The 56,655-nt window shown below is 74.1% G+C and carries 54 protein-coding genes (1 of these 54 only partly in view); 29 read left to right on the top strand and 25 right to left on the bottom strand.

What is annotated here, in order from left to right:
* Together AB0G08_RS15085 and AB0G08_RS15080 are read right to left on the bottom strand one after the other, a co-directional pair.
* Positions 1-244 carry the beginning of a pyridoxamine 5'-phosphate oxidase family protein gene (locus AB0G08_RS15085; RefSeq protein ID WP_358087464.1) on the bottom strand. Its footprint begins 260 nt before the window's first position, so 244 of the gene's 504 nt are visible here — the first part of the coding sequence; it begins with the start codon at positions 242-244; its stop codon lies off the left edge, out of view.
* A 60-nt stretch (positions 245-304) separates the two neighbouring features.
* On the bottom strand, positions 305-802 hold the full coding sequence (locus AB0G08_RS15080; RefSeq protein ID WP_358087559.1) for a polyadenylate-specific 3'-exoribonuclease AS: 498 nt from the start codon (positions 800-802) through the stop codon (positions 305-307).
* Positions 803-1,053: 251 nt separating this feature from the next.
* On the opposite strand from AB0G08_RS15080, the gene AB0G08_RS15075 reads away from it, so the two are divergent.
* A complete protein-coding gene (locus AB0G08_RS15075) occupies positions 1,054-1,746 on the top strand; it encodes a Crp/Fnr family transcriptional regulator (RefSeq protein WP_088999194.1) in 693 nt (230 codons plus the stop codon).
* 58 nt (positions 1,747-1,804) lie between these two features.
* On the opposite strand, the gene AB0G08_RS15070 is transcribed toward AB0G08_RS15075, so the two are convergent.
* Positions 1,805-2,017 (bottom strand): hypothetical protein, encoded by a 213-nt coding sequence (locus AB0G08_RS15070; protein ID WP_357873175.1) that lies wholly within the window; start codon positions 2,015-2,017, stop codon positions 1,805-1,807.
* 163 nt (positions 2,018-2,180) lie between these two features.
* On the opposite strand from AB0G08_RS15070, the gene AB0G08_RS15065 reads away from it, so the two are divergent.
* On the top strand, positions 2,181-5,747 hold the full coding sequence (locus AB0G08_RS15065) for an adenylate/guanylate cyclase domain-containing protein (protein WP_358087463.1): 3,567 nt from the start codon (positions 2,181-2,183) through the stop codon (positions 5,745-5,747).
* A 24-nt stretch (positions 5,748-5,771) separates the two neighbouring features.
* Here AB0G08_RS15065 and AB0G08_RS15060 read toward each other — a convergent pair whose 3' ends face one another.
* Positions 5,772-6,479: a lysophospholipid acyltransferase family protein gene (locus tag AB0G08_RS15060; RefSeq protein WP_358087462.1), complete on the bottom strand. Its 708-nt coding sequence runs from the start codon at positions 6,477-6,479 to the stop codon at positions 5,772-5,774.
* A gap of 293 nt (positions 6,480-6,772) precedes the next feature.
* Between AB0G08_RS15060 and AB0G08_RS15055 the strand changes: the two genes are divergently transcribed.
* The 4 genes from AB0G08_RS15055 (at position 6,773) to AB0G08_RS15040 (ending at position 11,339) form a co-directional block, all read left to right on the top strand.
* Entirely contained in the window at positions 6,773-7,969 is a 1,197-nt protein-coding gene (locus tag AB0G08_RS15055; protein ID WP_358087461.1) for a histidine kinase, read from the top strand.
* Positions 7,966-8,637 carry a response regulator transcription factor gene (locus AB0G08_RS15050; protein ID WP_358087460.1) on the top strand — a complete coding sequence of 224 codons (672 nt, stop codon included), beginning with the start codon at positions 7,966-7,968 and terminating at the stop codon, positions 8,635-8,637. The genes AB0G08_RS15055 and AB0G08_RS15050 overlap by 4 nt, the downstream gene beginning before the upstream one ends.
* Positions 8,638-8,889: 252 nt before the next feature.
* Positions 8,890-9,738 carry a DUF308 domain-containing protein gene (locus tag AB0G08_RS15045; protein WP_358087458.1) on the top strand — a complete coding sequence of 283 codons (849 nt, stop codon included), beginning with the start codon at positions 8,890-8,892 and terminating at the stop codon, positions 9,736-9,738.
* A 182-nt stretch (positions 9,739-9,920) separates the two neighbouring features.
* Entirely contained in the window at positions 9,921-11,339 is a 1,419-nt protein-coding gene (locus tag AB0G08_RS15040) for a trehalose-6-phosphate synthase (RefSeq protein WP_358087456.1), read from the top strand.
* Between the two features lie 108 nt (positions 11,340-11,447).
* On the opposite strand, the gene AB0G08_RS15035 is transcribed toward AB0G08_RS15040, so the two are convergent.
* The 6 genes from AB0G08_RS15035 to AB0G08_RS15010 all read right to left on the bottom strand — a co-directional run bounded on the left by AB0G08_RS15035 (position 11,448) and on the right by AB0G08_RS15010 (position 16,759).
* Complete coding sequence (locus tag AB0G08_RS15035; RefSeq protein ID WP_358087557.1) at positions 11,448-12,251, bottom strand: alpha/beta fold hydrolase; 804 nt, start codon at positions 12,249-12,251, stop codon at positions 11,448-11,450.
* A 133-nt stretch (positions 12,252-12,384) separates the two neighbouring features.
* Entirely contained in the window at positions 12,385-13,794 is a 1,410-nt protein-coding gene (locus tag AB0G08_RS15030; protein WP_358087454.1) for an NAD(P)-binding domain-containing protein, read from the bottom strand.
* 91 nt (positions 13,795-13,885) lie between these two features.
* Complete coding sequence (locus AB0G08_RS15025; RefSeq protein WP_358087452.1) at positions 13,886-14,593, bottom strand: endonuclease/exonuclease/phosphatase family protein; 708 nt, start codon at positions 14,591-14,593, stop codon at positions 13,886-13,888.
* Positions 14,594-14,603: 10 nt separating this feature from the next.
* Entirely contained in the window at positions 14,604-15,551 is a 948-nt protein-coding gene (locus AB0G08_RS15020; protein WP_358087450.1) for an ROK family glucokinase, read from the bottom strand.
* A 76-nt stretch (positions 15,552-15,627) separates the two neighbouring features.
* Complete coding sequence (locus AB0G08_RS15015) at positions 15,628-16,272, bottom strand: hypothetical protein (RefSeq protein WP_358087448.1); 645 nt, start codon at positions 16,270-16,272, stop codon at positions 15,628-15,630.
* A 31-nt stretch (positions 16,273-16,303) separates the two neighbouring features.
* On the bottom strand, positions 16,304-16,759 hold the full coding sequence (locus AB0G08_RS15010; RefSeq protein WP_358087446.1) for an SRPBCC family protein: 456 nt from the start codon (positions 16,757-16,759) through the stop codon (positions 16,304-16,306).
* A gap of 190 nt (positions 16,760-16,949) precedes the next feature.
* Here AB0G08_RS15010 and AB0G08_RS15005 point away from each other — a divergent pair, with 190 nt between their 5' ends.
* From AB0G08_RS15005 to AB0G08_RS14985, 5 genes are all read left to right on the top strand, one after another.
* Positions 16,950-18,746 carry a long-chain fatty acid--CoA ligase gene (locus tag AB0G08_RS15005; protein ID WP_358087444.1) on the top strand — a complete coding sequence of 599 codons (1,797 nt, stop codon included), beginning with the start codon at positions 16,950-16,952 and terminating at the stop codon, positions 18,744-18,746.
* A gap of 14 nt (positions 18,747-18,760) precedes the next feature.
* Positions 18,761-20,455, top strand: a complete 1,695-nt coding sequence (locus AB0G08_RS15000) for a GAF domain-containing sensor histidine kinase (protein WP_358087442.1) — start codon at positions 18,761-18,763, stop codon at positions 20,453-20,455.
* Between the two features lie 7 nt (positions 20,456-20,462).
* Positions 20,463-21,131, top strand: coding sequence for a response regulator transcription factor (locus AB0G08_RS14995; RefSeq protein ID WP_007072219.1), 669 nt, complete (start codon positions 20,463-20,465; stop codon positions 21,129-21,131).
* A 194-nt stretch (positions 21,132-21,325) separates the two neighbouring features.
* Positions 21,326-22,135, top strand: a complete 810-nt coding sequence (locus AB0G08_RS14990; protein ID WP_357873143.1) for an SAM-dependent methyltransferase — start codon at positions 21,326-21,328, stop codon at positions 22,133-22,135.
* A gap of 115 nt (positions 22,136-22,250) precedes the next feature.
* Positions 22,251-23,906: a bifunctional diguanylate cyclase/phosphodiesterase gene (locus AB0G08_RS14985; protein WP_358087555.1), complete on the top strand. Its 1,656-nt coding sequence runs from the start codon at positions 22,251-22,253 to the stop codon at positions 23,904-23,906.
* A gap of 53 nt (positions 23,907-23,959) precedes the next feature.
* Here the strand turns inward: AB0G08_RS14985 and AB0G08_RS14980 are convergent, their stop codons facing one another.
* Complete coding sequence (locus AB0G08_RS14980) at positions 23,960-25,084, bottom strand: glycosyltransferase family 4 protein (protein WP_358087440.1); 1,125 nt, start codon at positions 25,082-25,084, stop codon at positions 23,960-23,962.
* Entirely contained in the window at positions 25,081-26,340 is a 1,260-nt protein-coding gene (locus AB0G08_RS14975; RefSeq protein ID WP_358087438.1) for a M48 family metallopeptidase, read from the bottom strand. Before AB0G08_RS14975 ends, AB0G08_RS14980 begins: the two co-directional genes overlap by 4 nt.
* 297 nt (positions 26,341-26,637) lie before the next feature.
* Between AB0G08_RS14975 and AB0G08_RS14970 the strand changes: the two genes are divergently transcribed.
* From AB0G08_RS14970 to AB0G08_RS14955, 4 genes are all read left to right on the top strand, one after another.
* The gene (locus tag AB0G08_RS14970; RefSeq protein WP_358087436.1) at positions 26,638-27,153 is read left to right on the top strand and encodes a hypothetical protein; all 516 of its coding nucleotides are present in this window, start codon (positions 26,638-26,640) and stop codon (positions 27,151-27,153) included.
* 76 nt (positions 27,154-27,229) lie between these two features.
* Positions 27,230-28,075 (top strand): DUF4097 family beta strand repeat-containing protein, encoded by an 846-nt coding sequence (locus tag AB0G08_RS14965; RefSeq protein WP_358087435.1) that lies wholly within the window; start codon positions 27,230-27,232, stop codon positions 28,073-28,075.
* 74 nt (positions 28,076-28,149) lie between these two features.
* Positions 28,150-29,106, top strand: a complete 957-nt coding sequence (locus tag AB0G08_RS14960; protein WP_358087433.1) for an ATP-binding cassette domain-containing protein — start codon at positions 28,150-28,152, stop codon at positions 29,104-29,106.
* The gene (locus AB0G08_RS14955) at positions 29,103-29,894 is read left to right on the top strand and encodes an ABC transporter permease (protein WP_358087432.1); all 792 of its coding nucleotides are present in this window, start codon (positions 29,103-29,105) and stop codon (positions 29,892-29,894) included. The genes AB0G08_RS14960 and AB0G08_RS14955 overlap by 4 nt, the downstream gene beginning before the upstream one ends.
* A 111-nt stretch (positions 29,895-30,005) precedes the next feature.
* Here AB0G08_RS14955 and AB0G08_RS14950 read toward each other — a convergent pair whose 3' ends face one another.
* Positions 30,006-30,218: a hypothetical protein gene (locus AB0G08_RS14950; protein WP_357873135.1), complete on the bottom strand. Its 213-nt coding sequence runs from the start codon at positions 30,216-30,218 to the stop codon at positions 30,006-30,008.
* A 142-nt stretch (positions 30,219-30,360) separates the two neighbouring features.
* Positions 30,361-31,899, bottom strand: coding sequence for an NYN domain-containing protein (locus AB0G08_RS14945; protein WP_358087430.1), 1,539 nt, complete (start codon positions 31,897-31,899; stop codon positions 30,361-30,363).
* A 127-nt stretch (positions 31,900-32,026) separates the two neighbouring features.
* On the opposite strand from AB0G08_RS14945, the gene AB0G08_RS14940 reads away from it, so the two are divergent.
* The 5 genes from AB0G08_RS14940 to AB0G08_RS14920 all read left to right on the top strand — a co-directional run bounded on the left by AB0G08_RS14940 (position 32,027) and on the right by AB0G08_RS14920 (position 37,552).
* A complete protein-coding gene (locus tag AB0G08_RS14940; RefSeq protein WP_358087429.1) occupies positions 32,027-33,781 on the top strand; it encodes a DEDD exonuclease domain-containing protein in 1,755 nt (584 codons plus the stop codon).
* Between the two features lie 129 nt (positions 33,782-33,910).
* Positions 33,911-35,704, top strand: coding sequence for a RelA/SpoT family protein (locus AB0G08_RS14935; protein ID WP_358087553.1), 1,794 nt, complete (start codon positions 33,911-33,913; stop codon positions 35,702-35,704).
* A gap of 52 nt (positions 35,705-35,756) precedes the next feature.
* On the top strand, positions 35,757-36,299 hold the full coding sequence (locus AB0G08_RS14930; protein ID WP_358087427.1) for an NUDIX domain-containing protein: 543 nt from the start codon (positions 35,757-35,759) through the stop codon (positions 36,297-36,299).
* A gap of 80 nt (positions 36,300-36,379) precedes the next feature.
* Positions 36,380-37,228 (top strand): sugar phosphate nucleotidyltransferase, encoded by an 849-nt coding sequence (locus AB0G08_RS14925; protein WP_358087551.1) that lies wholly within the window; start codon positions 36,380-36,382, stop codon positions 37,226-37,228.
* A 36-nt stretch (positions 37,229-37,264) separates the two neighbouring features.
* On the top strand, positions 37,265-37,552 hold the full coding sequence (locus AB0G08_RS14920; RefSeq protein WP_088999172.1) for an Lrp/AsnC ligand binding domain-containing protein: 288 nt from the start codon (positions 37,265-37,267) through the stop codon (positions 37,550-37,552).
* Between the two features lie 91 nt (positions 37,553-37,643).
* Here AB0G08_RS14920 and AB0G08_RS14915 read toward each other — a convergent pair whose 3' ends face one another.
* The 5 genes from AB0G08_RS14915 to AB0G08_RS14895 all read right to left on the bottom strand — a co-directional run bounded on the left by AB0G08_RS14915 (position 37,644) and on the right by AB0G08_RS14895 (position 42,785).
* The gene (locus AB0G08_RS14915) at positions 37,644-38,318 is read right to left on the bottom strand and encodes a DUF4142 domain-containing protein (protein WP_357873122.1); all 675 of its coding nucleotides are present in this window, start codon (positions 38,316-38,318) and stop codon (positions 37,644-37,646) included.
* A 177-nt stretch (positions 38,319-38,495) separates the two neighbouring features.
* Positions 38,496-40,127: a cytochrome bc complex cytochrome b subunit gene (locus AB0G08_RS14910; protein ID WP_358087425.1), complete on the bottom strand. Its 1,632-nt coding sequence runs from the start codon at positions 40,125-40,127 to the stop codon at positions 38,496-38,498.
* The gene (locus tag AB0G08_RS14905) at positions 40,124-41,212 is read right to left on the bottom strand and encodes a Rieske 2Fe-2S domain-containing protein (RefSeq protein WP_358087423.1); all 1,089 of its coding nucleotides are present in this window, start codon (positions 41,210-41,212) and stop codon (positions 40,124-40,126) included. Before AB0G08_RS14905 ends, AB0G08_RS14910 begins: the two co-directional genes overlap by 4 nt.
* Before the next feature lie 67 nt (positions 41,213-41,279).
* A complete protein-coding gene (locus tag AB0G08_RS14900) occupies positions 41,280-42,113 on the bottom strand; it encodes a cytochrome c (RefSeq protein WP_357873113.1) in 834 nt (277 codons plus the stop codon).
* 72 nt (positions 42,114-42,185) lie between these two features.
* A complete protein-coding gene (locus AB0G08_RS14895) occupies positions 42,186-42,785 on the bottom strand; it encodes a heme-copper oxidase subunit III (protein ID WP_357873110.1) in 600 nt (199 codons plus the stop codon).
* 108 nt (positions 42,786-42,893) lie between these two features.
* Here AB0G08_RS14895 and AB0G08_RS14890 point away from each other — a divergent pair, with 108 nt between their 5' ends.
* The 4 genes from AB0G08_RS14890 (at position 42,894) to AB0G08_RS14875 (ending at position 45,910) form a co-directional block, all read left to right on the top strand.
* The gene (locus tag AB0G08_RS14890) at positions 42,894-43,838 is read left to right on the top strand and encodes a cytochrome c oxidase assembly protein (RefSeq protein ID WP_358087421.1); all 945 of its coding nucleotides are present in this window, start codon (positions 42,894-42,896) and stop codon (positions 43,836-43,838) included.
* 184 nt (positions 43,839-44,022) lie between these two features.
* On the top strand, positions 44,023-44,418 hold the full coding sequence (locus AB0G08_RS14885; protein ID WP_357873104.1) for a hypothetical protein: 396 nt from the start codon (positions 44,023-44,025) through the stop codon (positions 44,416-44,418).
* A gap of 86 nt (positions 44,419-44,504) precedes the next feature.
* Complete coding sequence (gene trpD, locus AB0G08_RS14880; RefSeq protein WP_358087419.1) at positions 44,505-45,551, top strand: anthranilate phosphoribosyltransferase; 1,047 nt, start codon at positions 44,505-44,507, stop codon at positions 45,549-45,551.
* Positions 45,552-45,706: 155 nt separating this feature from the next.
* Entirely contained in the window at positions 45,707-45,910 is a 204-nt protein-coding gene (locus AB0G08_RS14875) for a hypothetical protein (RefSeq protein WP_358087417.1), read from the top strand.
* A gap of 233 nt (positions 45,911-46,143) precedes the next feature.
* Here AB0G08_RS14875 and AB0G08_RS14870 read toward each other — a convergent pair whose 3' ends face one another.
* Together AB0G08_RS14870 and coxB are read right to left on the bottom strand one after the other, a co-directional pair.
* Positions 46,144-46,572 carry a cytochrome c oxidase subunit 4 gene (locus AB0G08_RS14870; RefSeq protein WP_357873095.1) on the bottom strand — a complete coding sequence of 143 codons (429 nt, stop codon included), beginning with the start codon at positions 46,570-46,572 and terminating at the stop codon, positions 46,144-46,146.
* Positions 46,573-46,582: 10 nt separating this feature from the next.
* On the bottom strand, positions 46,583-47,554 hold the full coding sequence (gene coxB / locus AB0G08_RS14865; RefSeq protein ID WP_358087415.1) for a cytochrome c oxidase subunit II: 972 nt from the start codon (positions 47,552-47,554) through the stop codon (positions 46,583-46,585).
* 189 nt (positions 47,555-47,743) lie between these two features.
* Here coxB and AB0G08_RS14860 point away from each other — a divergent pair, with 189 nt between their 5' ends.
* Positions 47,744-48,895: an aminotransferase class V-fold PLP-dependent enzyme gene (locus AB0G08_RS14860; protein ID WP_358087414.1), complete on the top strand. Its 1,152-nt coding sequence runs from the start codon at positions 47,744-47,746 to the stop codon at positions 48,893-48,895.
* On the top strand, positions 48,892-49,125 hold the full coding sequence (locus AB0G08_RS14855) for a sulfurtransferase TusA family protein (RefSeq protein ID WP_358087413.1): 234 nt from the start codon (positions 48,892-48,894) through the stop codon (positions 49,123-49,125). The genes AB0G08_RS14860 and AB0G08_RS14855 overlap by 4 nt, the downstream gene beginning before the upstream one ends.
* Before the next feature lie 66 nt (positions 49,126-49,191).
* Here AB0G08_RS14855 and AB0G08_RS14850 read toward each other — a convergent pair whose 3' ends face one another.
* The 3 genes from AB0G08_RS14850 to AB0G08_RS14840 all read right to left on the bottom strand — a co-directional run bounded on the left by AB0G08_RS14850 (position 49,192) and on the right by AB0G08_RS14840 (position 52,011).
* A complete protein-coding gene (locus tag AB0G08_RS14850; RefSeq protein WP_358087412.1) occupies positions 49,192-50,169 on the bottom strand; it encodes a carbohydrate kinase family protein in 978 nt (325 codons plus the stop codon).
* Between the two features lie 169 nt (positions 50,170-50,338).
* Positions 50,339-50,707 (bottom strand): iron-sulfur cluster insertion protein ErpA, encoded by a 369-nt coding sequence (gene erpA, locus AB0G08_RS14845; protein WP_088999157.1) that lies wholly within the window; start codon positions 50,705-50,707, stop codon positions 50,339-50,341.
* A gap of 164 nt (positions 50,708-50,871) precedes the next feature.
* Positions 50,872-52,011, bottom strand: coding sequence for a glycerate kinase (locus tag AB0G08_RS14840; protein ID WP_358087411.1), 1,140 nt, complete (start codon positions 52,009-52,011; stop codon positions 50,872-50,874).
* A 68-nt stretch (positions 52,012-52,079) separates the two neighbouring features.
* On the opposite strand from AB0G08_RS14840, the gene nadA reads away from it, so the two are divergent.
* The 3 genes from nadA to AB0G08_RS14825 all read left to right on the top strand — a co-directional run bounded on the left by nadA (position 52,080) and on the right by AB0G08_RS14825 (position 55,530).
* Complete coding sequence (gene nadA, locus AB0G08_RS14835; protein WP_358087410.1) at positions 52,080-53,279, top strand: quinolinate synthase NadA; 1,200 nt, start codon at positions 52,080-52,082, stop codon at positions 53,277-53,279.
* 135 nt (positions 53,280-53,414) lie between these two features.
* Positions 53,415-54,848 carry a UDP-N-acetylglucosamine 1-carboxyvinyltransferase gene (gene murA / locus AB0G08_RS14830; RefSeq protein WP_358087408.1) on the top strand — a complete coding sequence of 478 codons (1,434 nt, stop codon included), beginning with the start codon at positions 53,415-53,417 and terminating at the stop codon, positions 54,846-54,848.
* 73 nt (positions 54,849-54,921) lie between these two features.
* The gene (locus tag AB0G08_RS14825) at positions 54,922-55,530 is read left to right on the top strand and encodes a DUF3043 domain-containing protein (RefSeq protein WP_358087406.1); all 609 of its coding nucleotides are present in this window, start codon (positions 54,922-54,924) and stop codon (positions 55,528-55,530) included.
* A gap of 59 nt (positions 55,531-55,589) precedes the next feature.
* On the opposite strand, the gene AB0G08_RS14820 is transcribed toward AB0G08_RS14825, so the two are convergent.
* Complete coding sequence (locus AB0G08_RS14820) at positions 55,590-56,552, bottom strand: ATP-binding cassette domain-containing protein (protein ID WP_358087549.1); 963 nt, start codon at positions 56,550-56,552, stop codon at positions 55,590-55,592.
* Positions 56,553-56,655 lie beyond the last annotated feature (103 nt).

Here is a 56,655-nt window from a genome sequence, read left to right as displayed (position 1 = left end):
TGCGCCGGGAGTCGGAGAAGGAGACGTTGACCTCCGGGTTCACGCGGATCTGCCGGACCTTGGCGGAGTCGGCGTACGCGAAGAACCACAGGTCCCCGTCGAACTCCGCCTCCTGCAGGCCCATCGGACGGCTCACCATCCGGCCGTCCACCGCGGTCGTGGTCAGCATGCAGATCCGCGCCTCCCGGACCAGCTCGGTGACCCGGCCCCGGGCCTCGGCGGCGCTTGTCGGTTCGTTGCTCATGGGACGCTCCCTCACATCGGCTCGACGTCGCACCGGTGCCCGGGACAGAACCGACCAAACCTACGAACCGGTCATCGCCCGCCACCGGGCCAGGTTGTGCCGGGCGTCGACCAGCGCGTCGTGCCGCGCCGCGTCGGCGTCCGGCAGGGGCGGCCGGCCCCGGTCGTCCCAGAGCTGACGCAGGTCCTTGGTGAACCGGGGGATCTCCCGGGGCAGCGCCGGCATGGCGCCCCACAGCTGCGCCAGGACAACGTGGTCGTACGCGGCGTACCAGGCCCAGAGCTCCAGTTGCTCGCCCGGGCGGTCCCGGACCGGCTCGACGAGGAAGTCGTACAGCTCGTCGCGGATGCGCTCGCGGGAGCGCCAGGCACGGTTCGCCGGGGAGGGCAGCTTGTCGAGCACGTTGCGGCGCACCCAGGGCACGGCCCGCGAGTCGTCGAACTCGGTCGAGACGGCGTAGAACTCGCGGCCGTACTCGTCGACGACGCCGATCGACACCAGGTCGACGAGCCGGCCGTCCTCGATGAACTCGCAGTCGTAGAAGTAGCGGTAGACCATCACCCGTCATCCTCGCCCACGCCCCCGGCGTCCCGGCGGGCGGGGCGGCCGGATCGCCCCCCACCACCCCGGTCGCCGCAGCTCGGGAGTGTCACGGAAGTGATTTGAGGGGTGTACAGCAAGCGACCGGAGCGTCATGATCTGATGTGTACCGCTACCGGACGCCGAACCGGTGTCAGTTCACCTCGTCGAGGGCCTTCAGGTTCACCCGGTGAGCGAGTTGTGGTCCTTGACCGGGGAGGGGTTGGGCCGTGGAGATGCGCCTACCGGAGCCGGGTGACGCGCTCACGGGTGTGGAGATGTTCGCCGGGCTGGAGCCGGAGGTCCGGCAGCGGGTGATCGCCGCGGCGGTCCCCCGCACGTACCGCAAGGGTCAGTTGCTCTTCGTCGAGAACGACCCGGGCGAGTCCCTCATCGTCCTGCGCCGGGGCGCGGTCGCGGTCTTCCGCACCGCGCCGACCGGCGAGCGCGCCGTGCTGTCGGTCATCCGTCCCCCGGACGTGCTGGGCGAGGTCTCCCTGCTCGACGCCTCCACCCGGTCCGCCTCGGCCGAGGCGATCGAGGACTGCCAGGCGCTCGCGCTGTCCCGGGGCGCCTTCATGGAGCTGGTGCACTCCAACCCACGCATCCTCGACGCGGTGATGCGCTCGCTCGGCGGGCTGATCCGCCGGCTGACCGAGCAGAACGCCGACCACGTCTTCCTGGACCTGCCCGGCCGGGTGGCCAAGACCCTGGTGCGGCTGGCCGGCGAGAGCCAGGCCCCGATGATCACCATCGAGCTCAACCAGAGCCAGCTCGCGGAGATGGCCGGCGGCTCGCGGCAGAGCGTCAACCAGGCCATCGGGTCGTTCGCCAACCGGGGCTGGCTGCGCACGGAGGGCCGGCGGATCGTGGTCACCGACGTGGCGGCGCTGCGCCGCCGCGCCGGGATGAGCGAGCGCTGAGACGTACGCGAAGAAGGGGCCGGAGCGGTTGCTCCGGCCCCTTCCGCGTGTGGGGGTGTCAGGGAGTGGCGCTGCCCGGCCCGACCCAGTTGGTGGTGCTGCCCGGCCCGACCCACTCCGTGCCGTCCTTGCCGCCGCCGGACTGCTCGCTGACGATCCCCTGCGCCTGGAGCGCGGCCAGCGTGGCGGCGTCCACGTCGACGGAGTCGCCCGCGAGGTGGCTCACCCCGTTGCCGTCGGTCCAGTCGCTCTGCAACATCACGTACACCATCGGGAATCCCCCTGTGGTCAATGGTCGAAAATCAGCCGCCTGACTGTAACGGCAGGACCGGCCGGTGGACTGTCCACAAACCAACAGCCCGGTACCCGACAACCTGACAGACAGCGATACTGACACCTGCACGGTGCCGATCCCGGCGCCGGCGGGATCGCCAGTGGAGGGTGTCATCGCCACGCAGTGTGACCGTTGTGGACGCACGGCCGCCGGGGGCGACCGCTTCTGCGGCGGCTGCGGCAACGAGCTGGGCGCGGTCTGTCCGCACTGCCTCCGCCCGCTCGCGCGGGACGTGGCGTTCTGCACCTCCTGCGGCGCGGCCCGGCCGGGCACCCAGCGGCAGCCGGCCCCGCAGGAGGACCGCCGCCGGGTCAGCGTGCTCTTCGTCGACCTGATCGACTTCACCCCGTACGTCGAGCGGGCGGACCCGGAGCTGGTCCGCGGCATGCAGACCGGGTTCTTCTCGGCCGCCCGCCGGGTCGTCGGGCAGTACGGCGGGGTGGTGGAGAAGTACATCGGCGACGCGGTGATGGCCCTGTTCGGCGCGCCCGTGGCGACCGAGACCGACGCGCTGCGCTGCGTCCGGGCCGGCCTGGAGCTGCAACGGGTGCTGACCCGGTTCGCCCCCACCGGCGCGGACGCGCTGCGCTTCCGGGTCGGCGTGGCCACCGGCGAGGCGCTGGTCGACGTGGCCGCCGCCCGCGACGGCGGCCAGGCGATCGTGGCCGGCGACGTGGTCAACACGGCCTCCCGGATGCAGTCCGTCGCGCCGCCGGGCGGGGTGCTGGTCTGCGGCGTGACGCACGGCCTCACCCGCGACGCCATCCGCTACTCGGAGCAGCCGCCGGTCACCCTGCGCGGGCGGTCGACGACCACCGAGGTGTGGCTGGCCCTATCCCCGGTGCGCCGGCAGCAGACCGACCGGCAGCCGGACGTCACGCCGCTGATCGACCGCGAACACGAGCTGGGGATGCTGGTCAACGCCCTGCACCGGTCGTTGCGCGACCGGCGCCCGCAGGTGGTGACCGTCTTCGGCCGGGCCGGGCTGGGCAAGAGCCGGCTGGTGCGGGAGCTGTACCGGCACGTGGACCGGCTGGTCGACGAGCCGCTGACCTGGCGGATCGGGCGGTGCCCGCCGTTCGGCGAGAACGTGACGTTCGCGGCGCTGGCCGACATCGTCAAGTCCGAGGCCGGCATCCTGGACACCGACCCGGCGTCGAGCGCCGCCCAGCGGCTCGCCTCGGCCGTCGGCGAGCTGGTCGGCCCGGGCGAGCGGCAGCGCCTCGTCGACGCCCTGCGGCCGCTGGTGGGCCTGCCGGGGACCGCGCTGCCGGCCGAGGAGACCGAGTCGGCGTGGCGGCGCTTCCTGCTCGCCCTGGCCGCGCGCCGGCCGACCGTGCTGGTCTTCGAGGACCTGCACTGGGCCGACGACGCGATGCTGCGCTTCGTGGAGCTGCTCGGCACCGCCGCCCGGGACGTGCCGCTGCTGCTGCTCTGCACCGCCCGGCCGGAACTCGTCGACCGGGACCCGAGCTGGGCGGGGACGATCACCGGCTCGGTGACCATCACCCTGCCCCCGCTGCGGGACACGGGCATCGCCGCGCTCTACGCCCACATGTTCGGCCGGGCGGCCTTCTCCGCCGACATGCTCACCCCGCTGATCGAGGTCGCCGGCGGCAACCCGCTCTACGCCCACGAGTACGTCCGGATGCTCATCGAGCAGGGCGCGCTGCGCCAGTCCGGGCGGGGCTGGTCGCTGGAGAAGCACCTCGACCTGCCGATGCCGGAGAGCGTGCACGCCGTCATCGCCAACCGCATCGACCTGCTCGACGCCAAGGAACGCACGGTGCTGCTGGCCGCCGCCGTGGTCGGCGTGCAGTTCTGGCCGGGGGCCGTGGCCGCCGCGCTCGGGCAGCCCGTCGAGTCGGTGGAGCGCGCGCTGCGCCGGCTGGAGCAGCGCGACTTCGTGCACGAGCAGGCCGCCTCCACCATGGCCGGGCAGCCGGAGTACCGGTTCCGGCACGTGCTGGTGCGCGACGTCTGCTACCAGCGGCTGCCCCGCACCGAGCGGGTGGCGCGGCACGAGCGGACGGCACAGTGGCTGGACATGCTCTCGCAGAGCCGGGACACCGACCTGGCCGAGGTGCTGGCCCACCACCGGTGGGCGGCCCACGAGATCGCCCGGACGCTGGGCATGGAGATCGGTGGCTACGCCAGTGCCGCCCGGGCCGCGCTGCACCGGGCGGCCCGCCGGGCGTACGCGCTGCACAGCCTCGACGCCGCGGCGAGCCACGCGGGCCGGGCGCTCGGGCTGGCGGACGACTCCGACCCGGTCGGCCGGCTCCAGCTGGAGCTGCTCAGCACCGAGATCTCCTTCTACCGGGACGGCAACGGCTTCCTCTCCGGCGGCGGCCCCGAGCAGGTGCAGGCGCTCGCCGACCGGCTGCTGGCGCACGGCGACGACGCCTGCGCGGCGCGCGCCTGGACGCTGCTCGGTCAGGCCGCGTGGCTGCGCGCCGACCGGGCCGCCGCCCTGGCCTGCCTCGACCGGGCCGTGCAGCTCTTCGCCCCGCTGCCGGACAGCCCCCAGAAGGCGGACGCCTACGCCGAGCTGGGCCGGCTGCACATGCTGAACTACGAGCGGGATCCGGCGGTCGCCGCGGCCGAACGGGCGGCGGAGATCGGCGAGCGGCTGGGACTGACCGAGACCCGGACCAACGCCCAGATCACCTCGGCCATCGCCCGCTACCAGGCGGGCGACCGGTCCGGCCTGGACGAGCTGCACGCGATCGTGGAGGTCAGCCGCGCCAACCAGCTGATCGCCCTGCCCCGGGCCATCCAGAACCTCGTCTACGCCGTCTGCGAGGAGGGCGACTGGCTGCGCTCCGACGCGCTGCTGTCGTCGTTGCCGAAGCGCAAGGCCAGCGGGCAGACGCTGACCACGAGCTACTCGGCGGAGGCGATGCGCGCCTGGTTCGAGGGCGACTTCGACCGGCTGCTGGCCGCCGCCGAGGCCTTCGTGGACACCCCGACGGGCAGCTGGGACATGCAGGTCCGTGGCCTGCGTTCCTGCCTGCTGGTGCTGCGGGGCGGGCGGGTGCCGCCGGCCCGCGCCCAGGCCGGCGACGCCAGCGCGTTCCGCGACGACGTGGCGGCCGCGCTCGACGCCGCGCGGCGCAGCGGCTTCCACCGGTTGCACTGGACGATGCTGGGGATGGGCGCGCTCTGCCGGGCGTTGCAGGGGCGCCGGGAGGAGGCGGCGGCGCTGATCGACGAGCTGGCCGACTCCTGGTCGGCCGTGCCGGCCCTGGCCAGCGGCGAGTGGATCGCGGCGGCCGGGTACGCGGCCAGCCTCGCCGGGCGCAACTCGGCGGCCCGGGTGCGCGCGATGCTGGACCAGGTGGGTCACCGCACGCCCTGGTCGGAGGCGGCGCGGCGGACGGTGACCGGCGCGCTGGCCGCCGCGGACGGCGACCACCGGCGGGCCGCGGAGCTGCACCTGGCCGGCGCCGAGATCTACGCCGGCATCCCGGACGTGACCGACCGGATGCTCGCGCTGACCTTCGCGACGGTGGAGCTGGAGCGGGCCGGCGAGCCGACGGCGGGCCGCCCGGAGCTGGCCGAGCTGCGCGCCTTCGCGCTGCGCAACGACGCCCCCGTCCTGCTGGAGCTGGCCCGCCCCCCGGCGACCTCGACCAACCCCGCCGGCACGGCCGTGGCCTGCTGACCGGCGACGCGCAGGGCAGGCCCGTCAGGCGGGAACCGGTTCGCGGGGGGTGGGGCCGGTGGGCGGGTTCTTGGCCTTCTGGGCGTACATGTCGACGTACTCGCGGCCGGAGAGCTCCATCAGCTCGTACATGATCTCGTCGGTCACCGCGCGCTCGACGAACCGGTCGCCGGCCATCCCCGTGTAGCGCGAGAAGTCCAGCGGCGGGCCGAACCGGATCCGCACCCGGGCGATCTTGGGGATCAGCTTGCCGGGCGGCTGGATCTCGTCGGCGTTGAGCATCGCCGTCGGGACCACCGGGGCGCCGCTCTCCAGGGCCAGCCGGGCCACGCCGGTCTTGCCCCGGTAGAGCCGCCCGTCCGGCGAGCGGGTGCCCTCGGGATAGATGCCGGCGATGCCGCCGCCGCGCAGCACCCGCAGCTGGGTGTCGAGGGCCGCCCGGGCCGCCCGGCCGCCCGAGCGGTCGACCGGGATGGTGCCGGAGCCGACGAAGAACATCTTGGTCAGCCAGCCCTTGACGCCCTTGCCGGTGAAGTACTCGGCCTTGGCGATGAACGTGACCCGCCGCTTCACGACCAGCGGCGTGAAGATCGAGTCGGAGAACGACAGGTGGTTGCTGGCGAGGATCACCGGCCCGGTGTCGGGCACGTGGTGCAGCCCCTCGATTTGCGGGCGGAAGACCAGCCTCAGCAGCGGGCCGAGGAGGACGTACTTCATCAGCCAGTACAGCACCGGCGTCCCTTCACAGAGGTGGTCGCGACGCCACCGCGGTCGCCCGCGGGTCGGTCGTGGGCATGAGCCTACGAACCCGATGCCGGCCGCCATAACGTGATCCGGCCCGCGACGCGCCGCCGTCCACGCCGGACGCCGATGAACGGACGCCGGGGGCGGGCAACGGCGGCGGACGGCGGACCGGTGTCGCCTGTCGACGTACCGCCGTCGGCCGTGGATACCGCGCAGGGCGACGACCGGTGGGGACACCCGTCGGCTCCGCAGGGCGGCCGGCGGGACCTACGCTCGGGGGTGTGCGGGTGGCCGAGGCGCAGCGGGAAGCCGGCCCGGCGGCGGGCGGGCTGGTCCGGCTGCGCCGGGCCACGGTGCTGGACCTGCTCATCGGCGTCGCCGTCTCGACCGTCGTGGCGCTGGCGATCACCGCGAACGTGGGCGGCGACCGGGGGCGCGACGTCCCCGCCTACCTGTTCGCCGTCGGGCTCGGCGCGCTCGTGCTGCTGCGCCGCCGCGCGCCGACCACCGTGCTCGTGGTCAGCGCCGCCGGCCTGGTCGCCTACTACGTGGCCGGCTACCCGCCGGTCGGGCTGGCCCTCCCCCTCGCCGCGGCGCTCTACTCGGCGGCCGAGGCCGGGCAGCTGCGCTGGGCGGTGCTCGTCGGGCTCGGCCTGCTCGTCCTCTCCACCGCGTTCCGCGCCATGGGGGGCACGAGCGTCGCGTACCTCATAGGCTTCGAGCTGGCCTCCAGCGTCGCCATCATGGCCGCCGCGATCGCCCTCGGCGACGGGGTGCGGTCCCGGCGGCTGCGGCGCCGGGAGCAACGGTGGCGACTGCGGCAGCTGGAACGCGACCACGCCCGGGAGGCCGCCCGCCGGGTCGAGGAGGAACGGCTCCGGATCGCCCGGGACCTGCACGACGTGATCGCCCACCACATCTCCGTCATCTCGCTGCACGCCGGCGTGGCCGACGAGGCCCTCGACGACGACCCGGCCGCCGCCCGGGCCGCCCTGGGACACGTCCGCTCGGCCACCACCCAGGTCGCCCGGGAACTGCGCACCACCCTCGGTCTCCTGCGCGACCCGGCCGTGGCCGAGCCCCGGCAACCGGTGGCGGGGCTGGCCGGGCTGGACGCCCTGGCCGCCGGCGCGCGGGCCACCGGGCTGCGGGTCGCCGTCCACCGGCGCGGCGAGCTGACCGGCCTGCCCGCCGCCGTCGACTCGACCGCCCACCGGCTGATCCAGGAGGCGCTGACCAACACCCTGCGCCACGCCGGCGCGAGCAGCGTCGAGATCGACGTCGTCCGCGGCCCCCGTGCCCTCGCCGTCGCCGTCCGCGACGACGGCCGTGGGCAGCGCGAGGACGCCCCGCGCGGGTACGGGCTCGGCGGCATGCGGGAGCGCACCGCCCTGCTCGGGGGCACGATCACCGCCGGCAACCGACCCGGCGGCGGATTCGAGGTACGCGCCGAACTACCCCTGGGAGGGACCACGTGATCCGGGTGGGACTCGTCGACGACCAGCACCTGGTCCGCGCGGGGCTGCGCGCGCTGCTGAACCGGGCGCCGGACATCGAGATCGTCGGCGAGGCGGGCGACGGCGACGCGGCGTACCGGCTGGCGGTCACCGAGCGGCCGGACGTCCTGCTGATGGACGTCCGGATGCCGGGCACGGACGGCATCGAGGCCACCCGCCGGATCGTCGCCGACGAGCGGCTCACCGACGTGCGGGTCGTCGTGCTCACCACGTTCGACACCGACGAGTACGTCTTCGAGGCGATCCGGGCCGGCGCGTCCGGCTTCCTGCTCAAGGACACCGGCCCCGACGAGCTGCGGGGAGCGGTGCGGATCGTCCGGGCCGGGGAGGCCCTGCTCTCCCCCGCGGTGACCCGGCGGGTCATGGCGGCGGTGCGCGCCGGCGGGCGGGAGCCGGACCCGGCCCGGCTGGGCTCGCTGACCGCCCGGGAGCGGGAGGTGCTGGCCGAGGTCGCCGCCGGCCGGTCGAACGACGAGATCGGCGCGGTCCTGCACATCAGCCCGGCGACCGCCCGGACGTACGTGAGCCGGCTGCTGGCCAAGCTTGGCGCGCGGGACCGGTCGCAGCTCGTCGTGGCGGCGTACGAGAGCGGCCTGGTGCGGCCGGGGGCGTCGCCCGCCCCGGACTGACCGGCGGTCGGCCCGCGCGACGGCGGTGTCCCGGGCGGCACCGCCGACGGGGGCTCCGTTGAAAAGCATTCAGCAAGAACGGACATAAATCCCCTGTCGCCACCTGCGGCAGGGGCTCTGACTTCGTACGCCGCGCCACAAGGCACTCCCGGAACCGGGTCCGGACGTGTCACGATTCAAGGCACGGCGTGCGGTGGGCGCCGAGGGGGCTCAGGCGACCGCGCCGCGGGCGCGTGATGAGGAGGATGTCCGGTGTCAGCGGGTGGTGCCCGCCGGGGACGGCGGGACAACGGGCTCGACGCGAGCGAGTACGCCGTCGCCGGCGACGTGGATCCGCGCGTCGGTGAGCACCTGCTCGACGTCCTGGCCGCCGGCGGGATCGCCGCCTACCTCCAGCCCTCGGCCGACCTGAACCCGGTCACCCGCACCACCACCGTCCCGCCCCGCCCCGTCGACCGGCTCTACGTCGACCGGTCGCACCTGAGGACCGCGCGGGACTACCTGACCCAGCTCGCGGACGAGACGGCCCCCGAGAAGCCCCGCGACGACGAGCCGGACATCGAGGCCGAGTGGGCCCGCATCGTCGCCGGCTTCCACACCACCGCTCCCCGCGGCGGCGACAACCCGTGGCCCGCCGCCGAGGACGTGGACGACACGCCCGGACCCGCCGGCGGTCCGGTGACCCTCGGCACGGCCGACGAGCCCGCCGGGCCGACCGCCACCGACGTGCGCCGGCTGCCCTACGCGGCCGACATCTCGGGCGTCTCCCTCTCCCGGGGCCGGCAGGACGAGCCGTCGCTGCTCGACGGGCTGGACACCTTCGGCGCGGACCTGCCCGACGACGAGTCGGAGGACGAGCGCTACACCCCGCCGCCGCCCCCGCCCCTGCCGCGCTTCTCGAAGTACGCGGTGGTCGGCGTGCTGGCCATGGTGCTCGGCTTCGTGCTCTTCCTGTTCCCCTCGGTCTTCCCGGTGGCCGACCCCTCGGTGGTCAACCTGTTCGGCTTCACCGGCATCCTGGCCGGCTTCGTCGCGCTGATCTGGCGGCTGCGGCCCGGTGACGACGACGAGCGCGACCCAGACGACGGCGCGGTCGTCTGACCGGCGGCCCGCCCACCGGCGTTCCTGCCCGCATCCCGGGACGACGGACGCCCCGCGCCGGGGGCGCAACACTGGTGTAACTTACTGTCAGTAGGAATACCGCTGTCCGTCACATCCCTCGCTGACTGCCCGGTTGTTCCTCCGCTGCGGCGGTCACTCCCCTGCTGATCGGAATGCCCGAGATGCGACAGAGTTCCCTCGTGGTGGTCGCCAACCGCCTGCCCATCGACGACAGTGTGGCGCCCGACGGCGCCTGCGAATGGCGCCGCAGTCCCGGCGGCCTCGTCAGCGCCCTCCATCCCCTCCTGCGGCACACCCCGGCGACGTGGGTCGGGTGGGCCGGCGGCACCGGTCCGGCGCCCGCGCTGCCCGACGTGGACGGCGTCCGCATGCACACCGTCGCGCTGAGCGCCGACGACCTGCGCGACCACTACGAGGGGTTCGCCAACGCCACCCTCTGGCCGCTCTACCACGACTCGGTGGAGCAACCGGAGTACCACCGGCGCTGGTGGGAGGCGTACCAGCGGGTCAACCAGCGGTTCGCCGAGGCCACGGCCGACATGGCCGAGCCCGGCGCGGTGGTCTGGGTGCAGGACTACCACCTGCAACTGGTGCCCGGCCTGCTCCGGGAGCTGCGGCCGGACCTTCGGATCGGCTTCTTCCTGCACGTGCCCTTCCCGCCACCCGAGCTGTTCATGCAGCTCCCGCGCCGCGCCGAACTGCTGCGCGGAATGCTCGGCGCCGACCTGATCGGCTTCCAGCGCTCCCAGGCCGCGCACAACTTCGCCCAGCTCGTGGCGAAGGTGCTGGAGGTCCCCGCCACCGATCGGCGGATCACCGTCGACGACCGGGTGGTCCGGATCGGCGCCTTCCCCGTCTCCATCGACACCGTGGAGATGGCCGCGCTGGCCACCCGGCCCGACGTGGTCGACCGGGCCGCCCGGCTGCGCCACGACCTCGGCAGTCCCGAGCAGGTGATCCTCAGCGTCGACCGGATGGACTACACCAAGGGCATCGAGCAGCGGCTCAAGGCGTACAGCGAGCTGCTCGCCGGCGGGCACGTCAAGGTGCGCGACACCGTGCTCGTGCAGGTGGCGGTGCCCAGCCGGGAACGGGTCGGGCAGTACCAGATCCTCCGCGAGCGGGTGGAACGCGAGGTCGGGCGGATCAACGGCGAGTTCGGCCGGGTCGGCGAGCCGGCCATCCACTACCTGACCCAGCCGTTCGACCGCGCCGAGCTGGCCGCGCTCTACCGGGTCGCCGACGTGATGGCGGTCACCCCGCTGCGTGACGGGATGAACCTCGTCGCCAAGGAGTACGTGGCCGCCCGGGTCGACGGGACGGGCGCGCTGCTGCTCAGCGAGTTCGCCGGCGCCGCCGCCGAGCTGCCGCAGGCGTACCTGGTCAACCCGCACGACCTGGAGGGGCTCAAGCAGGGGCTGCTCGCCGCGCTGCGGGGCAGCCCCGACGACCTCGGCGCGCGGATGCGGACCATGCGGGCGCACCTGCACCGGCACGACATCCGGGCGTGGGCCCGCTCCTACCTCTCCGCCCTCGACGACAGCGGCTCCCTGCTGACCCGGCTGGGGGCCGCCGGCTGACGCCGGCGGACCGGCCCGGGTCGGTCACCGCCGGGCGGGCTCGGACGGCCGGGCCAGACCGGGCCGGGCGGGCCAGACCGGGCCGGGTGGCGGCGTGGCCCGGGTCGGTCAGGGCCGGCCGGTCGGTGCCGGGTCCTTCTCCAGCCAGTCCAGGATCGCGTCGACCGGCTCCCGCCACCGGGCGTCGAGCATCATGTCGTGCCCCATGCCGGGGAAGAGCAGCGGAGCCGAGCCGTACCGCCGGGCCGCCCGGGTCAGCGCCGCCGCCGGGACGACCCGGTCGTCGGGGCTGCCCAGCACCAGCACCGGCGGGTCGCCCACCGCCGGCTCCGCGGCCCGCCCGGTCAGCAGCTGCCACTGGGCCCGCCGGCCGGCCCGGCCCAGCCGGGCCGCGTACCGCCGGGACTCCGCCTCGGGCAGCTCCCGGCTGAACAGCTGGCGGCGGTGCAGCCGTAGCGGCCCACCGAACACCGCCGGCAGCGTGCCGAGCGGGTTGCGGCGCAGCGCCGCCCCGAACGTCGCCCAGCCGCCGAGCACCGGCGCGACCAGCACCGCGGCCCGGGCCGGGTAGCGGGCCAGCGCGTGGGCGACCACCAGGGCCCCGGCGCCGTGCCCCACCAGCACCGCCTGGCGCGGCAGGCCCGCCGCCACCTGGGTCACGTCGTGGGCGTACGCCCGCAGCGTCGCCTCCGGCGCCGGCCCGCTGTCGCCGTGCCCGCGCAGGCTGAGCGCGTACGCCGGGAAGCCCCGGGACGCGGCGTGGCCGAGCCAGTGCTCGGCGAACGCCCAGGCGCCGTGCCCGAAGCCCGGTACGAAGAGCAGCGGCGGACGCCCCTGCTCCACCTCGGGGGCCGCGCTGAGGACCTCACGCCGGACCGGGCGGACCGGGCGGGCCCACTCCCGCCCCCGCATGACCCGCACCTGACTCACTGTTCCGGCCTTTCGTTCGCGACTGCGGGGCTCCGCTGCGCTGCACTCCTCGCGCTCACCGGATCCGGCCTTTCGTTCGCGACTGCGGGGCCCCGCTGCGCAGCACTCCTCGCGCTCACCGGGAGCCCTCCAGGTCGTGCAGCGCGCGCTGGACGGCGCGCAGGTAGTCGGCGTGGCCCACCTCGAACCAGTGCCGGCTGCTGTCCTTGACGGGCCCGGCGTACCGCTCCCCCGCCTTCGCCGACACCCGGTCCGCGAAGGCGGCCGCCCGGTCGGGACGGGTCACGCGCAGCCGCAGCAGCCGGGCGAAGAGCACCGTCTGCCAGTGCGACAGGGGGAAGATACCCGAGTCCGGCTGCACCAGCCCGGCCACGGCCAGCGTCGGGCGGCCGGGGACGAAGGCGTTCAGCCAGAGCCTCGGGCGGCCCTCGCCCGCGTCGTCGCCGAGCACCTTCGGGTCGAGGAACTCGAAGCGCGGCAGGTAGCCGGTGGCGAAGACGACCAGATCCGGGTCGATCTCCCGGCCGTCGGAGAGCTCGACGGCGTACGGGTGGAAGCGGACGACGTCCGGCACCGGCGCGATCTCGCCGTGGCCCACGTAGTAGACGAGCTGGCTGTTGGCGATCGGGTGCGTCTCGTAGACCCGGTGGTCCGGCTTCGGCAGGCCGAAGCGGGTCAGGTCGCCGACGGTCAGCCGCAGCGTCCAGTGGTAGAGCCACTGCCGCACCCGCAGCGGCACGCGCAGCGCCAGCAGCGCGTCGTTGACCTGGTCGGCGGGGCGGCCGAGGACGTACTTCGGGGCGTACCAGTAGCCCCGGCGGGTGGAGTGCCAGCAGCGCGACGCCTGCTGGGCGGCCTCGACGGCGATGTCGCAGCCGGTGTTGCCGGCGCCCACCACCAGCACCCGCTTGCCGCGCAGCTGCGCCGGGTCCTTGTAGGACGAGGCGTGCATGACCTCGCCCCGGAACTCCTCCAGCCCTTCGTAGCGGGGCAGCTTCGGCGACCAGTTGTGGCCGTTGGCGACCACCACGGCCGCGTAGCGGGAGGTGCGTTCCGGGCCGTAGCCGCCGGTGCTGCGGGTGGTCACGTCCCAGCGGTCGCCCGCCACGGGCTCCACCCGGACGACCTCGGTGCCGAACCAGATGTGCCCGCGCAGGTCGAAGTGGTCGGCGTACCGCTCGAAGTACGACAGCAGCTGGCTGTGGTGCGGGTAGTCCGGCCAGTCGTCCGGCATCGGGAAGTCGGGGAACTGGGTGAACGGCCGCGACGAGATCAGGTGCGTGCTCGCGTACACCGGGCTGCGGTCGTGCCGCCAGTTCCAGGCGCCGCCGACGCCGGTCTCCCGCTCGTAGCAGTCGACGCCGAAGCCGTGCTCCCTGAGGTTCTTGATGGCCGTGAGACCGCTGGCCCCGGCGCCGACGACGCAGACGGTGTCGCCCCGGTCGGAGACCGGCCGGCCGTCGCGGGTCAGGGCGAGGGTGCTCGCCTCCGGGTCGGGCCGGCCGTGGTCGGTGGAGGTGGACACCGGAATCTCCTTTTGTGCGGCACGAGTGCCGGGTCGCGCAGCATCCTCTCCACAACGGAGCGGGTTGTCCAGCCCCGAACGCGGCGGACGGTCAGTCGGCGGCGGGCAGCAGCAGGTCGACCAGGACCGGGAAGTGGTCGCTGGCGCGGCGGGTCTGCGGGGTGTCCACCACGTCGTAGTCGGCCACCGTGATGCGCGGGTCGACGAAGAGGGCGTCGATGCGCCGCCGGGGGTTCGCGCAGGAGTAGGTGAGCCGGTCGGCCCGGTCCATCGCCACGGCGGCGTCGGTCAGGCCGCGCGCCACGGTGGCCCACGCCGGCCCGTCCGGCCCCTCGTTCAGGTCGGCCGCGGCGATCACCGGCGTACCGGCGGCGTCCAGCTCGCGCTTGAAGAGCGCGGCCTGCGCGGGCCGCTCGGCCGGATCGGTGGACAGGTGCGACCCGGCCAGGGTGAAGCGGGCCGCGCCGGCCACCACGCACTCGGCGTACGCGGCGCCGCGCAGGTGCCGGCCGGGGGTGAGCGGGAAGCGCTGGCACCTGTCGGCCACCACCCGCACCCGCAGGCTGGTCAGCAGCAGGTTGCCCAGCGCGGGCAGCCCACCGGCCGCCACCACCAGGCCGAACGACTCCGCCAACGCCGCCGACTTCTGCCGCCACCGGAACCGGCGCGGCCCCTCCTGCACGATCACCACGTCCGGCCGGACGTCGCGGACCACCGCCGCCAGCGCGGCCGTGTCGTCCCGCTGGCTGTGGATGTTGTACGACACGACGCGCAGCGGCACGCCCGGGTTCTGCGTCACGGTCGCCCCCTCAGACCCGGCGGGCCAGGTCGGCGGCGCCGATGACGCCGGCGGTGTTGCCCAGCTCGGCCGGGCGGATCTCGGCGACCGGGAGGCGGCTGCGCTGGGCGAGGGCGTCGGTGAAAGACCGGCGCGTCGGGCCGAGCAGCAGGTCCCCGGCGTCGATCACTCCGCCGCCGACGACGAGCACCTGCGGGTCGAGGATCTGCGCCATGTCGGCCAGGCTGGTGCCGAGCCAGCGCCCGACCTGCGCGAACGCCTCGGTGGAGACCGGGTCGCCGGCCTGCGCGGCGGCGGTGACCATGGGCCCGGTGACGGCCTCGGCCTCGCCGCCGGCCAGTTCCAGCAGGGCGCCGGCGCGGTGCGGCTCCTGTCGGGCGGCGGCGCGGGCGAACCGCACCAGGGCGCTGCCGCTGGCGTACTGCTCGATGCAGCCGAGCCGGCCGCAGCCGCACTGGTGGCCGTCCGGCACCGTCAGCATGTGGCCCAGTTCGGCGGCGATGCCGTTGGCGCCGCGCAGCAGTTCCCCGCCGAGCACGATGCCACCGCCGACGCCGGTGCCGATGGTGAACATGACCATCGAGTCGTCGGCGTCGCGGGCCGCGCCGTGGCGAAACTCCGCCCAGGCCGCCACGTTGCCGTCGTTCTCCACGATCACCGGCAGGCCGGTCGCGGCGCTCACGTAGTCGCGCAGCGGCTCGTCCCGCCACGCCAGGTTCGGTGCGAACAGCACGGTCGAGCGGCTGGCGTCGATCCAGCCGGCCGCGCCGATGCCGACCGCCGAGACCGCGTGCCCCGACGCCAGGTCGCGGACCAGTTCGGTGATGACGTCCCGGGTTTTGGCGACGTCGTCGGCGGGGGTGTCCCGTCGGGCCTGCACGAGGACCGTGCCCGCGGCGTCCACGACACCACCGGCCACCTTCGTGCCACCGACGTCGACTCCGATGGTCAGCGTCACCGCTGCCACTCCCCTCTGCTGTGCTGCCCGCACCGGCGCCGGCGGACGACCGGCGCGTGGTCGGGATGTGCGTTGGTCAGGCCCCGTCGCCCGGGGGTTGCTCGCCCTCGTCGCCGGGAGCCCGGGACGCGGGGACCACGGGCCCGTCGGTGGACGTCCGGACGGTCACCGCGGCGGCCGGCCCGGCGACGTCGACGGGCGGCACGGCGGCCGGGGCGGCCTCGTCCTCCGCCCGCGTGGCGGCGGACCAGACGTCCCGCTCCGGTGCCGGCTGAGAATCATGCCCGCTACGGGTGGCCTCGCGCCACACGTGGTCGTCCCCGGCGCCCGGGCCGGGGGTCGTCGCCGGCCCGGGGGAGGCGTCGGTGGGGGCTTCGGCCGGGGCGAAGGCGCGCAGCAGGCTGGCCACCCCGGCGGCCAGGTCGCCCGCGCCGGTGGCGAGGCGCTCGGCGAACTCGGGACTGGGATCGCGCAGGGCCGCGATGCCCCGACAGACCGGACAGACGCAGCACTCGGCCGCACCGGTGGCGAAACCGCCCACGGTCGGCCCGGCCGACCCGCCCGGGCTGCCGCTGTGACCGAGGACACTCGACACGATCCCACCGAGCGGACCCCACTGACCGCCCTTCGAGCCGGCCGCGGCCAGCCGGGCGGCGGCCAGCGCCGTGGCGACCAGACGTTCGGCCTCTTCCCGGGCCGAACCCGGATCCGTTGCACCCACGTTCGGCTCCCCTACCCTGCCGCCGGAGGCGTCACTGCCCCGCACCGGATGCTTCTACCCGGCGCTTGAGCTGCTTCAACGCCGTATCCATGATCATTTTTTCGGCCTTGCGGCGGAACATGCCGAGCATCCCGACGGAGAGCTCGACCGCCAGGGTGTAGGTCACCGTCGTGCCGCCGTCCGGGTTGCCGTCCAGGTCGTACGAGCCGCGCTGGAACTTCTGCATCTTCGAGGGCGCCACCAGGTGCCACTCGATGCGGGAGAGGTCCTCGGCGTACTCGTAGGCCAGCACGTACTCGTCGGCCATCACGCCGGCGTCGATGGTGAACCGGACCTGGCTGGCGTAACCGTCCTCGTACTCCTCGATCACCTCCACCCGTCGCACCGCCTCGGTCCACTCGGGGTAGCTCGGGAAGTCGCAGATGACCGCCGCCACCTGCTCCGGTGACGCGCCGATGACGATCGACTGGGTGGAGGTGTCCGCCATGGGGGGAGGCTACCCGGCACCGGCGGCGCGCACGCCGCGCCGCCCCCGGCACGCCGGATCGCACGTCCGGCGGCGGGCCGCGGGCAGCCTGGGCGACCTGCCTTTTCACCCCCGGCGCCGGGGCGGGTAGGTTCGACGGAGCCGACCAGTGGTGGCGGCCCGCCCGGCCAGTGAGCACGAGGGAGTGCAGGTGCGCGAGTTCTCCGTCCCGCCGATCGTCACCGTCGGCGACGCGGCCAACCTCACCGACCCGGTCTGGGACAACGCCGAGGTCGCCCCGGACGAGGTCCAGTTCGTCCGCCCCGCCGGCGGCGCCTGGGCCGACGTCACGTGCCGGCAGTTCCGCGACGAGGTCGTCGCGGCGGCCAGGGGCCTGGTCGCCGCCGGCGTCCAGCCCGGCGACCGGGTCGGCCTGATGAGCCGCACGCGCTACGAGTGGACCCTGCTGGACTACGCGATCTGGGCCGCCGGCGCGGTCACCGTGCCGGTCTACGAGACCTCCAGCGCCGACCAGGCCGCCTGGATCCTGTCCGACTCCGGCGCGGTGGCCTGCGTGGTGGAGAGCAACGCGCACGCCACCCTCATCGCCGGCGTCCGGGACCGCCTGCCCGACCTGCGCGACGTCTGGCAGATCGAGCTGGACGCCGTGGCCGAGCTGGTCCGCTCCGGCGCGTCGGTCGACCCGGCGGAGATCGACCGGCGGCGGGCCGCCGTCCGCGCCGACGACCTCGCCACCATCATCTACACCAGCGGCACCACCGGCCGCCCCAAGGGCTGCGTGCTGACCCACCGCAACATGTACGCCGACATCGCCAACGCGGTGCCGGTGCTGCCGAACCTGTTCGGGCGGGGCGCCTCGACCCTGCTCTTCCTCCCGCTGGCGCACGCCTTCGCCCGGCTCATCCAAATCGGCGTGGTGCAGGCGCGGGCCACCATGCGGCACTGCGCGGACCCCAAGAACCTGGTTGCCGAGCTGCAGGAGTTCCGCCCCACCTTCGTGCTCTCGGTCCCGCGGGTCTTCGAGAAGGTCTACAACGGCGCCAAGCAGAAGGCCGAGGCCGACGGCAAGGGCCGGATCTTCGCCCGCGCGGAGCAGGTCGCCATCGCGTACAGCGAGGCGCTGGAGACCCGCGGCGGTCCCGGCCTGGCGCTGCGCGCCCAGCACGCGCTCTTCGACAAGCTGGTCTACCGCAAGCTGCGGGCGGCGCTCGGCGGACGGTGCCGGGACGCCATCTCCGGCGGCGCCCCGCTCGGCGCCCGGCTGGGCCACTTCTTCCGCGGCATCGGCGTGAACGTGTGCGAGGGCTACGGCCTGACCGAGACCTCCCCCGCCGCCTCCGCGAACCTGCCCGACGCCACCCGGATCGGCTCGGTCGGCCGGCCGCTGCCGGGGGTCACCATCCGGATCGACGACGACGGCGAGATCCTGATCTCCGGCGACCTGATCTTCCAGGGCTACTGGCGCAACGAGGCGGCGACCGCCGAGGCGCTCAGCGCGGACGGCTGGTTCCGCACCGGCGACCTGGGGCAGCTCGACGACGACGGCTTCCTCAGCATCACCGGCCGGAAGAAGGAGATCATCGTGACGGCCGGCGGCAAGAACGTCGCCCCGGCCGTGCTGGAGGACCAGGTCCGGGCCCACCCGCTGGTCAGCCAGTGCGTGGTGGTCGGCGACCGGGCGCCGTTCATCGCCGCGCTGGTCACCATCGACGAGGAGGCGCTGCCGCGCTGGCTCGCCTCGGCCGGCCTGCCGGAGGACACCCCCGTCGAGAAGCTGCGCGACCACGAGGGGCTGCGCGCCGAGATCCAGGGCGCCGTCGACGCCGCCAACCAGGCGGTCTCGAAGGCCGAGGCGATCAAGGTGTTCCGGATCCTGCCCCACGACTTCACCGAGGCGACCGGCGAGCTGACCCCGTCGCTGAAGGTCAAGCGGCAGGTGGTGCACACGTCGTACGCGGCGGAGATCGCCGACATCTACCGAGGCTGACTACCATCCGTCACGTGCCCGCCTCGACGCTCCCCCGGCCCCAGCCGCATCCCCTCGCCGCCGCCGCGCGCGTGGTCATGCTGGCGCTCGTCGCCGTCCTGACCCTGTTCGCCACGCACGACCCCGGCCAGCTCTGGTGGATCGCGCTGCTGGCGGTCGCCGGGCTGCCCGCCCTGCTGGCGCCCGAGCACCGGCCGATCGGCCCGCTCAGCCGGGTGGCCGAGGTGGTGGTGCTGGGGCTGGCCGCGAGCCAGGTCGCCGCCGTGTCCACCATCGGCGGGGACGTCGGCGGGCTGGGCGCCTCGGCGGTGCTGCCCTACCTGGCGGTCCCGGTGACCGTCACGGCGCTGCGCCGCCGGTTCCGCGAGGGTGTCGCCCTGCTCGCGGTCGCCGCGGCCACCCTGCTGGTGTCCGGTGCGCTCACCGAGGTCGACGGCGACCGGCAGATCGCCGAGCTCGGCTACCTCGCCGTCTGCGCCCAGTGGCTGATCCTGGCCGGGCTCGGCCTCACCGCCGCCAGCACCCTGCACCGCGTCATGCAGGTCCGCAACGAGGGCAAGCCCCAGCCGTACGCCGAGGCGACCCGGCTGCTCACCCAGCTGCGCACGGTGGCCCGGCAGCTGCCCGGGGCCACCCTGGACCCGGGCGGCATCTCCGAGCACCTGCTGGAGGAGCTGCGCACGGTGGCCCGGGCCGACCGGGCGGCCGTGCTGTCGGCCAGCGGCGGCGGCCGGCTGGTGGTGCTCGCCCAGGTGGGCGTGGAACGGGTCGACTGGGAGACGACGCTGGACGCGGACTCGGCCATCGCCGACGCGTGGGCCAGCCAGCAGCCGCACACCGCCGCCCGGTCGCAGGCCCGGTCGCACCGTGGCGGTGACGTCTCCGCCCTGATCGTGCCGCTGGTGGCCGGGGTGCGCACCGTCGGGCTGGTGGTGCTGGAGGCCGACGCGGCGCAGGCGTACCCGCCGCCGGTGGTGTCCCGGGTGACCGGGCTGACCCGGCCGGCCGCGCTGCGGCTGGAGGCGGCGCTGCTCTTCGACGAGGTCCGCTCGCTGGCCACCAACGAGGAACGCCAGCGGCTGGCCCGGGAGATCCACGACGGGGTGGCGCAGGAGCTGGTGATGGTCGGCTACGGCATCGACAACGCCCTGGCGTACGTCGACGAGGACCCGCAGGAGACCGCCGAGGCGCTGCGCACGCTGCGCGGCGAGGTGACCCGGGTGATCACCGAGCTGCGGCTGAGCCTCTTCGAGCTGCGCAGCGAGGTGGACCGGCACGGCGGCCTGGCCGCCGCGATCGCCGAGTACGCCCGCACGGTCGGCGCCTCCGGCGGGCTGCGGGTGCACCTGTCCCTGGACGAGTCCACCGCCCGGCTGCCCGCCGCCACCGAGGCCGAGCTGCTGCGCATCGCCCAGGAGGCGGTCACCAACGCGCGCAAGCACGCGGGCGCGTCTAATCTCTGGGTCACCTGTGAGGTCGACCCGCCGTACGCGCAGATCGAAGTGTCGGATGACGGTCAGGGGATCGCTGACCAGCGTTCCGACGGGCACTACGGTCTTGCGATCATGGCCGAGAGGGCGGAACGTATCCGAGGCCGGTTGGAGATCAGGCCGCGGCAACCGAGCGGCACGACCGTGGCGGTGGTGCTCGGCTCCTCGCCCCGGCGCGATAACGTGCGCGGTAGCGCAGCGGCAGCAGAAGGGGAGTAACCCGAGGATGACCACAAGTCCGACACCGGCCACCCGTACCAAGGTCCTCCTTGTCGACGATCACGACCTGATCCGCAAGGGCCTGCGGCACGCGTTCGAGCGCGACCGGCAGTTCGAGGTCGTCGGGGAGGCCGCCACGGCGGCGGAGGGCGTACGCCAGGCCGGTGCGCTGCAGCCGGACGTGGTGATCATGGACCTGCGGCTGCCCGACGGCAGCGGCCTGGAGGCCACCCGGGCGCTGCGCAAGTCGAGCGCCTCGATGGGCATCGTCGTGCTCACCATGTACGCCGGCGACGACCAGCTCTTCGGCGCCCTGGAGGCCGGGGCCAGCGCCTTCGTGCCGAAGACCGCCCCGGCCGACGAGGTGGTCGCCGCCGCGCGGCACGCCGCCTCCTCCCCCAGCGCCTTCACGGCCGCCGACCTGGCCGAGGCGATGAAGCGCCGGCTGGCCCCGTCCGGGCCGCAGCTCTCGCCCCGCGAGGGCCAGGTGCTGCGGCTGCTCGCCGACGGGATGAGCGTGGCGGGCATCGCCAAGCAGCTCTTCGTCAGCGAGTCCACCGCCAAGACGCACATCTCGAAGCTCTACGAGAAGCTGGGCGCGGCCAACCGGGCCCAGGCGCTGATGACCGCGCTGCGGCTCGGTCTGCTCGAGGCTCCCGACGCCCCGAAGTTCTGACCGGCTCCCGCCGGGAGCCCGACGACGTAGCACCGACGGGTCCGCGACCGCCGACGGGCGGCGCGGGCCCGTCGTCGTCGCATCGAGCGGCGGCGGCGAAGGGTTCGCGGCGCGCTATGGTCTCGCGGGCGACAAGCCGGCAGAATACCGGCGCGGGCAACGGTGTCCCGCGCGCCGACAGGAGGGGTGAACGCATGCAGCGGCCGGACTGGGCACCCGACGAGATCGACATCGAGCGCCCCAGCGTGGCCCGCATGTACGACTACTACCTCGGCGGCTCGCACAACTTCGCGGTCGACCGGGCGGCGGCCCAGGCGATGGTGGCGGCGGTGCCGGAGGCCCCGCTGATGGCGCAGGCGAACCGGGCGTTCCTGCGCCGCGCGGTGCAGTTCCTCCTCGACGCCGGCGTCCGGCAGTTCCTGGACGTCGGCTCGGGCATCCCGACGGTCGGCAACGTGCACGAGATCGCCCAGCGCGACGCCCCCGACGCCCGGGTGGTCTACGTCGACGTGGATCCGGTGGCGGTGGCCCACAGCCGGGAGATCCTGGAGGGCAACGACCGCGCCGTGGTGGTGCAGGAGGACCTGCGCCACCCCGAGCGCATCATCGCCCACCCCGACGTCCGCCGGCTGCTCGACTTCGACCAGCCGATCGCCGTGATGATCGTGGCGGTGCTGCACTTCGTCCCGGACGACGACCGGCCGGCCGAACTGCTGCGGACGCTGCGCGAGGCGCTCGCGCCGGGCAGCTACCTGGTGCTCTCGCAGGCCAGCGGCGACGGCCGTGGCGACGACGAGCGCGCCGACGCCGAGCGGGTCTACCGGCGGACCGACAACCCGCTGTGGATCCGCAGCCGCGGCGAGCTGACCGCCCTCTTCGACGGTTTCGAACTGGTCGACCCCGGCGTGGTCTGGGTGCCGCAGTGGCGCCCGGAGTCCCCCGACAGCGCCGAGGACGCCGAGCGGGCGGCCTTCATCGGCGGCGTCGGGCGACTCGGTGGATGAGCCACCCGGGGCGACCGCGGTCGCCCCGACCGGCACCACCGTGGGGCACCCGTCCCGCCCGGGGACGTTCGCCCGGGCGTGGGCCAAGGCCGTCTCCGGCACCAGTTACCTGCCGATGACCCAGGCCCAGCTCGAGGCCCTGCTGCAACGCCTCACCGAGGAGCTGGCGGCGGCGCTGCTGGCCGAGCCGATCGACCTGCGGGTGGGGCACCGGGTCGGCACCGAACTGGTGGCCGCCCACATCGCCTCGGCCGAGGCGCTGGGCCGTACGGTCGAGGTCGTCCAGCTCCGGCTGGCCCGCGACCTCGGGCTGGTCGAGGAGGAGGTCGAGGACCGGCTGGCCCGGCTGCTGGCCGCCGTGACCACCGGATACGCCCGCGCGCTGCGGGACCGGACGCTGGACGAGCAGGAGACGATCCGCCGGGCCGCGATGACCGCCCGGGCGGAGGCGGAGCGGGCGCTGCGCAGCAGCGAGGCGCGCTTCCGCCACCAGGCCACCCACGACCCGCTGACCGACCTGCCCAACCGGACGCTGTTGACGGAGCGCCTCCGCGCAGCCATCGACTCCCCCACCGGGGGCACGGCGCGCCTCGGTGTCTGCTTCCTCGACCTCGACCGGTTCAAGGTGGTCAACGACTCGCACGGGCACCAGGTCGGCGACGGGCTGCTGGTGGCCGTGGCGGACCGGCTCCGCCGGGCCCTCGACGGGCACCTGGTCGCCCGGCTCGGCGGGGACGAGTTCGTCGTCCTGGTCGAGGGCACCACCGGCACCGACGACGCCGTCGCCGTGGCCGAGGCCGCACTCGCGGCGGTACGCGAGCCGGTGCTGGTGGACGGGCACGAGCTGAGCGTCTCGGCGAGCATCGGCATCGTCGAGCGGGAGGTGGCCGGCGCCTCCCCCGGTGACCTGATGCGGGCGGCCGACAGCACGCTGCACTGGGCGAAGGCCGCCGGTGGCGACCGCTGGGCGCTCTACGACGCCGACCGGGACCGCCAGGACCTGGCCCGGTACGCGCTCTCCGCGGCCATCCCCGCGGCGCTGGAGCGGGGCGAGTTCTATCTCGACTTCCAGCCGCTGACGTCGCTGCGCGACGGCCGGGTGCTGGGCATGGAGGCCCTGGTGCGCTGGCGGCACCCGCAGCTGGGCGTCCTGCGGCCCGACAGCTTCATCGGGCTGGCCGAGGAGACCGGGCTGATCGTCCCGCTGGGCGGGTGGGTGCTGGCCGAGGCGTGCCGGCAGGCCGAGAGCTGGTCCGTCGACGCCGGGCCGGCCCCGTTCGTCAGCGTCAACCTGGCCGTGCGGCAGGTGCGCCGCGCGGGCCTCGTCCAGGAGGTACGCGCGCTGCTGCGGCACACCGGGCTGTCGCCGGAGCGGCTCCAACTGGAGATCACCGAGAGCACCATGATGAGCACCGCCGAGGAGCCGGTCCGGGCGCTGCGGGCGCTCGCCGACCTCGGCGTCCGGATCGCCATCGACGACTTCGGCACCGGCTACTGCAACCTGGCGTACCTGCGGGACCTGCCGGTGACCGAGCTGAAGGTCGCCGGGCAGTTCGTGGCCGGCCTGCGGGCACCGGAGGCCCGGGCCGACGAGCGGATCCTGGCCTCGCTCGTCTCCCTGGCGCACGCGCTGGACCTGACCGTCACCGCCGAGGGCGTGGAGACGGCCGGGCAGGCGGAGCGGCTGCGGGCGATCGGCTGCGACGCCGGCCAGGGCTGGCACTTCGGCCGCCCGGACTCCGCCGAGCGCGTCCTGGCCCGCCTGCGCTGACCCCTCGCCCGCCGCCGGCGGGGGCTACTTCCACCCGGCCACGCAGGACGATGTCAGCCGGCGAGCAGGGCGGCCATCCGCTGCGCCTGCGCCTCCCAGCGCCACTCCCGCTCCACCCACGCGCGACCGGCCGCGCCGAACTGGCGGGCCAGGTCCCGGTCGGCGAGCAGCGTGGCCACCCGGTCGGCGAGCTGGGCGACGTCCCGGCCCCGGACCACGAACCCCGTCTCGCCCTCGCGCACCGCGTCCGGCGCCCCGCCGGAGTCGCCGGCGACCACCGGCAGGCCGGTCGCGGAGGCCTCCAGGTAGACGATCCCGAGCCCCTCGACGTCCAGCCCCCGGTTGCGGGTACGGCAGGGCATGGCGTAGACGTCGCCGGCGGCGTAGTGGGCCGGCAGCTCGGCCGACGGCACCGAGCCGGTGAAGACCACGTCCCGCTCGACGCCCGCCTGCCGGGCCAGCTTCTCCAGCGTGGCCCGGTAGGGCCCGCCCCCGACCACCAGGAGCGCGGCGTCGGGGACCCGGCGACGGATCTCGGGCAGCGCCCGGATCAGCATGTCCTGCCCCTTGCGGGGCACCAGCCGGGACACGCAGACCACCACCGGGCGGTCGGCCAGCCCGAGCCGGAGCCGGACCGGTTCGCCGTCGACCGACGGGTGGTAGGCGTCCACGTCCACCCCGGGGGCGAGCCGGTGCAGCTCGGTCACCCCGTGCAGTGCCCGCTCCAGCCGCACCCGGGTGTACTCGCCCAGGTAGGTCGTCACGTCGACGCCGCGCCCGATGCGCCGCAGCGCGGCCCGGGCGGCCGGCAGCGCGGCCCAGCCGACCTCGTGCCCGTGGGTCTGCGCCACCGCCCGGCGGATGCCCGTCCGGCGGCGCAGGCCCGCGGCGAGCAGGCCCAGGGGCGCCGCCGCGCCGAACCACACCGTGTCGCAGTCGTACGCGCGCGCCAGGCGGGCGGCCCGGCGGGCCACGCGCGGGGTGGGCAGCAGCACCCGGGTGCGGTCCCGGACCACCTCGAACGGCTGGTCGGCGTCGAACTTCTCCGCGCCCCGCCACGTCGAGGCGTAGACGACCACGGACCCGGCGGGCTGGCGCACCGCGAGGTTGTGCACGAAGGACTGGATCCCGCCGGGGCGGGGCGGGAAGTCGTTGGTGATCAGCAGCGTGCGGCTCATCGGCCGGCCTCCCTGGCGTGGGCGCGGGCGGCGGCCATCCGCTCGACCGTGGACGGGTGCGTGGCGGAGTAGAGGTACTCCCAGCGTGGTGGATCCGGGTCGGCGAGGTTGATGCCGGCGAGCCGCCGCTGCATCGCCTCGAAGGCGGCCGGGTCGCCGGTCAACGCGAGCGCGTGCGCGTCGGCGCGCGCCTCCACCCGCCGCGACATCAGCGCCTGCGCCGGCGCCCAGACCAGCCCGGCCACCGTCACCAGGGCGACCAGCAGGGAGAACGCGCGCGGCTGGGCGACGGAGTCGACGCCGGCCAGCCGCAGCAGCGGGCCGGAGGAGCCGAGCAGGTAGAGCGCGACCACCGCGGCGGCGGCGCCCAGCGCCCCGGTCAGCGTGCCGACGGCGACGTCCCGGTCCTTGGCGTGCCCCAGCTCGTGCGCCACCACGGCGGTCGCCTCGGCCGGCGTCGCCTCGCGCAGCAGCGTGTCGTAGACCACCACCCGCCGGGTCGGCCCGAGCCCCGAGACGTACGCGTTGACCGCCCGGGTGCGTCGCGACGCGTCGGCGACCAGCACGTCGCGCACCGGGACGCCGTCGCGGGCCGCCATCTGCATCAGCTGGGTGCGCAGCGGTCCCTGCTCCAGCGGGGTGAACCGGTTGAAGACCGGCTCCACGAGCACCGGCAGCACGAAGGAGAGCAGCACCACCAGGGTCGCCGCGCCGGCCGCGCCGAACGCCCACCACCAGCGCGGCGACAGCCGGATGACGGTGTAGAAGCCGAGCAGCGCCACCGCGCCGATCACCGCGCTGACCGCGTACGACTTGAGCAGGTCGGCCGCCCAGCCGCTCCAGCCGTTGGTGCTCAGCTCGTAACGGGTGAGCACGGCCTGCCGCCATGCGGCGAACGGGAAGGTCACCAGGTCGGCGACGAGCACCACGGCGAGCCCGCCGAGGACGGCCTGGGCGGCCCAGTGGCCGCCGAACGGGCGGCCGGCCAGCTCGACGAGCCGGCTGCCCAGCGGGGTCAGGCCGAGCAGCAGGGCCACCAGCAGGCCGATCGCGATCGCGGCCCAGCCGGCGGGGCGCAGCGCGGAACGGAACTCCCGGCTGCGGGCCACCTGGTCGGCGGGGAGGTCGCCCAGCGCGGCGAGCTGGTCTGCCCGGGGGGCCGGCGGCCGGTGCCACGGGATCAGCAGCGCCGCCGCGACGAGAAGGGCGAGGGTCAGCCCGGCGAGGGTCAGCAGCGCCCAGCCGCGCGGGCTCACCGCGGCCCGCCCGGTGCCGGATGGAGGCGCGCGGGGCGTGCCGCGCCCAGCCGCCGGTGGCCCGCGTCGCCGCCGACCGCGGCCGGGCTGTCGCCACCACGCCGTACCCGCGTCATGCCGCCGCTCCCTCCGCCGTGACCGCCCATCCTATTGCCCGCCGCGCCGCCGCCCGCGCGGTGCCGGCCGCCGCCGTCCCGGCGACCGCTCCGCCCCTCCTGACGTCACCTGTCGCCACCATGACGCCAATCGGAGCCACGAGGGCTTGCTATGACGTCATTCTGATGCCATAGTGGCGTCATGGACCTGACGTCGTATGTCGACAACCTCCGGCAGGAACTGGCCGGCGTCGCCGAACTCGGCGGCGACGAGGCCCGCGCCCTCGCCGAACGACTGGCGGGGCCGCTCGAGTCGGCGCTCCGGCTGGCGCTACTGGACGCGCTGACCGCGGCGGCGGCCGAGATCACCCGCGACCTGGCACCCGGGTCGGTCGAGCTGCGCCTGCGCGGGCGCCAGCCGAGCTTCGTCGTGACGCCACCGCCGACCGGTCCGGAGTCCGCGGGCGAGCCGGAGGCCGCCGAGCCGGCCGTGCCGCCGGCGACGGAGGGCGAGGAGGGCACCACCTCGCGGATCAGCTTCCGCCTCTCCGAGCACCTGAAGGGCCGCATCGAGGAGGCCGCCGCCCGCGAGGGCCTCTCGGTCAACGCCTGGCTCGTCCGGGCGGCCACCGCCGCCGTGGCGGGCACCCCTACGGCCCGGCAACCGCAGCGACGCGCCGCCCGCAGCGGCGAGCGCTTCACCGGCTGGGCCCGCTGAGCGGCCCGCCACCGATCCGCTCCTGCACCGCCTCCGTCCCGGCCCGGGACATCCACTCGTCAGAAGGGACCGCGTCGTGCCCACATTCGACACCCCCGCTCCGATCTCGGCGACCGTCGACCTGGTCGTCGGTGACGTCCACGTCACGGCCACCGACCGCACCGACACGACCGTCGAGGTCCGCCCGAGCGACGCCGCCGCCGAAGCGGACGTCCGCGCCGCCGAACAGACCCGGGTGGAGTACGCCGACGGCCGGCTCCTGGTCAAGTCGCCCCGGCAGCGCGGGTTCGGGCTGTTCGGCAAGCCCGGCTCGGTCGACGTGACGATCGGGCTGCCCACCGGCTCGCACCTGCACGGCGACGCCTCCGTGGCGGCGTTCCACGGCAGCGGCCGGCTCGGCAGCTGCCGGATCCGGACCGCGACCGGCGACATCGACCTGGACCGCACCGCCGACGTGGACCTCGACACCTCCGCCGGCGGCGTCCGCGTCGAGCACGTGGCCGGCCCGGCCCGGATCAGCACCGGAACGGGCCGGATCCGGGTGCAGCAGGTCGACGGCGACGCGGTGGTCAGGAACAGCAACGGCGACAGCTGGCTCGGCACGGTCACCGGCGAGGTGCGGGTGAAGACGGCCAACGGCGAGACCACCGTCGAGCGCGCGCACGGCCCGGTCACCGCCACCACCGCCAACGGCGACATCCGGATCGGCGAGGTCTCGGCGGGCGCGGTGTCGGTCCGCACCGCGACCGGCGGACTCGACATCGGCGTCCGCTCCGGCACCGCCGCCCTGCTCGACCTGCACACCCAGTTCGGCCGCGTGGACAACCACCTCGAGGCGTACGAACCGTCCGGGAAGCCCGAGGGCGCCGTGCGGGTGACCGCCCGGACCTCCTTCGGCGACATCGTGATCCGCCGCTGCTGACCCCCGTTCCCCCGACCGGCCCGACCGCCGGTCGGGCCCTCGACCGGCCCGACGGCCGGCGTGAAGGAGAAGACATGCCACCCAGCCCGGCCCCGGCGGCCATCTCGGTCGCCGCCCTCCGGAAGTCCTTCGGCGAGCACGTGGTGCTCGACGGGATCGACCTCACCGTCGCCGCGGGGACGATCTTCGCCCTGCTCGGCCCCAACGGCGCCGGCAAGACCACCACCGTGCAGATCCTGTCCACCCTGATCGGCGCCGACTCCGGCGAGGCGCGGGTCGCCGGTCACGATGTCGCCCGGGAGCCCGACGCGGTACGCGCCGCGATCGGCGTGACCGGCCAGTTCTCCGCCGTCGACGGACTGCTCACCGGCGAGGAGAACCTGCGGCTCATGGCCGACCTGCACCACCTGCCCCGGGCCGAGGGGCGGCAGCGTGCGCGGGGCCTGCTCAGGATGTTCGACCTGACCGAGGCGGCCGGCAAGCCCGCCGCCAACTACTCCGGCGGGATGCGCCGGCGACTCGACCTGGCGATGGGACTGGTCGGCCGCCCCCGCGTCGTCTTCCTCGACGAGCCCACCACCGGGCTCGACCCGCGCAGCCGGCAGGCCATGTGGCAGATCGTCCGGGACCTGGTGGCCGACGGCGTCACCATCTTCCTCACCACCCAGTACCTGGAGGAGGCGGACCAGCTCGCCGACCGGATCGCCGTGCTCGACCACGGTCGCCTGGTGGCGGAGGGCAGCGCGGCGGAACTCAAGCGGCTCGTGCCCGGCGGGCACGTCAGCCTGCGTTTCGCCGACCGGGCCGCGTTCGACACGGCCGTGAGGGTGCTGCCCGAGCAGTCCCGCGACGCCGCCGAGCTCACCCTGCACGTGCCCGGCGACGGCGGTGTCCGGTCGCTGCGTGACCTGCTCGACGTGCTGGACAGCCAGTCGATCGCCGTGGAGTCGCTGTCGGTGCACACGCCCGACCTCGACGACGTCTTCCTGGCCCTCACCGGCCGGCCCGAGAAGGAGGGAACCCCCCGATGAGCACCCTGACGTACGCCGTACGCGACTCCGGCACGATGCTGCGCCGCAGCCTGCGCCGCTGGGTCCGCTACCCGTCGATGACGGTGCTGCTCGTCGGCATGCCCATCATGCTGCTGCTGTTGTTCGTCTACGTCTTCGGCGCGACCCTCGGCGCCGGGCTGGGCGGCGGTGCGGGCGACCGGGGCGACTACGTCAACTACGTCACCCCGGGGATCCTGCTGATAACCGCCGGCCTGGCCGCCACCGGGACGGCGGTGTCGGTCGCGATGGACATGACCGAGGGCATCATCGCCCGGTTCCGGACCATGGCGATCGCCCGGGCGTCGGTGCTGACCGGCCACGTGCTGGGCAGCATGGTGCAGACCGTGCTCAGCCTGGCGGTGGTCACCGGGGTCGCCCTGTCGATCGGGTTCCGGCCCACCACGGACGCGCCGGCCTGGCTGGCGGCCGCCGGCGTGCTGGTCATGACCGCCTTCGCGTTCACCTGGCTCTCGGTCGCGCTGGGGCTGGTCTCCAAGAGCGTCGAGACGGCGAGCAACCTCCCCATGCCGCTGACCTACCTGCCCTTCATCGGCAGCGGGTTCGTGCCCACCGACTCGATGCCCGACGGGCTGCGGCAGTTCGCCGAGCACCAGCCCTTCACCCCCATCATCGAGACCCTGCGCGGCCTGTTGACCGGCGGGCCGGTGGGGACGAACGCCGCCCTCGCGGTGGCCTGGTGCGCCGCCATCGCGCTGGTCGGCTACCTCTGGGCGAAGAAGCTGTTCAACCGCGACCCGTCCCGCTGACCGTCGTCCCCCGGCGCCCGTTCCCCGAGCCACCGCCCGGGGAACGGGCGCCGTCGGGGGCGGCTCTCCTCGTCCTCGGCGTGCCTGCCGTCGGGCGGCGGCCACGGCCCGTCACGCGACGCGGCGGCGTCGGGTGAGCCGCCCGGCCGGCCGGGGCGCGGGCAGCACCTCCACCTCGAACCCGGCCCGGGCGAACACCTCGATCGCCCGGGCCTCGGGGCCGCCCAGCCCGGCGGCCGGGGAGGAATCGTCGAACAGCGCGGTCACCAGGCAGTCGGCGCAGCCGTCGCCCCGGGCACCGCACCCGTCGCAGTCGATGAGCATCTCGCCTCCTGATGCGCTGCGGCGGCGGGCGGGACCTCCGTCGCCGCCCGACCACCATCGGTCACCACGACGTTAGGCCCGGGGTACGACAGAAAAGGGACAACCGGGTCGCGGACGGCCCGAAAGCGATCAAGCGCCCCGATCAGGACCGGGAGAGCCGGCGCAGCAGCGAGTCGGCGCCGAGCGGGTACGCGCCGTGCCGGCGTACGCCGTCGGCGACCTCGCGGTCCGAGGAGACCACCACCACCGGCCGGCCCGACGGCTCGGCGCGCACCAGGCGCCGGATCAGCTCGTCGGCGGTCTCCCCCTTGCGGGAGAAGAGCACCCGCACGCCGCGCGGCGAGGGCGGCAGCCCGTGCATCCGCTCGGCGCCGTCGAAGACCACCGTGACCTCGTCGCCGGTCTGCGCGGCGATCCCGCCCAGGCCGGTGATCAGCCGCTTGCGCTGCTGCTCCAGGGACATCTCGCCGAAGCCGCGCTTGGTCACGTTGTAGCCGTCGACCACGAGGTGCGCCCGGGGCAGGGCGAGCAGCTGGTCGAGGCGGGCCGGGTCGTCGGTGTCCCGGGCCCGGGCGGCGGTGCCGGCCGCCGTGGTGCCGGACTGGTCGGCGAAGGCGTCGGCCACGAAGTCCGCGGGCAGCTTGTCGACCGGATCGAGCGCCAGCTCGCGGCGCAGCCCGACGGCGGCCTGCCCGATGGTCTCCAGCAGCAGCCAGAGCCGGGCGTCGTCGACCGAGCGGGCCTCCTTGGCGCTGGCCCGGGCGACCCCCGCCGCCGCCTCGGCCTCGGCCAGCCGGGCCCGGACCCGGCGCAGCTCGGCGTCGGCGTCCGCCGCCGCCCGGGCGGCCCGGCCCCGCTCGGTGGCGAGCAGCTCCGTGGCCTTGCGCTCGCGGGCCTGCGTCTCGCGCAGCGACCGGGTCAGCTGCCGGCCCTCCTCGCGCAGCTGGCCGAGCTCCTCGCGGACCCGGGCCAGCTCGTCGCGGAGCTTCTCCGCCTCCACCCGGGCCACCGCCCGGTCGTGCTCGGCGCGGGTGGCCCGCTGCTCGGCCTCGCGGACCAGCTCGGCGACCACCGCGCTGTCGGCCTCGGCGCGGACCGCCGCGCCGCTGGCCTCGATCAGGTCCCGCCAGCCCCGGGGCCGGGCCAGGTAGGCCAGCGCGGCCACCTCGACCGGGTCGGCGGCGGCCGGCGCGGTGCCCTCCAGCACCGCGGCGCCCAGGTCGCCGCTGTCGGCGAGGACCCGGGCGGTGATCCGCTGGCGGAACAGCGGGTCCGCGGTGAGCTGGGCGGCGATCGCGGGGGCGCCGAGCCGCGCCCGGCGGTTGGGGGCGAACTTGGCGACCCGGCGCAGCGGCACCGGCACCTCGTCGGCGGGCAGCCCGGGCAGCACCGTCGCGGTGAGCGCCACGATGCGCTGCCGGACCGGCTCGGGCAGCACGGGCTCCGGCTCGGACACCGCCGCCCCGGGCTCGGAGGCCTCCGCCGCAGCCGCGGGCAAGGCCGCAGGCTCGGGCGAGGCCGCAGGCTCGGGCTCGGACACCTCCGCCGCAAGCTCGGACGCCGCCGGCTCGGTGGCCGCGGGCTGGCCGGCCTCGTCGGGGGCGCCCTCACCGGCGTCGCGCGCAGCGTCGACCGGATCCTCCTGCCGGAGGCGGTCGTCGTGCGGCTCGGTGAGGGGCATGTGGCAAGTCTCCCACCGCGACCGGGCCCACCGCCCGGTGAGTGAGCCGATCTCTCATCCTAGACCGGTGGTGACGTCTGGTGCCGATGGGACGGGAGTGTCGGACCGGACCGCTAGCGTGCCGCCGATGGCAGAGACCGAGTACGTCCAGGAGCCGCTGGCCGGTTTCGACCCGGGCGCGGGCGGGATCGACCCGGCGCTGCCGCTGTACGCGACGACGTTCGTGGTGGTCGACCTGGAGACCACCGGCGGCGCGCCGGACGGCGGCGGGATCACCGAGATCGGCGCGGTGAAGGTGCGCGGCGGCGAGGAGCTGGGCGTGCTGGCCACCCTGGTCAACCCGGGCGTGCCCATCCCGCCGTTCATCACCGTGCTCACCGGCATCACCCAGGCCATGCTGGTGCCGGCCCCGCCGATCGAGCAGGTGCTGCCGAGCTTCCTGGAGTTCATCACCGACGCCGTGCTGGTCGCCCACAACGCCCCCTACGACGTGGGCTTCCTCAAGGCCGCGTGCGCGAAGCACGGCTACCGCTGGCCCAACCCGCGGGTGCTCGACACCGCCGCGCTGGCCCGCCGGGTGCTGACCCGCGACGAGGTGCCCAACCGCAAGCTCGGCACCCTCGCGGCCTACTTCCGCACCGCCACCCAGCCGACCCACCGGGCGCTGGACGACGCCAAGGCCACCGTCGACGTGCTGCACGGGCTGATCGCCCGCCTGGCCGGGCACCGGGTCGACACCGTCGGCGACGCCATCGAGTTCGCCCGTGCGGTCACCCCCACCCAGCGACGCAAGCGGCACCTGGCCGAGGGGCTGCCGAAGGCGCCGGGGGTCTACATCTTCCGGGCCGCCGACGACCGGCCGCTCTACGTCGGCACCTCCGGCGACATCGCCACCCGGGTGCGCAGCTACTTCACGGCGGCGGAGAAGCGGGCCCGGATCTCCGAGATGCTCGCCGCGGCGGAGCGGGTGGAGGCGCTGGAGTGCGCCCACTCGCTGGAGGCGGAGGTCCGCGAGCTGCGGCTGATCGGGGCGCACGCCCCGCCGTACAACCGGCGGTCGAAGTTCCCGGAGCGGGTGCTCTGGCTGAAGCTGACCGACGGGCCGTACCCCCGGCTGTCGGTGGTCCGGGCCATCTCCCCCGGCGACGCCGCCTACCTCGGGCCGTTCAGCTCGCGTCGGGCGGCGGAGCTGGCCGCCGCCGGCTTCCACGACGCCGTGCCGCTGCGCCAGTGCACCCACCGGCTCTCGCTGCGCACGGTCACGCCGGCCTGCGCGCTGGCCGAGCTGGGTCGCTGCCCGGCGCCCTGCGAGCACCGGATCTCCCCGGAGGAGTACGACGCCCGCGCGGTCGCGCCGTTCCGCACCGCCACCGCCAGCGATCCCCAACCGGTGGTCGACGCCCTGCTCGCCCGGATCGACGCGCTCTCGGGCGCCCAACGCTACGAGGAGGCGGCGGTGGCCCGGTCCCGGCTCGCGGCGGTGCTGCGGGCGACCGTGCGGATGCAGCGGCTGACGGCGCTGACCGGGATCGCCGAGCTGGCCGCCGCGCGCCCGGCGGCCCGCGGCGGCTGGGAGCTGGCGCTGGTGCGCCACGGCCGGCTGGCCGGGGCGGGCGTCTCACCCCCCGGTGTCCACCCCCGACCGACGATCGCCGCGATCCGGGCGACCGCCGAGACCGTCCTGCCCGGCCACGGCCCGGTCCCGCGCGCCTCGGCCGAGGAGACCGAACGCATCCTGTCCTGGTTGGAACGACCGGAGACCCGGCTGGTGGAGATGACGTCCGGTTGGGCGTCCCCGGTGGCCGGCGCGGCCCGCTTCCGCGACCTGCTGAGCAAGGCCGAGAACGCCGCGTCCCACCAAAGCTCGACCGAACGCCCATGACCAAGTGACCGATCGGACTACCTCGCCTCCCTTAGGCTGTTAGAGAAGTGCAGTCCTGCCCGTTTCGTGGGCCTGCTCCCGGTTGCCGGGTGTCGGCGGCCGTGGAGCCGGGGTGAGGAGGTGTCCCACGTGGACGTCGACGCCGGACGCGGCGCCGCCCTGGGGGGCGCCCTGCCGACCCAACCGGGCGAGCTGCCGCTGGCCCGCCGGCTGCGCTCGCTGCTGAGCTGGCCCACCACCGACACCGACCCGGTCAGCCAGCTCGTCCGGACCCACCGGACGATTCACCCCGGCACCGAGCCCTCCGTGCTGCGCCGGGCCTACACCATCGCGGAGAACATGCACCGCGGGCAGTTCCGCAAGAGCGGCGAGCCCTACATCACCCACCCGCTGGCGGTGGCCCAGATCTGCGCCGAGATCGGCATGGACGCCATCACCCTGGTCGCCGCGCTGCTGCACGACACCGTGGAGGACACCCGCTACACCCTCCAGGCCCTCGCGGAGGACTTCGGGCCGGAGGTGGCGCACCTGGTCGACGGGGTGACCAAGTTCGACAAGGCGTTCTACGGCAAGGCCGCCGAGGCCGAGACGATCCGCAAGATGATCATCGCGGCCGGCAAGGACGTCCGGGTCCTGATCATCAAGCTGGCCGACCGGCTGCACAACATGCGCACCCTGGGCGTCCGGTCCGCCGCGTCGCGCGAGCGGATCGCCCGCAAGACGCAGGAGGTCCTGGTCCCGCTCTGCGACCGGCTGGGCATCCAGACGCTCAAGCGCGAGCTCGACGACGTGGTGCTGCTGCACCTGGAGCCGGAGGAGCACGCCCGGATCGCCCGGCACGTGCACGACCGGCCGGGCTGGGACGCGTACCTCGGCGAGGTGGTCACCCGGGCGAAGTCGGCCCTGCGCCGCAGCCGGGTGGCCGCGGCGGTGACCCCCCGCCCCCGGCACCTCTACTCGATCTGGAAGGACACCGTGGCCGGTGGCCACAGCGCCCCCTTCGACCTGCCCCGCATCGCGATCGTGGTGGACGGCCCGGCAACCGACTGTTACGCGGCCCTCGGCGCGATCCACGGCCTGTGGCGGCCGGTCCCCGGCCGGTTCAAGGACTTCATCGCCTCGCCCAAGAACAACCTCTACCGCTCCCTGCACACCACCGTCTGCGGGCCGAAGGACCGCACCGTCGAGGTGCTGATCCGCACCGAGGAGATGCACCGCTCGGCGGAGTACGGGGTCGCCGCCGACTTCCGCTTCCCGCGCTCCGGCGCCGGCACGGCCGCGGCCCGCGCGGAGCAGCTCGACTGGCTGCGCCGGGTGCTCGACTGGGAGCAGGACACGGCCGATCCGGCCCAGTTCCTCGAATCGCTGCGCTGCGACCTCGCCGAGGCGCAGGTCCAGGTCTTCGCCGACGGGCGACAGATCGTGCTGCCCGCCGGGGCGACCCCGGTCGACCTCGCGTACGAGTTGGGCACCGAGCGGGGCGACCACTGTCTCGCGGCGCGGATCAACGGCCGGCTGGCCCCGCTCTCCTCCGAACTGGACGAGGGCGACGTGGTGGAGATCTTCACCGAGACCGACGCGGCGAACGGCTTCGACGCCGACGTCGCCCCGCGCGGTCCCCGCCGGGAGTGGCTCGGCTTCGTCAAGTCCCCCCAGGCGCAGATGCAGATCAGCCGGTGGTTCGCCGAGCACACCGAGCCGGGCATCTCCATCACCGACAAGGTCCGCCTCGGCCGGGCCACCATCGGGCTGGCCCTGCGCAAGCACGACCGGGGCCTCGCCAGCGACCTGCCGCTGCTGCGGCTGTCGGAGGAACTCGGCTACCCCGACCTGGAGACCCTGCTGGTCGCGGTGTTCGACCGGGTGATCCAACCGGACACGGTCGTACGCCAGCTCATCGACCTGGTGGACCATCGGCAGTGACCGCTCCGGCCCGGGTGGTCCGAGCGTTCCTCGCGGCCACTAGCCTGGACGCATGATCCCCCGCTCGCGCGCCACCGGCCGGGCCGTCGCCTACCAGGTCTTCTACCGGCTGCCGTTGCCGGTACGTCGTCGCCTGGTCCGGCTGGCCGTGCCCAAGTACATCGTCGGCGCGGTCACCCTGGTCCGGGACAGCGAGGCCGAGGGGGCGGGCCGGTTGCTGCTGCTGCGCCAGCCGCCCGGCAGGGGCTGGGGACTGCCCGCCGGCCTGTTGCAGAAGGGCGAGGCACCGGTGGTGGGCGCCGCCCGGGAGCTGCACGAGGAGTCCGGCATCCGGCTCTCGCCCCGGCAGCTGAGCCCCGCGGTCCCGAACGCGGTGGTGCACGCCAAGGGCTGGGTGGACGTCGTGTTCACCGCCGAGGTGCCTGCGTCGACCACCGAGCTGAAGGTCGACGGGGCCGAGGTCTTCGAGGCCGCCTGGCACCCGCTGGACGACCTGCCCAAGCTGACCTGGCCGACGGCCCGGCTGCTCGCGTACTACGACATCGGGCCGCTGGCCGGGCAGTTCCCGCCACCGGTGCCCGACACGACGCCGTGAGCGCCGGTCGCGCCGCCGACGACGCCGCCCGTGCCGGCCACGGCGCGACCGGGGACGCCGGCGGGGCCGGGGTCTGCGCGGTGGTGCTCGCCGCCGGGGAGGGCACCCGGCTGCGGCCGCTGACCGAGCGGCTGCCCAAGGCGCTCTGCCCGGTGGGCAACGTGCCGCTGCTCGACCGGGCGCTGCACCGGCTGGCCGGGCTCGGCCTGGTCGGGCCCGACCGGGTCGCCGTCAACGCCTGCTACCTCGGCGACCAGGTCGTCGCGCACGTCGGGGACCGCGCCCACCTCTCGGTGGAGCCGGGCGACCCGCTCGGCACCGCCGGCGGGGTGGCGAACCTGCGGGAGTGGATCGCCGGGCGCGGGGTCCTGGTCGGCAACGCCGACGCCTACCTCGCCGACCCGGCGCGGCCCCCGGGCCCCGACATCGCCGCGCTGCTGCGCGACTGGGACGGCGACTCCGTACGCCTGCTCGGCCAGCCCGCCGCCGACCCGGCCGCACCGGGCACCTTCGACGGCCACGTGTTCACCGGCTTCTCGCTGCTGCCGTGGCGGCTGGTGCGGGGGCTGCCGGTCGGGTTCGGCGACCTCGTCCGGGCGCTCTGGCGCCCGGCGGAGGCGGCCGGCGTGCTGACCGTCGTGCCGTACGCCGGCACGTTCTACGACACCGGCACGCCGGCCGACTACCTGGCGGCCAACCTGCACGCCGCCAGCGGCGGCAACCTGGTGGACCCGACGGCCACGGTGACCGGCCGCTGCCGGGCGGCGGTGATCGGCGCGGGCGCGGTCGTCCACGGCGACGTGGAGCGGGCGGTCGTCTGGCCCGGCGCCACCGTCGGCCCCGGCGAGCGCCTGCGCGACGCGGTGCGCGCCGGCACCGCCCTCACCGTCCCCGGCACACCACCGGCCCCGGGCCGGGGAAACCTCTAGCATGGGCGACGACGCCGACGAACGGAGAAATGTCCCGTGATCACCGCGATCGTGCTGATCGACTGTGCCACCGACTCGATCCCCGAGGTGGCCGAGAACCTGGCCAACCTGCCCGGCGTCAGCGAGGTCTACTCGGTGGCCGGCCACGTCGACCTGATCGCGATGGTCCGGGTCCGAGAGTTCGAGCAGATCGCCCAGGTGATCGCCGGCAGCATCTCCAAGGTGCCCGGGGTGCTCAACACCGAGTCGCACATCGCCTTCCGGGCGTACTCCCAGCACGATCTGGAGGAGGCGTTCGCGATCGGCCTCGCCAACGCCGACTGACCCGGACGCCGGGCCGCGGGTCACGGCCCGGCACGCACGCGAGCGGCCGGCCCACCCCTGGGGATGGACCGGCCGTCGTGGTGCGCGGACGTCAGCTCTGCGTGGGAGCCGGCGTCTCGAAGGTGCCGCCCGGAGCCGGCGACTCGGTCGTGCCGCCCGGAGCCGGGGTCCCCGTGGTGCCACCCGGGGCCGGCGTCGTGCCGCCCGGGCTCGGGGTGCCGCTGGCGCTGGTCTGCGGCACCGGGATGCCCAGCTGCTCCGCCAACTGCACCAGCGCGTCGTAGTGCGCCTGCAGGGTCGGCAGGGCGGTCTGGGCCAGCTGGACCACCGACTGTTCGGAGCCCTGCGAGATCTCCGTCTGGGTGGCCTGGATGGCCTGGACGTGGCCGGCCAGCTCGCTGGTCACCCAGAGCCGGTCGAACTCCTCGCCGCTGGCGTTGTTGAGCTGGTCGATGACGGACTGCTGATCCGCGGTGGGCTCGCTCGGCAGCTCCACACCGAGCTGCGACGCGGTCTGCTGCACCGTCTGGTCGAGCTGGGTGTGGTCCGTCTTGAACCGGGCACCCAGGTCCTTGACCCCCTGGTTCTGGCCCTTCTGCTGGGCCAGGTCACCCGCGGTGATCTCGAACAGGTTGACCTGGTGCACGGCCTGCAGGTACTGCGTGTCCTGCGCCGACGGCTGCACCGCGGCCTGGGCCGCCGCGGCAGGCGCGACCCCCACCAGCACCAGCGCGGCCAGCAGGCCGAGGCGTTTGATACCCAACATGCTTCCCCCCCTTGAGACGTTGGATCGCACGGATACCCGGCTGACCGGGGTTATTCCTGCGATCCCCCGTCGGGGAGGCGACCGACCGACACGCCCGTGTCGACCCGTCGGAGGGCGGAAACGGACGTGGCGCCCGCCGGAGGACTCCGGCGGGCGCCACGTCGAGGTGTCGCGGGGTCAGCGGCGGCTCTCGCCGCTGCCGATCTCCTCCCGCTCCGGTCGGGCCTCGACCGGCGGGTGCCCCGGCGAGACCGGCGCCTCGGCCGGCTTCTCGATCGGGTAGAAGAAGCCCCGGATGGCCGGGCCGAGGGCGCCGAGGCGGTTCATCTTCTTCGGCACGACCCAGCCGGCGTACGGCAGCGCGCCGTGGCCGTCGCCGTGCCCGTCCGCCGCCGCGAGCGGCTGGTGGACCTCTTCGAACCGGCCGTCCGGCAGGCGCCGGATGATGCCGGTCTCGACGCCGTGCGCGAGCACCTCCCGGTCGTGCTGCTGGAGACCCAGGCAGATCCGGTAGGTGACGTAGTACGCCAGCGGCGGCACGACGAGCAGACCGATCCGGCCGGCCCAGGTCATCGCGTTCAGGCTGATCTGGAACTTGTCGGCGATGACGTCGTTGGCGCCGGAGAGGGTCAGCACGATGAAGAACGCGACCGCCATGGCGCCCAGGGCGGTCCGGGCCGGCACATCCCGGGGCCGCTGGAGCAGGTTGTGGCTCCTGGTGTCCTTGAGGCGCCGGGCCTCCAGGAACGGGTAGAGCGTCGACAGGCCGACCAGGATGCCCGGCAGCACGACCGTCGGCCAGAACAGCGGCGGGATCACGTACCCGTCGCCGATCGGGATGTTGATCTCCCAGGCGGGCATCAGGCGGGTCGAGCCGTCGAGGAACATGACGTACCAGTCGGGCTGGCTGGCGGCCGAGACCACCCACGCCTCGTACGGGCCGAACAGCCAGATCGGGTTGATCTGGAACAGGCCGCCCATCAGCGCGATCACGCCGAAGACGACCATGAAGAAGCCGCCCTGCTTGATCGCGTAGCGGGGAAACATCCGCTCGCCGACCACGTTGCCGTTGGTCCGGCCGGGGCCGGGCCACTGGGTGTGCTTCTGCTTGAAGACCAGGCCCAGGTGGGCGCCGATCAGCGCGAGCAGCAGGCCCGGGACGAGCAGCACGTGGGCGATGTAGAACCGGCTGATGATGATCGTGCCCGGGAACTCCCCGCCGAAGATCGACGAGGTGACCCAGGAGCCGATCACCGGGATGGAGAGCATGATCGCCGAGGCGATCCGCAGGCCGGTGCCGGAGAGGCCGTCGTCCGGCAGCGAGTAGCCGGTGAAGCCGGCGAGGAAGCCGACCCAGAACAGCAGCGAACCGATGATCCAGTTGGTCTCACGCGGCTTGCGGAAGGCGCCGGTGAAGAAGACCCGGAGCATGTGCACCACGATCGCGGCCATGAACAGCAGCGCCGACCAGTGGTGCATCTGCCGCATGATCAGGCCACCGCGGACGTCGAACGAGATGTCCAGGCTGGAGGCGTACGCGGCCGACATCGGCGTGCCCCGCAGCGGGGCGTAGCTGCCGTTGTAGACCACCTCGGTCATCGCCGGCTCGTAGAAGAACGTCAGGAAGACGCCGGTCAGCAGCAGGACGACGAACGAGAACAGCGCGATCTCGCCCAGCAGGAAGGACCAGTGGTCCGGGAAGACCTTGTTCAGCAGCCGGCGCAGCGGGGTGGCCACCTGGAAGCGGTCGTCCACTCCCCGGGCGACGTTGCCCGGCACAGCTGCCTTGTCAAACTTGCGCCGCTTCACGGCCGCTCCCAGAAGTCGGGCCCGACGGTCTCGGTGTAGTCGGACTTGGCCACGAAGTAGCCCTCGGAGTCCACCTCGATCGGCAGCTGCGGCAGCCGTCGGCTGGCCGGGCCGAAGATGGGCCGGGCGTTGTCGGTGATCAGGAACTGCGACTGGTGGCACGGGCAGAGCAGGCGGTTGGTCTGCTGCTCGTACAGGCTCGCCGGGCAGCCGGCGTGCGTGCAGATCTTCGAGTAGGCGGCGTAGTTGCCCCACATGTAGTCGCCGTGCCCGACCCGCTCGTTGGCCCGGCGCGACTCCTGCGCGTCGGAGTCCCGCAGGTGGATCAGCAGGGTCGGCGAGTCCGCGTGCAGGTTGCTCACGCCGTGGTCGATGCCGGGGAAGACGGTGATCTGGCCGCCCGCGCTGACGTCCGCCGGGCGCACCGGCCGGCCGTCCTCGCGGACCAGCCGGACCTTCTCGCCGCCCTCGGCCGGGGCGAACCCGGTCGTGAACATCTGGTTGTTCTTGTGCGGCTGGGAGATCAGGCCGCCGACCAGGGGCGCCGCGGCGACCGCGCCGACCGGCGCGAGACCGGCCAGCAGCGAGATGCCGAGCAGCGGCCGGCGCTTCACGCCCAGCTCGTCGGCCATGTAGAGCATCGTCTGGCCGGTGATGATCCGGTCGTCGGAGGCGACGGCGCCCTCGTGCCGGTCCTGGATCGAGACCTCCTTCGGCAGCAGCTTCTTGCCCCAGGTCAGGATGCCGAAGCCGATGCCGAGCAGGGCCACGCCGAGGGTGACGCCGAGCAGCGGGGTGTACCACTTGTCGCCGCCGCTGCCGGGGGCGTACTTCCACGGCCACCAGATGTAGACGACCAGGAAGGCGGTCGCCGCCAGGCCGGTCAGCAGGAAGAACGACGCGACGGTACGGGTCAGCCGGCGCTCGGCCTTGCTGCCCGGCGCCACCTGCGGCTCGTAGTGGACGATCTCGATGTCGTCCCGGCGCGCGCCCTCGCGGACGATGTCGAACTGGCTGAGCCCGGGGGTGTTCACGTCGAGCGGCTCCCGGCCCTGCTGGGCCTGGTGCTCGGTGTGCGTGGTCATGCCGTCACCTCGCTACGGGCGGTGCCGCGCTGCGGCACCACGGCACTGAATCGGATGAGCCGCCCGGTCACGACTTGCCCGCAATCCACAGGCTCGCGAAGACGAGCGCGACGATGCCCACCAGGAAGATCGCCAGGCCCTCGGTGGACGGCCCGTACCGACCGAGGTTGAAGCCGCCCGGGTCCTGGTCGTGCTTCAGGGTCTCCTGGATGTAGGCGATGAGGTCCGCCTTCTGGTCCGGGGAGATCTGGTTGTCGCCGAAGACCGGCATGTTCTGCGGGCCGCTCAGCATCGCGGCGTAGATCTGCCGGTCGGTGGCCGGGCGCAGGCTCGGCGCGTACTTGCCGGAGGAGAGGGCGCCGCCGCCACCGCCGAAGGCGTGGCACTGCGCGCAGTTGATCCGGAACAGCTCGCCACCGGCGGCGATGTTGCCGTCGGAGTGCAGGTCGTCACCGTTGGGCACCACCGGCCCGCCGCCGAGCTCCTGGACGTACTGCGCGAGCTGGCGGACCTCCTCGTCGGTGAAGAGCTCCGGCTTGCGCTGGGCCTGGGCCTCCTGCCGGGCCATCGGCATGCGGCCGGAGCCGACCTGGAACTCGACCGAGGCCGCGCCGACGCCGATCAGGCTCGGCCCGCGTCCCTCGACGCCCTGGGCGTTGCGACCGTGACAGGTCACACAGCTCACGTCGAACAGCGCCTTGCCCTCCGCGGCGGCACCGGTGAGCGGGGTGTCCTGCGCCTGCACGCCGGGGGCGAAGACGGTGTAGGCGCCGCCGGCCAGCATCAGCGCGGCGAACAGCCGGACCGCGGCACCCAGCCGGCGGCGGCCCCTGCTGCGCGCCGCGGGCCGCTCGCGCAGCCGCGCGAGCAGACCGCGTCGGCGGTCGTTGTCAGAAGTCATGACCTGTGTCCTTAACCGGTTGGACCTTGTCTCAGGGGACGGAGCAGCGGCGCGGTTCGTGACGCGCCAAGATCACTGAAGCCAGTAGATCATGGCGTAGAGCCCGATCCACACGACGTCGACGAAGTGCCAGTAGTAGGACACGACGATCGCCGACGTGGCCTGCGCCGGCGTGAACCGGCCCATGGTGGTGCGGATCATGAAGATGACGAAGGCGACCAGACCGCCGGCCACGTGCAGGCCGTGGAAGCCGGTGGTCAGGTAGAACATCGACCCGTAACCGTCTTCGTTGATCTTGATGCCCTCGTGCACCAGCTCGCGGTACTCGTTGAGCTGGCCGAGGACGAAGATCAGGCCCATCACGAAGGTGATCGTGAACCAGCGCCGCAGCGCGTGGACGTCACCCTTCTCGGCGGCGAACACACCGAGCTGGCAGGTCACCGAGGACAACACCAGGATCACCGTGAAGGTGGTCGCGTAGGGGATGTTGAGGTGCTCGGTGTGCTTCGCCCACTGCTCCGGCGCCGCCGCGCGGATGGAGAAGTACATCGCGAACAGCGCCGCGAAGAACATGAGTTCGCTGGAGAGCCACACGATCGTCCCGACGCTGACCATGTTGGGTCGGGTCAGGGAGTGGATCCGGCTCTTGTCAATGGCTGGGGCCGCAGTCACGCGGTCATTATTGCCCTTGACCGGGGCCGGCGATCAGCGGGGGGCCAAACCCGTGGCATCCACAGCCCGATCGGGGCAGTCCGGTTCGCCTGACCTAGGCTGAAAAGCGTGCTGCACGCCGATCCGATCTCCGCCGCAGCCGCCGTCGCCGCGCCGGCGGCGACCGCGGCCACCCCGCCGCCGTTCACCGTCACCTCGGTGTTCACCGAGACGAAGCTGGACAGCTGGCTCGCCGTCGGCCTGGTGCTGGCCGCCGGCGTCTACCTCTACGGGGTGCACCGGCTGCGGGTCCGGGGCGACCGGTGGCCGGTCGCCAGGACCGTCTTCTTCCTCGGCCCCGGCCTCGGCGGCATCGCGGCGGTCACCGTCAGCGGCCTGCACGCGTACGACACGGCGCTGCTGTCGGTGCACATGGTCCAGCACATGGTGCTCTCCATGATCTCGCCGATCTTCCTCGCGCTGGGCGCGCCGGTGACGCTGGCCCTGCGCACCCTGCCGCCGCGACCGCGCAAGCGGCTGCTGGCGGTCGTGCACAGCCGGATCGCGCGGATCTACAGCTTCCCCCTGGTGGCGTTCACCATCTTCGTGGTGAACCCGTTCGCGCTCTACTTCACCGACCTGTACCGCTACACGCTGGAGCACGTGTGGGCGCACGAGGTCGTGCACGCGCACTTCATCATGACCGGCTGCGTGTTCTTCTGGCCGCTGCTCGGCCTCGACCCGCTGCCGGGCCGCTGGCCGTACCCGGCCCGGGCGCTGCTGATGCTGCTCTCCGTGCCGTTCCACACCGTGCTCGGGCTCACCATCATGCAGAGCAGCACGCTGTTCGGCGGCGACTGGTACCCGTCGCTGGGGCTGACCTGGTCGGACCCGTGGCAGGACCAGGTGGTCGCCGGGGGCATCCTCTGGGCCGGCGGCGAGTTCGTCAGCGTGACCATGCTGGCCGTGCTGGTCGTGCAGTGGATGCGGCACGCCGAGCGGGAGGCCCGCCGCGTCGACCGCGACCTGGACCGCCAGGAGGCCCGGCAGCGCGCCACGGAGGCCACCGCCTGAAGCCGTGCCGGCGGCAGGCCCCGACCCCGCCCCGGCCGGACGTCGCACACCTCACACCGCCCGGTACCATCAGCGGGCGGCCACGAGGTGGGAGCCAGTCCCGCCGAGGAGCGCGCAGCGAACGAATCATCGAGCTCAGTGTGATGGTGCCGCACGACGGCACGGAGCGAAGCGGAGTGCCGGCATGAGCGATCGTCTTTGCACCGTCCTGCTCTACAGCGACGACCCGGAGGTCCGCGACCGGATGCGGCTCGCCGTCGGACCGCGCCCCGCGCCCGGTCTGCGGATCGAGTTCGTCGAGGCGTCCACCTACGCCGAGTGCGTCCGGCTCGTCGACGACTACGAGATCGACCTGCTGGTGCTCGACGGCGAGGCGAGCCCGGGCGGCGGCATCGGCATCGCCCGGCAGATCAAGGACGACCGGGACGACGCCCCCCCGACCTGCGTGGTGATCGCCCGCGCCGCCGACCGGTGGCTGGCGGCCTACGCCGAGGTCGACGCCACCCTGGTGCACCCGCTCGACCCGGTGACCACCGGCACCACGGTGGCCGAGCTGCTGCGGACGCACGCACCCGCCTGACGTCCCCCGCTCCGGCCGCCACGGCGCCGGGCCGACCGGTGCCGGTTCCATCCCACCCCGCATCTCGCACGCTCGGGAGGCCCGCCATGGGCGATCGGACCTGGCCGCACCTGCTCAACGCGCTGCTGCGCGGCGAGGAACTCGCCACCGCCGACACCGCCTGGGCGATGGGCGAGATCATGGCCGGCTCGGCCGCCCCGGCGCAGATGGCGGGCTTCGTCGTCGCGCTGCGGGCCAAGGGCGAGACCCCGGCCGAGCTGGCCGGCCTCGTGGAGGCGATGCTGGGCCGGGCCGTCGCGGTCGAGCTGCCCGACGAGCTGCGCGCCACCGCCCTCGACGTGGTCGGCACCGGCGGTGACCTCGCGCACACGGTCAACATCTCGACCATGGCCTCGCTGGTGGTGGCCGGCGCCGGCGTCCGCGTGGTCAAGCACGGCAACCGCGCGGCCTCCTCCTCGTGCGGCACCGCCGACGTGCTGGAGTTCCTCGGCGTGCCGCTCGACCTGGGCCCGGAGGGGGTGGCCCGGTGCGTCGCCGAGGTCGGCATCGGCTTCTGCTTCGCGGCCCGGTTCCACCCCGGGATGCGGCACACCGGCCCGGTGCGCCGGGAGCTGGGCGTGCCCACCGTGTTCAACTTCCTCGGCCCGCTGACCAACCCGGCGCGGCCCCGCGCCGCCGCAGTCGGCTGCTTCGACCGCCGGATGGCCTCGGTGGTGGCCGACGTCTTCGCCGCCCGCGGCGACTCGGTGCTGGTGATGCGCGGCGAGGACGGGCTGGACGAGTTCACGACCGCCGCGCCGACGCGCGTCTGGGCGGCCCAGGGCGGCGTCGTCAGGGAGTCGCTGCTGGACGCGGTCGACCTCGGCGTACCCCGGGCCACCCTGGCCGACCTGCGGGGTGGTGACGCCGCCTTCAACGCCGACGTGGTCCGCCGGCTGCTGGCCGGCGAGACCGGCCCGGTGCGCGACGCCGTCCTGGTCAACGCGGCAGCGGCGCTGGCCACGCAGGGCCCGCTCGACGGCGACCTCACCGAGGCGCTGCGGGCCGGGATGGCGCGGGCGGCCGAGTCCGTCGACTCCGGGGCCGCCGCCCGCGTCCTCGACCGCTGGATCGAGGTCGCGCGCGCCCTCTGAGCGCCGGGCGCCGCCCCGGGTGCCGCCGGAGGTTGTCGGACCCCCGTGGGAAACTACAGCTGAGTAGTTCCCACCACCGTCCTGCGCCGTCGAGCGCGGCAGTCCCGTCGGGCGTGTGCCACACCCCCGCGGGACCGGAGCGAGAGGAGACGCCCGTGTCGGAGCGCGAGCTCTACTGCGACACCTGTGAGGGCGTCGAGCCGTTCGAGGCGCCACCGTGCACCGACGGCCACGGCGCCGACTGCCCCGAACTGGTCTGCACGGGCTGCGGCGCGGCCCTGCTCGTCGCCACCGTCACGTTCCACCCGGCACGCCCGGCCGACCGGCGGCGCCCGCCGGCCCACCGCCGCGCCGCCTGAGCCCACGGCCGCGCCGCCTGAACCCACCGCCGCGCCGCCTGAACCCACCGCCGTCGCGGCGCCCTGAGCCGTGGCGACCGTGGCGCTCCCCAGCGGCGGCGTGCTCGCGACGCCGCACCGTCCGATGCGGGGGCGTCCGACCCGTACATCAGCCCGTGACGACCGAAGGCCCGCCTCCCGAGGGAGGCGGGCCTTCGTGACGTTCGTGGGTCGCCGTCGGCGCGACCAGCGGATCAGTGCTCGGCGGTGCGCCGGGTGCCGCTGTAGTACTCGAACAGCAGGCCGCAGACGGAGAACGTGACCGCCACCATGCCGAGGCCGAGCAGCCAGAACTGCCAGAACGCGAGGCCGAAGCCGGCGAGCCCGACGGCCAGCGCCAGGCCGAACGGCCAGTAGCTGCCCGGGCTGAAGAAGCCGATCTCGCCCGCGCCGTCGGCGATCTCACCGTCCGGCCGGTCCTCCGGCCGCAGGTCGATCCGGCGGGAGACGAACCAGAAGAAGCCGCCGCACATCGAGCAGAGCAGGAAGCTCAGCAGCAGGGCGACCGTGCCCACCCACTCGACCTGACCGCCGGCGTCGGCGGCGGTCCACCCGCCGTAGAGGGCGGTGGCGAAGAGCAGGAACCCGGCGATGACCAGGAAGATGCGCCACTCGGTCTTCATGCCCGATCCCTCAGCTTCCCGCGCCGGCCGGCGCGTCGTCGGGGTTGAAGTTGGCCTCGGTGCGGCGGGTCTCGAACGGCTTCGTGGTCTTCGCGTACGGGTCCTCGCCGATGGCCGTCAGCGCCTCCTGCGTGGACTTGCCGTCCCGCTTGGCCGCCAGGAACTGCTCGTACTTCTCCGGGGAGACGACCCGCAGCTCGAAGTTCATGAAGGCGTGGTAGCTGCCGCAGAGCTCGGCGCAGCGGCCGACGTAGGCGCCCTCGGCCTCCAGCTTCGAGACCTCGAAGACGTTGCGGATCTTGCCCGGCATGACGTCGCGCTTGAAGAGCAGCTCCGGCACCCAGAACGAGTGGATGACGTCGCGGCTGGTCTCCTCGAACCGGATGGACCGGTCGGTCGGCAGCACCAGGATCGGGATGACCTCGCTGGTGCCGAGCACGGAGGCGACGGTGTTGGCGTCCTGGCCCTGGCCGTCGCGGTAGTTGAACTGCCAGTTCCACTTGAACGCGACCACCTCGACCGTGACGTCGGGGTTCTTGGTCGTCCGCACCACGTCGGTCTGCACGATCGCCGTGTAGTAGAAGAGCACGGAGACGATCAGGATCGGCGCGATGGTGTAGAGGAACTCCATCGGCATGTTGTAACGGGTCTGCACCGGCAGCTCGTTGCCCCGCTTGCGGTAGCGCACGACGCACCAGAAGATCAGGCCCCACACGAAGACGCCGACCGCGAGCGCCGCGATGCACGAGGCGATCCACAGGTCGTACATCCGGTGCGACTCGGGGGAGATGCCACCCTGCGGCCAGCCGAAGCCGCCGAACGCCGCGCCGACGTCGCAGCCCGTGAGCAGGACCAGCAGCGCCGCTCCGCCGAGACCGAGCCCGGCGATCCGACCGGCACCACGTCCCCGGCGCCCACCGGCTCCTGGGGAAGCGCTGTGCCGTACGGCCGACGGCCGTACCTCCGAACTCCTTGCGACCACCTGGTCCTGCCTCCCTAGCGCGCCGCGGTGTCTTGTCCCTGCCCTCCGCCTACGGAGCGACAGCACCAGCGGCAAAGGCGTCACCGACGGTCGCAGATTACTCGACCATGACGGGCTGGACCGTGTTGGGGTCGCTGTCGGCCCCCATCGGGGGGATCTTGGGCATACCGGCGCGATACGTTGGCGTGCGTGAGCGCATCCCCGGTCTACCTGGACGCGGCGACCGCCGCGCCGCTGCACCCGGTCGCCCGGCAGGCGCTGCTGGCCGCCCTCGACGACGGCTGGGCCGACCCCGGCCGGCTCTACACGCAGGCCCGCCGCGCCCGCCAACTCCTCGACGCCGCCCGCGAGGCCTGCGCGCAGACGCTCGGCGTCCGCGCCGACGAGCTCTCCTTCACCCCCAGCGGTACGACGGCCGCGCACTCCGCCGTGCTGGGCGGCCTGGCCGGCCGGCGGCGGGTCGGTCCCGCCCTGGTGCACTCCGCGATCGAGCACTCGGCGGTGCTGCACGCCGCCGAGCAGCACGTCGCCGCGGGCGGCACGGCCACGTCCGTACCGGTGGACCGGCTGGGCCGGCTCGACCTGGACGGCTGGGCGGCGGCGGTCCGGGCGCCGGGGGTGGCGCTGGCCGCGCTGATCGCCGCCAGCCACGAGGTCGGCACGCTACAGCCGGTGACCGGGGCGGCGCGGGAGTGCGCCGAGGCCGGGGTGCCGCTGTACGTGGACGCCGCCCAGGTGGTGGGCCGGGCCCCGGTGCCGACGGGCTGGTCGGTGCTGACCGCCAGCGCGCACAAGTGGGGCGGGCCGCCCGGGGTGGGGCTGCTGGTCGTGCGCAAGGGCACCCGCTGGGAGTCGCCCTGGCCGGCCGACGAGCGGGAGGCGGGGCGTACGCCGGGAACGCTCAACCTGCCGGCGGTGGTGGCGGCGGCGGCGAGCCTGCGCGCGGCGGCGGCCGACGCCACGGCCGAGGCGGCCCGGCTGACGCCGCTGGTGGCCCGGATCCGGGCCCGGGTGGCGGCGGAGGTGCCCGACGTGGAGGTGGTGGGTGATCCCGACCACCGCCTGCCGCACCTGGTGACCTTCTCCTGCCTCTACGTCGACGGCGAGGCCCTGCTGCACGCGCTCGACCGGCGCGGGTTCGCCGTCTCCTCGGGCTCCTCGTGCACGGCGTCGACGCTGCGGCCGTCGCACGTGCTGGAGGCGATGGGGGTGCTCTCGCACGGCAACGTACGGGTCTCGCTGCACCGGGGGACGACGGAGGCCGACGTCGAGAGGTTCCTCACCGAGTTGCCCGGCATCGTGGCGGAGCTGCGCGCCGAGGCCGGGGTGGTGGGGCTGTGACGGTGCCGGCGGAGGTCCTCGACTGCCGGGGGCAGCGCTGCCCGCTGCCGGTGATCGCGGTGGCCCGGCGGCTGCCCGAGCTGCCCGTCGGCGCGGTGGTGCGGGTGCTCGCCGACGACCCGGCTGCGGCGGTCGACATCCCGGCCTGGTGCCGGATGCGCGGCCAGGAGTTCCTCGGCACGGTCCCGGGCCCCGACGGCCCCGCCTTCGACGTCCGCCGCCGCCACTGACCCGGGCCGCCGGGGGTGGTCCCGCCCACTCCCCCGGCAGCCCGGCGAACGCGGCCGGCGGCGGTGTTACGGCACGAGGTACGGGCGGACGTCCTCGGCGGCCACGTCGCCGTACGACTCGGCCAGGCGCTTGACGAACAGGTCGCGACGGACCTCGTACTCCTGCGTGCCGACGGTCTCCAGCACCAGCGTGGCGAGCAGGGAGCCGACCTGGGCGGCCCGCTCCAGCCCGAGCCCCCAGGAGAGCGCGGTGAAGAAGCCGGCCCGGAACCCGTCGCCGACGCCCGTCGGGTCGACCGCCCGGGTCTCCCGCGCGATCGGCACGTGGATGGGGTCGAAGTCGCGCCCGGCGATCTCCACCCCGTGCTTGCCCAGCGTCGTGACCCGGACCTTGACCCGGTCGAGCAGCTGCGCGTCGGTCAGCCCGGCCTTGCTCTGCAGCAGCGACTTCTCGTAGTCGTTGGTCATCAGGTACTCGGCGCCCTCGATCAGCGCGACGACGTCCTCGCCCTCCATCCGGGCGAGCTGCTGGGACGGGTCGGCGGCGAACGGGTAGCCCCGGTCCCGGCACTCGGCGGAGTGCCGCAGCATCGCCTCCGGGTCGTTCGCGCCCACCAGGACCAGGTCCAGCCCGTCGAGGCGGCGGGCCACCGGCGCCAGCTCGATGTTGCGGGCCTCGCTCATCGCCCCGGCGTAGAAGGAGGCGATCTGGCACATGTCGGTGTCCGTGGTGCAGACGAAACGGGCGGTGTGTGCCACCTCGCTGACGTGCACCGAGTCGCAGTCGACGCCGTGGCGCTCCAGCCAGGAGCGGTAGTCGGCGAAGTCCGCGCCGACCGCGCCGACCAGGACCGGGCGCATGCCGAGCTGCCCCATGCCGAAGGCGATGTTCGCCGCCACCCCGCCGCGGCGCAGCACCAGGTCGTCCACCAGGAAGGAGAGCGAGACCTTGTGCAGCTGGTCGGCGAGGAGCTGGTCGGCGAAGCGGCCGGGGAAGCTCATCAGATGGTCGGTGGCGATCGAGCCGGTCACGGCGATCTTCATGTCAACCTCGGGGTCGGGAGCAGGGCGCCGGTCAGCCTACCGGCCCGGCCCTCTCAGGATGACCTGTCGGTCGGCCCCAAATCATCTTCCCGACAGCGCATCCCCGAGCGCAAAACGACGACGGGGCCGCCCCGGAGGACGGCCCCGCCGTGGTCAGCGGAGGTCTGGCTCAGCTGAACGAGTCACCGCAGGCGCAGGAGTTGCCCGCGTTGGGGTTGTCGATGGTGAAGCCCTGGGCGTCGATCCGGTCGGCGAAGTCGATGGTGGCGCCGGCCAGGTAGGGGGCGCTCATCCGGTCGACGACGACCCCGACACCGTCGTAGTCGGTGACGACGTCACCGTCGAGCGACCGCTCGTCGAAGAAGAGCTGGTACCGCAGGCCGGAGCAGCCACCCGGCTGCACGGCGACCCGGAGCCGCAGGTCGTCGCGGCCCTCCTGCTCGATCAGGGCCTTGACCTTCTGCGCCGCGACGTCGGTGAGGACGACGGACGTGGGGGCCTTGGCCTCGGTCGACTCGGTCTGCGCTGGCGTGGTCACGTGAAATCTCCCTGCGCGGTTGGGTCCGGACGCACTGGCCAACATCTCGTGTCGCCCAGCCATTCCCGGTGTGGTCCAGATCCGATGGTACGCCGCCGCGGCCGGTCCCACCCGTCCGGCGTGACCTGGGCCGCCGCCCGGTGCGGGGTGCGCGGGGGGTCGGGTCAGCGGCTCCACTGCCGGGCCAGCCGGGTGCCGAGCGCCCGCAGCCCCTCGGCCGGGCGCTCCATCGCGGCGGCCAGCCCGCCGTGTTCCTCGCCCCCGAAGTGCTCCACGAGGCTGTAGGCGTCGGTCACCCCGGCCGCCCCGGCCTCCCGCCGGCCGGTGCTCACCTGGCCGGCGAGCACCACACAGGGCACGCCCCGGTCCCGGGCGGCGCCGGCCACCCCGGCCACCACCTTGCCGCGCAGCGACTGGTGGTCGAACGAGCCCTCCCCGGTGATCACCAGGTCGACCTCGTCGAGCGTGGCGTCCAGCCCGATCGCCCGGGTCACCAGGCCGATGCCCGACTCGCAGTGCCCGCCCAGCGCCAGGACGGCCGCGCCCAGCCCGCCGGCCGCGCCGCCGCCGGGCAGCGCGCCCAGCCGTTCGGGGCAGCCGGGCAGGTCCCGCTCCAGCACGGCGGCGAAGCGCTCCAGCGCGGTGTCGAGCAGCAGCACGTCGGCCCGGTCGGCGCCCTTCTGCGGGCCGAACACGTTGCTGGCGCCGTGCAGGCCGAGCAGCGGGTTGTCCACGTCGGTGGCGGCCACCAGGCGGGCGTCGCGCAGCCGGGGCGCGCCGTCGAGGGCGTCCACCGCGCCGAGCGCGGCCCCGCCGTACGGCAGCGCCTGGCCGGTGGCGTCCAGCGGGGTCACGCCGAGCGCGGTGAACATGCCCGCGCCGCCGTCGTTGGTGCCGGAGCCGCCCAGCCCGATCACGACCGTCCGGGCGCCGGCCTCCACGGCGGCGGCGACCAGCACTCCCAGCCCGTACGAGGAGGTGACCTTCGGGTCCCGCTCGGCGCGGTCGAGCAGGTGCAGCCCGCACGCCTGGGCGCTCTCCAGCCAGGCGGTCGCCCCACCGTCGGTGAGCAGGATCTCACCGACCGCCGGGCGGCCGAGCGGGTCGACGGTCGGCACCGGGACCCGGCGCCCGCCGAGGGCGTCGGCGAGGACGTCGAGGAAGCCCGGCCCACCGTCTGACAGGGGCCGGACGAGCAGGTCGTCGGCGGGCGCGACCTCCCGCCAGCCGGTGGCCACGGCATCGGCGACCTGTGGGGCCGGCAGGGTGCCGGCGAACTTGTCCGGACAGAGCAGCACGCGCATGCCGAGCAGTGTGGCAGCACACACCGGTGCGGGCTGCGGTGCGGCCGCACTGTGGGACCATGGGGCACGTGACTTCGACCTGGGTGGAACCCTCCAACACCGCGACGGCACTGCTGCTGCTCGGCCGGGGCAGCGACCCCGCCACGGAGCGCGGCGTCGAGTGTCCTGGCGACCTGCCGGCGCCCAGCGACCCGGACCTGGTGGCCCGGGCGACGGCGGCGAAGGCGGAACTGGGCAGCAAGGTCTTCGTGCTGGGGCACCACTACCAGCGCGACGAGGTGATCCAGTTCGCCGACGTGACCGGCGACTCGTTCAAGCTGGCCCGCGAGGCGGCGGCCCGGCCCGACGCGGAGTACATCGTCTTCTGCGGCGTGCACTTCATGGCCGAGAGCGCCGACATCCTCACCTCGGACGCGCAGAAGGTCATCCTGCCCGACCTGGCCGCCGGCTGCTCGATGGCGGACATGGCGGTGCTGTCGCAGGTCGAGACCGCCTGGGACGTGCTCACCGAGCTGGGCATCGCGGCGGAGACCGTCCCGGTGACGTACATGAACTCCTCGGCGGACATCAAGGGCTTCGTCGGCCGCAACGGCGGCGTGGTCTGCACCTCGTCGAACGCGAAGCGGGCGCTGGAGTGGGCGTACCAGCAGGGGTCGAAGGTCTTCTTCTTCCCCGACCAGCACCTGGGCCGCAACACGGCGGTGCTGGAGATGGGCTTCTCGCTCGACGACTGCGTGCTCTACGACCCGCACAAGCCGAACGGCGGGCTCACCCCGCAGCAGCTGCGCGACGCGCGGATGATCCTGTGGCGCGGGCACTGCTCGGTGCACGGCCGCTTCACCCTCGACAGCGTCAACGACGTGCGGGAGCGGGTGCCGGGGGTGAACGTGCTGGTCCACCCCGAGTGCCGGCACGAGGTGGTCACCGCCGCCGACTTCGTCGGTTCGACGGAATACATCATCAAGGCCATCGAGGCGGCCCCGGCCGGCTCGGCCTGGGCGGTCGGCACCGAACTGAACCTGGTCCGCCGGCTCGCGCTGGCCCACCCGGACAAGCAGATCATGTTCCTGGACAAGGCCGTCTGCTACTGCTCGACCATGAACCGAATCGACCTGCCCCACCTCGTCTGGGCGTTGGAGGAGTTGGTGGCCGGTCGCCTGGTCAACCAGATCACCGTCGACCCGGACACCGCACACCACGCCCGGGTGGCGCTGGACCAGATGCTCGCGCTGCCCGGGGCCGACACCCCGCCGCCGGCAGCGAGCTGATCACGCTCCGTAGTGACTCTGGCACAGAAAAGGGTCGGATCACCGATTAGTACCCTCAGGGGCGATGTGCCCGGGTCCATGATCGTCACCGAGGGCTATGCTGCCGGTGCGACAACTCACGCGGGCCGTTTCGACATGGCCGCATCCCGGGTAGCGATGACAATCGTGAGCCCGACCATCAACACGGCAGCACCTGACGCGCTGGAGGTTGCGTTGACCGACGACGTCCTGGTCGTACACGGAGGTACTCCGCTCGAAGGGCGGATCCGCGTGCGCGGCGCGAAGAACCTGGTTTCGAAGGCGATGGTCGCCGCGCTGCTGGGCGACAGCCCGAGCCGACTGTTCGACGTGCCGAAGATCCGCGACGTCGAGGTGGTCCGTGGCCTGCTCGGCCTGCACGGGGTCAAGGTCACCGACGGCGGGGAGGACGGCGAGCTCGTCTTCGACCCGGCGAACGTGGAGAGCGCCAGCACGGACCAGATCAACGTGCACGCGGGCTCCAGCCGGATCCCGATCCTGTTCTGCGGGCCGCTGCTGCACCGCCTCGGCCACGCGTTCATCCCCGACCTCGGCGGCTGCCACATCGGGCCGCGCCCGATCGACTTCCACCTCCAGGCGCTGCGGGAGTTCGGTGCGACGGTCGAGAAGACCCCGGAGGGGCTGCACCTGTCGGCGCCGAACGGACTGCACGGCACCAAGTTCGCCCTGCCGTACCCGAGCGTCGGCGCGACCGAGCAGGTGCTGCTGACGGCCGTCATGGCCGAGGGCGTCACCGAGCTGCGCAACGCGGCGGTGGAGCCGGAGATCATCGACCTGATCTGCATCCTGCAGAAGATGGGCGCGATCATCAAGGTGCACACCGACCGGGTCATCGAGATCCAGGGTGTGCCGAGGCTGCACGGCTACACGCACCGGCCGATCCCGGACCGGATCGAGGCGGCGAGCTGGGCGGCGGCGGCGCTGGCCACCCGTGGCCACGTCGAGGTGCTCGGCGCGCAGCAGGCCGACATGATGACCTTCCTGAACATCTTCCGCTCCGTCGGCGGCGAGTACGAGGTCACCGACGCCCGGCCGCCGAAACTGGGCGACCCGGGCCAGGAGGGCGGGATCCGGTTCTGGCACCCGGGCGGCGAGCTGAACGCCGTGGCGCTGGAGACCGACGTGCACCCGGGCTTCATGACCGACTGGCAGCAGCCCCTGGTGGTGGCGCTGACCCAGGCCCGGGGCCTGTCGATCGTCCACGAGACGGTCTACGAGCAGCGGCTGGGCTACACCGAGGCGCTCAACTCGATGGGCGCCAACATCCAGGTCTACCGGGACTGCCTGGGCGGCACCCCGTGCCGCTTCGGCCGGCGCAACTTCAAGCACTCCGCGGTGATTGCGGGGCCGAGCAAGCTGCACGCCGCGGACCTGGTCATCCCCGACCTGCGGGCCGGTTTCAGCCACCTGATCGCCGCGCTGGCCGCGGAGGGCACCTCCCGGGTCTACGGCGTGGACCTGATCAACCGGGGCTACGAGGACTTCGAGGCGAAGCTGGCCGACCTGGGCGCGCACGTCGAGCGTCCGTAACGTCGACCACTCCCGTCCGCGCCCGGTGCACCGCGATGTGCACCGGGCGCCGTCGTTTGGCTACCCTTTCCGCGTGCCGTCGCTGTTTCGCCGCAAGTCCTCCGACCTCGTCGACGAGGCCGTCACTCCGGTGACCCCCGACGAGGAGTCCACGCCCGCCCAGCCCCGGGGCTACACCCCGAGCAAGAAGGAGCTGGGCAAGGCCACCCCGAAGCGGCCGACCGCCGGCCGCCGGCCGGCCGCGGCCAGCAAGCCGTTGACCAAGGAGGAGCAGCGGGAGCGCAAGCGCCAACTGCGCGCCGAGGCGGCGGCGGAGTTCCGCCGCGAGGGCGGCCCCCGCGACCGCGGCCCGGAGCGGCTCCTGGCCCGCAACGTGGTCGACTCCCGGCGTACGGTCGGCACCTGGTTCTTCGGTGGGGCCCTGATCGTGCTGATCGGCTCGAACGCCGCGATGCCCCCGGTCGTCCGCCTGGTCTCCAACATCCTCTGGGGCGCGCTCGCCTTGGGCGTGGTGGTCGACTCGGTCCTGATCTCGCGCAAGATCCGCAAGCTGGTGCGGGAGCGCTTCCCGAACACCGGGCAGCGGATGGGCTCGCTCTACCTCTACGCGATCATGCGGTCGATCACGTTCCGCCGGATGCGCGCCCCCGAGCCCCAGGTGAACATCGGCGACCCGGTCTGAGCCCGTCGCACCGACGGCCCCTCCCCGCCCGGCGGTGAGGGGCCGTCGCCGTCCCGGGGTCAGCGGCTGCGGTAGAGCCGGGCCACCACGTCCTCGATGTCCGGCTCGACGATCGAGACATCCCGCAGCGCGCCCAGCCCGGCCAGGGCCGCCACCACGTCCGCCACCCCCGCCGACTCCAGCGCGAAGACCAGCCGGTGCCCGTCGGCCTCCTGCCGGTGCAGCGGCGCGCCGGGCAGCACCGGCGGCGCGGGCAGCGGGGCGTCCAGGTCGGCGACGAGCAGGCGGCGCGAGCCGTACCGCTCGTGCAGCGCGGCGATCGACCCGTCGTGCACCACCCGCCCGTGGTCGACCACCACCAGGCGCCGGCAGAGCCGCTCGATGTCGGCCAGGTCGTGCGTGGTGAGCACCAGCGTCGTGTCCCCGGCCCGGCCCAGCTCGCCGAGGAAGCCGCGGACCGCCTGCTTGCTGACCACGTCGAGGCCGATGGTGGGCTCGTCGAGGAAGAGCACCTCGGGGCCGTGCAGCAGGGCGGCGGTCAGCTCGCCGCGCATCCGTTGCCCGAGGGAGAGCTGCCGGACGGGGGTGTCCAGGAAGGGATCCAGGTCGAGCAGGCTCCGGCAGCGGCGCAGCCGGGCGGCGTGCGCGTCGGCCGGCACCCGGTAGACGTGCCGCAGCAGCGCGAACGAGTCCCGCAGTGGCAGGTCCCACCAGAGCTGCGAGCGCTGGCCGAAGACCACGCCGACGCGCAGCGCGAGTCGGGTCCGCTGGGCCACCGGGCGCAGCCCGCACACGCGTACCTCGCCGGCCGAGGGCGTCAGCACGCCGGTGAACATCTTGAGCGTCGTCGACTTGCCGGCGCCGTTGGGCCCGATGTAGCCGAGCATCTCGCCGCGGGGCACCCGCAGGTCGATCCCGTCGACGGCGGTGACCCGCCGCTTCTCCCGCCGCAGCCGGCCGGCCCGCACCCGGACGGTGAACTCCTTGCGCAGCCCGTCGGCCACGATCACGTCGTCGCTCATGACCCCGTACTCCGGTAGTGGCGGATCCCGGTGCGCCAGGCCGCCGGCGACGAGCAGGCGGGTGCCGCCTCGACCCTCCTGGCCGCCGGTGCGTACGCGGCGG

This window comes from Micromonospora sp. NPDC023644 (genome assembly GCF_040640115.1).
Lineage (GTDB): Bacteria > Actinomycetota > Actinomycetes > Mycobacteriales > Micromonosporaceae > Micromonospora.
This window is presented reverse-complemented; position numbering and strand designations above follow the sequence as displayed.

Excerpts from the sequence above, each read along its gene's own strand:
- AB0G08_RS15080 (WP_358087559.1), bottom strand. The coding sequence starts at position 802 with ATGGTCTACCGCTACTTCTACGACTGCGAGTTCATCGAGGACGGCCGG.
- AB0G08_RS15070 (WP_357873175.1), bottom strand. The coding sequence starts at position 2,017 with ATGGTGTACGTGATGTTGCAGAGCGACTGGACCGACGGCAACGGGGTG.
- AB0G08_RS15040 (WP_358087456.1), top strand. The coding sequence starts at position 9,921 with ATGCGACAGAGTTCCCTCGTGGTGGTCGCCAACCGCCTGCCCATCGAC.
- AB0G08_RS15035 (WP_358087557.1), bottom strand. The coding sequence starts at position 12,251 with ATGCGGGGGCGGGAGTGGGCCCGCCCGGTCCGCCCGGTCCGGCGTGAG.
- AB0G08_RS15010 (WP_358087446.1), bottom strand. The coding sequence starts at position 16,759 with ATGGCGGACACCTCCACCCAGTCGATCGTCATCGGCGCGTCACCGGAG.
- AB0G08_RS14995 (WP_007072219.1), top strand. The coding sequence starts at position 20,463 with ATGACCACAAGTCCGACACCGGCCACCCGTACCAAGGTCCTCCTTGTC.
- AB0G08_RS14990 (WP_357873143.1), top strand. The coding sequence starts at position 21,326 with ATGCAGCGGCCGGACTGGGCACCCGACGAGATCGACATCGAGCGCCCC.
- AB0G08_RS14985 (WP_358087555.1), top strand. The coding sequence starts at position 22,251 with ATGACCCAGGCCCAGCTCGAGGCCCTGCTGCAACGCCTCACCGAGGAG.
- AB0G08_RS14980 (WP_358087440.1), bottom strand. The coding sequence starts at position 25,084 with ATGAGCCGCACGCTGCTGATCACCAACGACTTCCCGCCCCGCCCCGGC.
- AB0G08_RS14970 (WP_358087436.1), top strand. The coding sequence starts at position 26,638 with ATGGACCTGACGTCGTATGTCGACAACCTCCGGCAGGAACTGGCCGGC.
- AB0G08_RS14960 (WP_358087433.1), top strand. The coding sequence starts at position 28,150 with ATGCCACCCAGCCCGGCCCCGGCGGCCATCTCGGTCGCCGCCCTCCGG.
- AB0G08_RS14955 (WP_358087432.1), top strand. The coding sequence starts at position 29,103 with ATGAGCACCCTGACGTACGCCGTACGCGACTCCGGCACGATGCTGCGC.
- AB0G08_RS14950 (WP_357873135.1), bottom strand. The coding sequence starts at position 30,218 with ATGCTCATCGACTGCGACGGGTGCGGTGCCCGGGGCGACGGCTGCGCC.
- AB0G08_RS14945 (WP_358087430.1), bottom strand. The coding sequence starts at position 31,899 with ATGCCCCTCACCGAGCCGCACGACGACCGCCTCCGGCAGGAGGATCCG.
- AB0G08_RS14940 (WP_358087429.1), top strand. The coding sequence starts at position 32,027 with ATGGCAGAGACCGAGTACGTCCAGGAGCCGCTGGCCGGTTTCGACCCG.
- AB0G08_RS14930 (WP_358087427.1), top strand. The coding sequence starts at position 35,757 with ATGATCCCCCGCTCGCGCGCCACCGGCCGGGCCGTCGCCTACCAGGTC.
- AB0G08_RS14915 (WP_357873122.1), bottom strand. The coding sequence starts at position 38,318 with ATGTTGGGTATCAAACGCCTCGGCCTGCTGGCCGCGCTGGTGCTGGTG.
- AB0G08_RS14905 (WP_358087423.1), bottom strand. The coding sequence starts at position 41,212 with ATGACCACGCACACCGAGCACCAGGCCCAGCAGGGCCGGGAGCCGCTC.
- AB0G08_RS14900 (WP_357873113.1), bottom strand. The coding sequence starts at position 42,113 with ATGACTTCTGACAACGACCGCCGACGCGGTCTGCTCGCGCGGCTGCGC.
- AB0G08_RS14885 (WP_357873104.1), top strand. The coding sequence starts at position 44,023 with ATGAGCGATCGTCTTTGCACCGTCCTGCTCTACAGCGACGACCCGGAG.
- trpD (WP_358087419.1), top strand. The coding sequence starts at position 44,505 with ATGGGCGATCGGACCTGGCCGCACCTGCTCAACGCGCTGCTGCGCGGC.
- AB0G08_RS14870 (WP_357873095.1), bottom strand. The coding sequence starts at position 46,572 with ATGAAGACCGAGTGGCGCATCTTCCTGGTCATCGCCGGGTTCCTGCTC.
- AB0G08_RS14850 (WP_358087412.1), bottom strand. The coding sequence starts at position 50,169 with ATGAAGATCGCCGTGACCGGCTCGATCGCCACCGACCATCTGATGAGC.
- AB0G08_RS14840 (WP_358087411.1), bottom strand. The coding sequence starts at position 52,011 with ATGCGCGTGCTGCTCTGTCCGGACAAGTTCGCCGGCACCCTGCCGGCC.
- murA (WP_358087408.1), top strand. The coding sequence starts at position 53,415 with ATGGCCGCATCCCGGGTAGCGATGACAATCGTGAGCCCGACCATCAAC.
- AB0G08_RS14820 (WP_358087549.1), bottom strand. The coding sequence starts at position 56,552 with ATGAGCGACGACGTGATCGTGGCCGACGGGCTGCGCAAGGAGTTCACC.